Source organism: Collinsella sp. AF04-24 (assembly GCF_003465685.1).
Lineage (GTDB): Bacteria > Actinomycetota > Coriobacteriia > Coriobacteriales > Coriobacteriaceae > Collinsella > Collinsella aerofaciens_AP.
The window spans coordinates 1-57,671 of the sequence record NZ_QSBK01000006.1 but is presented as its reverse complement, the minus strand read 5'-3'; the positions used below and the strand labels follow the sequence as shown (position 1 = coordinate 57,671).

The window sequence follows — 57,671 nt, the reverse complement described above, 5'->3', positions numbered from 1 at the left end:
GCTATCAGCGTCGTTGCCGCGATCTTGATCCCGAGGAGGCCCGCCGCCGCATCGAGGCCGGCGAGTCCTACGTCCTGCGCATCAAGGTGCCCGAGGACCGCGGCGACGTCGTCGTCCACGACGCCGTCCACGGCGAGGTGACCTTCGACGCCAAGGAGCTCGACGACTTTGTCATCTTCCGCTCCGATGGCACGCCCACGTACAACTTCGCGACCGTCGTCGACGACGCCATGATGAAGATTACCCATGTCATCCGCGGCGACGACCACCTGTCCAACACCCCGCGTCAGGTCATGGTCTACGAGGCCCTCGGCGCGCCCGTGCCTACGTTCGCCCACATTTCCATGATCTTGGGTGCCGACGGCAAGAAGCTCTCCAAGCGCCACGGCGCCACCTCGGTGGAGGAGTACCGCGACGCTGGTTACCTGTCCGACGCCTTCGTCAACTATCTGGCGCTGCTCGGCTGGTCGCTCGACGGCGAGACCACAATCATTCCGCGCGATGTCCTGGCCAGCAAGTTCTCGCTCGACCGCATCTCCAAGAACCCGGCGACCTTCGACCCCAAGAAACTCGACTGGGTCAACGCCGAGTACATCAACGGCATGTCCGATGCCCAGTTTGCCGACGAGATCATGGTCCCCGAGCTGCACGAGGCGGGTCTCATCGAGGGCAACGTCGAGTACGGCGAGGATTGGATCGATGCGCTTGCCGCCATCGTCAAGCCGCGCACCAAGATGCCGGCCGACGCCGTGACCGTCGCCGCTCCCATCTTTGCTACGGCCGAGACGCTCGAGTATGACGAGAAATCCGTCAACAAGGGCCTGGCCAAGGAAGGCATGGGTGCCATCCTGGACGCCGCCAAGGCCGCGCTCGAGGGCGTGGACGAGTGGACGGCTGCCAACATCGACGCCGCGCTTGAGCCGCTGCCCGAGCAGATGGACCTTAAGAAGCGCGTGGTGTTCCAGGCCGTGCGCGTCGCCGTCTGCGGCAACATGGTGAGCCCCCCGCTGGGCGAGACCATGGCGCTCGTCGGCCGCGACGACTGCCTGGCGCGCATCGACCGCGCCCGCACGATGGCGCTGTAATCGCTGCGCAAACGTTTGTATCCGAGCCCCGTTCACCCGAGCGGGGCTCTTGTTTCTGTACCGATGAGTGGGTTGCTGGGACAAAATAATCAGTAGTGTTTGTCCCATGTTCGAGTGACGCAACGAGCTCGACACTCGTATCGGCCATGGGACAAACTCTACTGATTGTTTTGTCCCACCCCTTTCAGGTCCGTTCGTTAGAGGTGGTGTATGGCTCAACAACTGTCGCTGTTTGGTTTGCCGGAACCGGAGGAAGCTCCGGTGAAGCCCAAGCCTGCCGCTGCCTCGGCTCAGTCTAAGCCTTCGCCCGAGCCCCCTGCCGCCTACGCGAGCGTGGTCCTCGACATCCCCACCCGTGCGCTGTCGGAACCGTTTGCTTACGGCATCCCCGAGTCCCTTGCCAACGAGGTCCAGATCGGATCCACGGTCCTGGTCCACTTTGGTAACCGTGCCGCCGCGGGCTATGTCGTCGACATTGCGCCTGATCTGGGCGATCTGCCGGGCAACAACTCCCTCGACCCGGTGCGCATCAAGCCCATCGAGGCCATCCTCAGCAAACCGCTCTTTACCGCCGAAGCCGCCCGCATCGCACGTTGGATGAGCCGCGAGTATGTCGCGACGCTTTCCGAGTGTCTGCGCCTGTTCTTGCCTCCGGGTGGCAGCCCGCGTGTGGTCAAGGGCGACGACGGTGTGTGGACGGTTGAACGTCCAGCCGTCAAACCCATCCAAAACCGCTGGGTGATGCTTACGCCCGAAGGCTTTGACTACACGCCGCCCAAGACCGCGGTCCGCCAGCGCCAACTCATCGAGGCGCTCCAGTGTGGTCCTGTCACGACGCGCGACCTCAACCTTCTCTATAACAGTATGTCGGCGACCATCAAGGCGCTCGAAAAGCGCGGCGTCGTGGTGGTTGAGGAGCGCCGTGCATGGCGTGGCTGCAGCGAGCAGACCACGCTGTCCTCGGCAAGCGGCAAGGCGCCGGTCTCCCTTACCAACGGCCAGCAACAGGCACTCGCGCAGATTGAGCGCGCCCGTCTGGACGCTCATGGCGACGTGGTGCTGGTCGACGGCGTCACCGGCTCCGGCAAAACCGAGGTTTACCTCTCCGCCATCGAGCGCGTGCTCGCAGCAGGTCGCTCGGCCTGCGTGCTGGTGCCCGAGATCTCGCTGACGGCCCAGACCGTCGGCCGCTTTCGTTCGCGCTTTGGCGAGACGGTCGCCGTGTTCCATTCGCGGCTTTCGGCCGGCGAGCGCCTGGACCAGTGGGACATGGTTGCCAGCGGTGCGGCCCGCGTGGTCGTGGGCGCCCGCTCGGCGCTCTTTTGCCCGCTCAGCGACTTAGGCCTCATCATCATCGACGAGGAGCACGAGACCAGCTACAAGCAGGGTTCCAGCCCGCGCTACCATGCGCGCGAGGTGGCGGCCGAGATGGCGCGGCGCTATCGCTGCCCTCTCGTGCTGGGCTCCGCCACGCCTTCTGCCGAGGCCCTCGACCGCTGCCGCCGTGGCACGTATAACGGCACCACTTGGACGCGTGTCGAGATGCCCGAGCGCCCGGGACACGCCGTGCTGCCCGAGGTCCGCATTGCCGACCTGCGCCGCGAGTTTTCGCACGGTAGCCGCTCCATGTTCTCAAAACCCTTGATGGAGGGATTGGAACGTGTGGCCGAGCGCCGCGAGAAGGCCGTGTTGCTGCATAACCGCCGTGGCTTTGCGCCGTTCCTGATGTGTCGCGAGTGCGGCTGCGTTCCCACCTGCAACCACTGCTCCACAGCGCTTACGTATCACGAGCGCACGCACACGCTGCAATGTCACACCTGCGGTTCGTCTTGGCGCGTGCAGCCGTATCCCGCGCCCACGAGTCGTTGCCCCAAATGTGGCAGTCGCTACCTGGCAAAAATGGGGCTGGGCACGCAGCAGATCGAGGACGCACTGCACCAGATGCTGCCCGAGGACGTCGCCATCATCCGCATGGATGCCGATTCCACGCGCGGCAAGGATGCGCACAAAAAGCTGCTCGAGCAGTTCGATGCGGCCGATTGCGCCGTGTTGCTGGGCACCCAGATGATCGCCAAAGGCCTCGACTTTCCCGAGGTCACGCTCGTGGGTGTGGTCAATGCTGACTTCGCCCTCAAGCTGCCGGATTTCCGCGCAGGGGAGCGCGCCTACGATTTGCTGGAGCAGGTCGCCGGTCGCGCCGGTCGCGGCGATCGCCCTGGCGAGGTCATCATCCAGACGTATCTGCCCGAGGATCCGGTCATCCGCGCCGTCGCCGAGCACGATCGCTCGATCTTTACCGACTACGACCTGGGCCAGCGCCGCGACGCACTGTATCCGCCGTTCGTGCGCCTGGTTAACATTTTGGTGTGGTCGGCAAACCGCGACGATGCGCAGGATTATATCGGGCGCATCGCAAAGCTTCTTAAGCGCCGCTGGCATGCCGCCGCGCCCGATTTTTTGCGGGCGGGGAGTGCCGTGCCGCAGGTGCTAGGCCCGGCTTCGTGTGTAATCGAGAGAGCCAAGGACCGTTACCGCTTCCATCTGCTTGTGAAGTCGCCCGTGGGGTACCATGTCTCTGATGATATCGACGCCTGCCTTAAAGAGGTGGGCTCTGTGCGCGGCGTGAGCGTGAGCGTTGACGTCGATGCCTATGATTTGATGTAACAACCCGAAAGGATGGCCATGGAAGCCAACGGAATCGTACTGTCGCCCGACCCTCGCCTGCGTCAGGAGTGCGCCGTGATCGAGGAGATCACCCCGGCGATTGAGGCGCTTGCCGAGAAGATGAAGAAGATGATGTTCGACAACGGCGGCTGCGGCCTGGCTGCTCCGCAGATCGGCGAGCTCATTCAGCTCGTCACCATCGACTGCGCCTACAGCGACAAGAACGACTACGACCCGTACGTGCTCATCAACCCTGTTATTGTTGAGCAGAGTGACCATCTGGTGCCGTTTAGCGAGGGCTGCCTGTCTATCCCCGGGATTAGCTGCGAGATCGAGCGTCCCGACCATGTCGTCGTCGAGGCGTACGACTTGGATGCCAACCTGATTCGCTATGAGGCTTCGGGCGACCTGTTCTGCGTGTGCCTGCAGCACGAGATCGATCACCTGCATGGCAACACTATGTTCGAGCGACTGAAGCCGATGCAGAGGATCAAGGCAGTCAAGGAGTACCAGGACGCCCTGTCCCGCGGCGCTCGACCGGGCGAGACGGAGTAGGTCCCACCGTCCCCGGGGCGCCCGCCTATATCATCCCGTGCTCAAACATTCTCGCTGCGCTGCGAAACTGCGCGCGGGACGATATAGGCGGGCGCCCCGGGGACTACGTTGACGCTGCTTGTCTCGCCCAGGTGCCGTCGGGCCAGGGATGGGCGTCTTCGCTGATAGGTGCTTTGCTGAAAGAGCTGCTTTTATTGCGGCTCTTTCTTTGGTTTTGGGTATATTTGTTCTTGTTGAATTGTTATTGCGGATGGGCTGGGTACTTGGCTTTCCGCCGTTATTTGTAGCTGTCTCGGCTTTGGTTGAGGGGAGACGTTCTTTATGCGTATTGTGTTTATGGGTACGCCTGATTTTGCTGTGCCTTCGCTTACTTCGCTTGTTGCGGCCGGTAATGAGGTTGCGCTCGTAATTTCTCGTCCCGATGCTGTTCGTGGGCGTGGTAAGAAGCTTGAGCCGTCTCCTGTTAAGGCTAAGGCGCTTGAGCTGGGGTTACCGGTTGTTGAGGCTAATCGTATGACGCCTGAGGTTGTTGAGGTGCTCCAGGCTGCCCAGGCTGATATTTTCTGTGTGGCTGCTTATGGCTGTATTTTGCCTGATGAGGTGCTGCATATGGCGCCGCTTGGTATTGTGAATGTTCATGCGTCCTTGCTGCCTCGTTGGCGTGGGGCTGCTCCTATTCAGCGTGCGATTCTCGCTGGTGATGAGGTTGCTGGCGTTTCTATCATGCGCATTGGGCACGGCGTGGATACTGGTGCTTATTGTGCTCAGGCTTCCACGTTGGTTTCCGGTAAGCATGCTGAGGCGCTGACCATGGAGCTTGGTGAGCTTGGCGGCAAACTGCTTGCCGATACGCTTCCTTCTCTTGCCGACGGCACCGCTGTGTGGACAGAACAGGATGAGGCGCTCGTTACCCATGCTGCCAAGATTTCTAAGCAGGAGATGCGTCTGGATCCGCACATGGCGGCGCTTGATTGCGTGCGTCATGTGTTTGCCTCGTCCGATACCGCGCCTGCTCGTTGCGTGATTGCCGGCAAGACCGTGCGCGTGCTCGATGCTGCGCCGGCCGAAGTGTCGCTTGTCGAGGGCGCCGTTGACGTTAAGAGCAAGCGTGTTTACCTTGGCCTTTCCGATGGCTCGGTTGAGTTGCTCGAGGTTAAGCCTGATGGCAAGCGTGCTATGGCCGCTTCTGCTTGGGCTGCTGGCCTGCAGGGTGCCGATCTTTCGTGGGGTGTTTTGTCATGAGCAAGCTGTCTCCCGCGCGCAAGCTTGCGCTCGATGTGCTGATGGAGGCCGATCGCCGCGGCATGTATGCACGCGACGTGCTGTCCTCTCGCGCATCGGCCAAGGCTATTGACCAGCGCGATTCCGCTTTTGCCGCCCGCTTGGCGCTGGGTGTTGCCGCCACGCAGGGTATTTTGGACGAGCTGCTCGACCAGTTTCTCGATAAGCCTAAAAAGGTTGCGCCGCGTGTTCGTATGGCGCTTCGTATCTCGGCCTTCGAGATGCTCTACCTGCATACGCCGGGCCGCGTTGCCGTGAGCCAGGGTGTTGAGCTGGTGCGCAGTGGTGCTAAGTCTGCTGCGGGCCTGGCAAACGCGGTGCTGCACAAGGTTGCGGACAACGTTGAGAACTTTGCCACGGCATCCGACGTGGATGAGTCCGAGCGACGCTTGGTTCGTCTGTCGCGCCTTATGGGTCTTCCGCGCTGGCTATGCGCTCGCATTATGGCGTCGTTTGACACTCCAGAGGGTGCGCTCGGCTTCGCCGGCAATCTGGCGCCCGCGCCGCTCGCTTTGCACGAGAACGCCTTTGCAACCAAACCTGATCCGTACCTATCGCAGCTTGTGGCGCCTGTGTTCCCTGGCTGTCATGCTCCGGTCGATGCTCAGGTTACGGTTGCGTCGGGCGTATTTGAGCGTGCTGCTGCCGTGGCCTCGGACCTTAACGCCCAGCTTATCGCCACAGCTGCCACGCGCCCTGGTAGCTGCCTTGAGATTGGTGCCGGCCGTGGCACCAAGACCTATGTGATGATGTGCCAGGCCAAGCGTGCGGGCTATGAGCGTCAGCATACGGCGCTCGATCTGCATGATCGCAAGTGCGATCTGAATCTTGCTCGTCTGCATAAGGCCGGTATTCAGGGCGTTCGCACGGTTTCGGGTGATGCCTGCGAGCTTAATGAGGTGCTCACATCGTTTGATGCCATGCTTGGCGAGCCGGTTAAGTTCGACACGGTCTTTATCGATGCGCCGTGCTCTGGCACCGGAACCATGCGCCGTCATCCTGAGATACCGTGGCGCCTGACCGAAAAAGATGTGACGGTTGAGCTGCCCAAACTGCAGCTTACGATGCTCAAAGAGGCTGCTGCGCGCGTGGCTGCCGGCGGCGAGCTCATCTATGCGACGTGCTCGGTTTTCGACGAGGAGAACACGCAGGTCGTGGAAGCGTTCTTGAGCTCTCCCGAGGGTGCCGGCTTTAGCGTGGCACCGCTTTCCGAGGCGCAGATTCTGCAACTCCCCGAGTTCGCCCAGGCCAAGAAGCTCGTCTCCGTACGCCAAAACGACCGAGGCCTCTTCCAAAGCGTCCCCATAAACGCCGATTCCTACGACGGTCACTTTTGCGCCCGCCTGGTCCGCAAGTAGTTACTAAGTTGCGGTGAAATAGGGATTGAATAGCGGCTTCTGCCCGCCAAACAGTCCTTATTTCACCGCAACTCATAAGGAACCTGGGCAGCTAAAGAATCAGCCCCGCGATTGGTGTTGGTCGCGGGGCTGATTGGTTTCTAGTGGCTGTGCGGGCAGTTGGCGCAGCAGCCACTCGTGGCGCTGGTGCTTGAGCCACCGCTTCGCTGGTCGGTGTTGTAGAAGCCGCTGCCTTCAAACTTGATGCCGCTGGCCGAGAACGTCTTGGATGCCGGAGCGCCGCAGCTGGGGCACACGACCTCGGGGGTCTCGGACATGGGATGCTCAACCTCAAACACATTGCCGCAGCTCGAGCACTTGTAATCGTAGCGCGCCATAATACTTCCTTTTCAGCACAAAGCGGGCAGATCTCTCTGCCCGCAAAAATTCAAACAGCTGTAACTGTACCCTATATCGAGGGTTTTATCACGCTTCGCCCCAGAATCTATGGGTGCTGCGCAGGAGCTTCGCAGCTTTGCCCTCGGCTGCCGCAACGTCGGCCTCGTCAGCCTGCCAAGTCCAGTTGCCCGTGGCCACGCCCGGTACGTTCATACGCGCGTCGTCGCCCAGCCCCAACACGTCCTGCAATGGCATCATAACGAGTGGAGCATCGCTTGCCAGGGCATTGCCCATGAGTTCACTTGCCAATGCAATACCGCTTGGTTCGTCGCCGCCCGCAAAGGAGCGCGTGCACCAGCCGGCAAGCGTCGAGGTGTCGTGCGTCGAGGTGTACAGGATCTTGCCCGGTGTGGGATGAATTCCGCAGCGAACGTCGTAGTCGCTAAACTCCAGCACATCCATGCCGGGGAAGCCGCAGGTGGAAGCCATGGCGCGAACGCCAGGCGTCAGATAACCTAGGTCCTCGGCGATAAAGATGAGCGGACCTAGCTCGTCGTAGGCGGTCTGGAACAGGTCCTTGCCCGGGCCAGCCAGCCAGCGGCCGTCGGCACAGGCCTTGCCGGCAGGGATGCTAAAGTAGCTGTGGAAGCCCAGGAAGTGGTCCAGGCGCACACGGTCGTAGAGCGCGAACGCACGGCGCAGGCGATCCATCCACCAGCTATAGCCGTTTTCCTTCATGTGATCCCAGCGGAAGGTGGGGTTTCCCCACACCTGGCCCTCGGGCGCAAAGTTGTCGGGCGGCGCGCCCGAAATCTCAATCGCCTTGCCGGTGTCGGACAGCCAGAAGTTCTCGGGTTCGCTCCACGCGTCGGCCGAATCATCCGAGACATACATGGGGATATCGCCGATGACCTCGATGCCCTTCTTGTGTGCATAGTTCATGAGCTCGCACCAGGCAAGGTCAAAGCGGTACTGCATGTACGCCTGCAGCTCGGCCTCGTCGTGGAAGCGCTTGTCATCGATCAGGTGCTCGTTGTAGCGCGCGACATCCGCCGGCCAATCGTGGCGCGACTCGCCCTCAAAGTACTTCTTAACGGCCATGTAGACGCAGTACTTCTCTAGCCAATCGGCATTGCGGTGTTTAAACGCCGTGTACAGCGGGTCGGCATCCTCGCCGCCGCGGTTCTTCCAGATGACGAAGTCGGCGGCCAGCTCCTCGTGGCTTTCGGGCAGCAGGTCGATATTGCCTGCAAAGGCCGAAGGACCGGCGTAAGGGGAGCGGAAGAAGTCCGTGGGGTTGACGGGCAGGACCTGCCAGTAGCGCATGCCCATGGCGGCCAGGTGGTCGATAAAGCGACGCGTGGGCACACCGATCGTGCCAGGCTTGCCGTCATCGGTCGGCACCGAGGTGATGTGGCACACGACGCCCGCGCCATGATCGAGCGGCTCCTGCAGGCGCTTCTCGGCATGGTGATAGATGATCGAAGAGCCCAGCGGGTACAGGTCGAGCGTGACGGTACCGTTGTGGATTTCGCATTCGTGGCCGCTGATCACGTCGCTTGCACATTCGCCGAGCGCCGGGATCGTCACGCAGTGCGAATTGCGCAGGCTGCGGTTGATGATAACCGTCGCGGCCTCGCCGTCTTTGCCCGTGCGGGTGTAGGCCAAAACGTCGTCGTTGAGCGCGAAGGCCTTGATCTCGCCATCGACCATAAAGGGCAGCGCGCGTCGGACGGCAGACGCGTTCTTAACGATAGCCAGCGTATCGAAGTCATGGAGTTGGTCCTTGGTCGGCAGGGTACGACGGTTGCCCGGATCGGTGAGGCCCTCCAGGCCGTACTCATCGCCGTAATAGATCGAGGGCACTCCTGGGAAGGTCATCTGCATGAGCGTTGCCAACCAAAAACGGCTCTTGGCCAGGCCCATCGAGTTCTCGTCCAGGCGCCATTTGCTGCGCTCGCTCTCGGGCAGCTGCGACTCGTCGGGGCCACCGCCGAGCACCGAGATAATGCGCGGGCGGTCGTGGCTCGAAAGCAGATTGAGCGCGCAGGCCAGTGCCTCGCGCGGGTAGTTCTCGCGCAGGGTCTCGATGTCCTCAGCAGCTTGATAGGCATTCTTGTAGCCCATCAAAAAGCCGATGACCATGTCGCGGAAGGGGTAGTCCATGGCAGAGTCGAGCTCAGAGCCCTGCAGGTAGCGGCGCAGATGGCCGTAGCTGATCTTGTTGGAGGCGTCTTCCCAGACCTCGCCGAGCAGCAGCGCGTCAGGTTTCTCGGCGAGCACGGCCTTTTTGATCTCGGCCAGGAAGTCATCGGAAAGCTCGTCGGCCACGTCCAGGCGCCAACCATGGGCACCGGCGCGCAGCCATTTGCGGATCACGCCGTCCTTGCCCAGGAGCCGCTCGCGCACCAGTTCGGAGCTCTCGTTGATGGCGGGCATGTTGCCCACGCCCCACCAGCAGTCATACGAACCGTCTTCATGGAAGTAAAACGCATCGCGCCACGGCGAGTCCTCGCTTTGCCAAGCACCGACGCCGGGATAATTGCCGTAGCGGTTAAAGTAGATCGAATCGTCGCCCGTGTGGTTGAAGACGCCGTCCAGGATGATGGAGATGCCCAGCTTCTCGGCTGCCTTGCACAGCTCGGTAAAGTCCTGCTCGGTGCCCAGGATCGGGTCGATCTTGGTGTAGTCGGCCGTGTCGTAGCGGTGGTTACTCGCGGCCTCAAAGATGGGGTTGAGGTAGATGGCCGTAAAGCCTAGCTCGGCAATGCGGGGCAGGTCATTTTGGATACCCTTGAGCGAGCCGCCGTAAAAATCCCAGGTCTTGATGGAGCCGTCTTCGGCACGCTCGTACTCGGGCGGTTCGTTCCAGTCCTCGACCATGCGGCGCTGGATTCCGTTGCGCGGTTTTTCAACTTCGGCAAGCGTGCGTTCGCGCCAGTTTTCGTCGCGTGCATAGCGGTCGGGGAAGATCTGGTAGACCATACCGCGCTCGTACCAAGTGGGACGGTTCTCTCGGTGCTTGTAGACGGTAATCTGGAAGGACGGAACCTCGGCGTAGTTGTAGGTCACACCCTCGCCACCGGTGCGACCCTGCGGTGCACCCAGGCGTACCACAGGCTGGCCCTCGATGTTGCAGATAAAGCTGTACCAGATAAGACAGGGCTCAGTGCACTCAAGCTCTACGGTAAATATACCGTCGCCCTCGTGCGTCATGGGATACAGAGACTCACCGATTTCATCGACCCAGGTGCGCAGGGTGAGCGTTGCCTGGTTGGGGTCGGCATCCTCCAAAATCACCGAGAGTGCAACGGAAGTTCCAGTGGTCACAGCGCCAAACGGAGTGCGAAACTGCGGTAGACGGCTGTTGTGTATCAATCTCATAGTACGGTCCAGTTCAATAGAATCATGGCCTGCGGGCCATGGGTTTTACGCCTAAGATGTAAGTATATCTGTAGTACACAGGGTGTATAAACAACATCCGTTTACCATCGGCGAACGGTTGTCCTAGAAAATCGTTTTACCACTACCTACAGAGAAGGGGCACCAGGTTGGAGCGCCCCTTGCTTAGGGTTTGATGAGGTTTTGGATCGTCTGGATTAGCGGCGCTTGCGGGTGGCCGTTGCCTTGCGGACGGAAGTCTTCTTGGTCGGAGCCTTTTTCTCGGTCGGAGCGGCAGGGGAGACCGGGGTCTCCTTGGCAGGCTCGGGCTTAGCCTCCGCCTTCGGGGCAGCCTTGGTCTTAGCCTTGACCTCGGCGGCCTTCGGTGCCGGCTCGGGCTTGGTCTCCTCTTTGACGGCGGCGGGCATAGCCTCTGCCTTAGGAGCGGCAGCCTTTGCCGTGGTCTTCTTGGCCGTCGTCGTGCGCTTGCGCGTGGTGGTCTTGGCGGTCGGCTTGGCCTCGACGGCTGCTTCGGCCTTGGGCTCGGCAGGCGTCTCCTCGACCTTGACGGCGGGCTTTGCGGCAGCCTTCGGAGCGACCTTGGTCGCAGTAGCCTTGGCGGCCGTCGACTTCGTTGCCGTGGTCTTCTTGGCAGCTGTTGCCTTCTTGGCAGTCGTGGTCGTCTTCTTGGCAGCGGTCTTTGCCGGAGCCTTGGCGGCCGGTTTGGCCTCAGCGACCTCGGCCTTTACCTCGGGAGCAGCCTCGGCCTCGGCGGCCTTCTTGGCAGCGGCGGTCGTGCGCTTGCGCGTGGTCGTTGTCTTGGCAGCCGTTGTTTTAGTCGCGGCAGCTTTGGTCGTCGTAGCCTTCTTAGTGGTCGTCTTGCGGGTCGCGGTCTTCTTAGCTACGGGCTTTACAGCAGGCTTGACCTCGACCTCTGCCTTGTGAGCAACCTCAGCCTTCACCTCAGGCTCGGCCTTTGCTGGCTCAGCCTCAACCGGCTTCTCTTCGGCCTTGGGCTCCTCAGCGGCCACCGGCTCAGCAACAGCCTCAGGCTCGTCGACAACAGCCGCCGGCCTCTCAATCTCCGGATGCATAAAGAAGTACAGATCCAGATACTTGTCGGCCGAGCGCGTCCAGCTAAAGTCCTGGCTCATGGCCTGCGTGACCAGTTGGTTCCAGGCGTCATGGTTGTCCCAGAACAGGCGTGCCGCGCGGAACACGGCGTCGCCCATCTCGTCGCCGTTAAAGTTGGTAAACGAGAAGCCCGTACCCTCGCCGGTAAACTCGTTGTACGGAATCACAGTGTCCTTCAGACCACCGGTCTCGCGCACGATGGGCAGGGTGCCGTAGCGCATGGCGATGATCTGCGACAGGCCGCAGGGCTCAAACTTCGAAGGCATCAGGAACATATCGGCGGCGGCATACATACGCTGCGACAGCGCTGGATCGAACTCGATGCGCGCGGCCATGGTGCCGGGGTACTTGTCCTGGAAGTAGCGCAGGCCGTCCTCGTAGTCGCGGTCGCCGGTGCCCAGCACGGCCACCTGCACGCCGCCGGCCAGGATGCGGTCGAGCGCGTACATGACCAGGTCCATGCCCTTCTGGCGCGTCAGGCGCGTGACCATCACCATGAGCGGGCGGTCGTCGCGAACCTCGAGCCCCAGCTCCTCCTGCAGCTTGGCCTTGCACACGGCCTTGCCGGAACGGTCGTCAACCGTGTAGTTGGCGGCAATGCGCTTGTCGGTTGACGGGTCAAAGGCCGCCACGTCAATGCCGTTGAGGATGCCCTGCAGCGCGTAGGAACGCTCGCGCAGCACGCCGTCCAAGCCCTCGCCAAACTCGGGTGTCTGGATCTCGCCCGCATAGGTGGGGCTCACCGTTGTGATGGCATCAGCATAGTGCAGCGCACCCAGCATATAGTTGATGCTGCAAGCGTCGCAACGCAGCTGCGAGGCGGCCGCCGGAATATGCGCCACACCCAGGATGTCCTCCATCACGGTGTCGCTAAACTGGCCCTGGAACGCCACGTTGTGGATCGAGAACACGGTCTTGACGCGGTCGTACAGCGGCAGGCCCTGGTAGAACTCGCGCAAGAACACGGGCGCCAGCGCCGTCTGCCAGTCGTTGCAGTGCAGGATGTCGCACTCAAAGCCGGCCGGCAGGTGCTGCAGGCTCTCGGTGATGGCCTTGGAGAAGAACGCAAAGCGCTCGCCGTCGTCAAAAAAGCCGTACGGATAGTCGCGCGCAAAGTAGCGCTCGTTGTCGATGAACATATAAGTGACGCCGTCGTGCTCGAGCTTCTCGAGCCCGCAGTACTCGTTTCGCCAGCCTAGGCTCACGTAAAAATCGGCAAAGTGCTCCATCTGTGCCTTGTACTCGTCCTTGATGGTGGCGTACTTGGGCACCATCACGATAACCTCGGCGCCGGCGCGCACAAGCGCCGCAGGCAGCGAGCCCGCCACGTCACCCAGGCCACCGGTCTTTACAAACGGTGCGCACTCGGCCGAGGCAAACACGATCTGCATCTTTTTGCTGGAATCTGCCATATTGTCTCCCATGTTGCAATTCGAGAATAGCCGCCTGGCGCGAACCGGGCGGCTATTCTACATGTTACGAGCGATGTTTCGGTGCCAACGTTAACGTACGATGGTGGTGTCGGAAGTTAACGGAGCCTTGCCCAGCACCAGGATGTTCTCGGGCGTGCCGCGAAGCTCGGTGTTGGTGGGAACCACGTTGTTCTTGTCCAGAATGGCGTTCTCAACGCGGGCGCCGCTCTTGATGATGCAGCTCTGATTGATGATCGAGTTGGTCACCGAGGCGCCTTCCTCAACCACAACGCCGCGCGACAGGATCGAGTTGCGCACGGTGCCCTTGATGATGCAGCCCGCCGAGATGATCGAGTTGCACGCGTGGCTGCCGGTCGCATAGCGCGAAGGCGGCACGTCGTGAGCCTTGGTCAGGATCGGGCGCTCGGGATCGAAGAGCTGGTCGGCCACGGTCTGGTCGAGCAGGTCCATGCTGCGGCGATACAGCGACTTCTCGCTAAACACGCCCACGACCTCGCCCTTGTACTCGTAGCTGCACACGTCGATGTTGCCAAAGTCGCCCTGAAGTGCCTCGAGCAGGTCCAGATAGTCAGCGGCCTGATAGTGATCGATGATCTCGAGCAGCGTCTCGCGGTTGACGATGCAGCAGTCCATAGAGGCGTTGTCGCCGTACACGACGCCGGCGCTCACGCCCGTCAGGCGGCCGTTCTCGTTAATCTCGAGCTTGGTCTCATCATCGACGTTGCGCGTGGCCTTGCAGTACACCACGGTCATCTGGGCACCGGAGTTCTCGTGCGCCTCGATGATGGTGTTGAGGTCCATGTTAAAGATGATGTTGGTGCCCATCATCACGACATAGGGCTTCTCCGAGCGCTGGAACAGCGTCTTGTTGGAGATGATGTCGCGCAGCAGGAAGCGCATGCCGCCCTTGGTGGTGCCATACGCGTTGCCGGGCACCATGAACAGGCCGCCCTTCTTGCGGTCCAGGCCCCAGTCCTTGCCCGAGCCCACGTGGTCGATCAGCGAGCGGTAGTTGCCCGGCATGACGACGCCGACGGTCTTAATGCCGGCATTCATCATGTTGGACAGCGGGAAGTCGATCAGGCGGTAGCGGCCCAAAAACGGAACGGACGCGATGGGGCGGTCCTTGAGCAGGACGCTGCCGTAGGACGAAGAGTAGTTAGCGGTGATATAACCGATGGCCTTGCGATTGATCATCGGATCATTCCCCCTTCCCGATAACGACGTCATTTCCAACGACGGCCGTATCCTTGGTGGTATCGACAGAGCCGAGCTTCACGCCCTCTTCGACCGTGGAGTTCTCGCCCAAAATAGCGCGGCATATGTGCGCACCGCTCTTAACGTGCGCACCCGGCAGCAGCACGGAGTCCTCGACCACGGCGCGCTCCTCGATGATGACATCGGTCGAAAGGATCGAGTGGCGAGCGGTGCCGTAGATCTTGCAGCCATTGGAGACCAGGCAGTCGTCTAGGCGGCCGTCCGGGCCAATGTAGTGCGGCGGACGCGTGGTGATGTTGGACATGATGGGGAAGTGCTTGTCGAACAGATCGAACTCGGGGTTGTTGCCCAGCAGGTCCATCGAGGTCTCGTGGAAGCTGGCGATGGTGCCGACGTCCTTCCAAAAGCCGTGGAACTCGTAGCTGTACAGGCGCTTGCCCTCGCCGAGCAGCTTGGGGATGATGTCCTTGCCAAAGTCGTGGCTCGAGCGCTGGTCCAGAGCGTCCTCCTCGAGCGCCTCGATCAGCACGTCTGCCGAGAAGATGTAGATGCCCATGGACGCGAGGTTCGAATCGGGCTTATCGGGCTTCTCGGTGAACTTGGTGATGCGGCCGTCCTCGGGATCGGTGGTCAGGATGCCAAAGCGGCTGGCCTCCTCCCACGGCACGGGCATAACGCTCACCGTGAGGTCGGCGTTGTTCTCAATGTGCGTCTTGAGCATCTTGCGGTAGTCCATGCGATACAGGTGATCGCCCGAAAGAATCAGGACGTACTTGGGGTCGTTAGCCTTGATGTAGTCGAGGTTCTGCGTAATGGCGTCGGCCGTGCCCGCATACCAGGCGCCACCGGTCTGCGTCTCGTACGGTGGCAGGATCGACACGCCGCCATCGCGGCTGTCCAGATCCCAAGCCTCGCCGGATCCCACGTAGGCATGCAGCAGGTAGGGGCGGTACTGCGTCAGAACGCCCACCGTGTCGATGCCCGAGTTGGAGCAGTTAGAGAGCGAAAAGTCGATAATGCGGAACTTGCCACCAAAGCTAACCGCCGGCTTAGCGATCTTTTGGGTGAGTGCCCCCAATCGGCTGCCCTGTCCTCCTGCGAGGAGCATCGCGATGCATTCTTTCTTACTCATCGATTTCTCCTTCTGTCATCGATGTTCCTAAACCCATTAGCGACGGGCGCGGCGCTCGGTCGCGCCCGTCGAGTAATGCCGTGCCGGCATAAGGGAGCTCGCGCGCCTTTACGCGTGCCAGATCTCGTCGCGGTACTCGCGAATGGTGCGGTCGCTCGAGAACCAGCCGGAGGAGGCAGTGTTGAGCAGGGCCTTGCGGTTCCAGGTCTCCTGGTCGCCATAGCTGCCGGTGAGCTTCTCCCACGCATCCACGTAGCTGCGGAAGTCTGCCATGACCAGGTCGGGGTCGTTGTTGTTCATGAGCTCGTTGTAGATGCTCTCGAAGTTGCCCGAAAGACCCGCAAAGGTGTTGTCCTTGAGCTCGTCCATCACGCGGCCCAGGCGGTCGCGATCGCCGTTGAGGGTATCCCACGCAAAGTAGTTGTTGGATGCCCAGAGCTGCTCGACCTCGGGAGCGGTCAGGCCAAAGATGGCCTCGTTCTCGCGGCCGGCCAGGTCGGCGATCTCGATGTTGGCGCCGTCGAGGGTGCCCAGCGTAATGGCGCCGTTCATCATGAGCTTCATGTTGGACGTGCCCGAGGCCTCCTTGCCGGCCGTGGAGATCTGTTCCGAGATCTCGGCGGCAGGGTAGATGAGCTGGGCGTTGCTCACGCGGAAGTTGGGGATAAAGCAGACCTTCATGACCTCGTTGACGCGCGGGTCGTTGTTGATGACATCGGCCACGGAGTTAATGAGGCGGATGGTCTCCTTGGCGAAGGTGTAGCTCGAGGCAGCCTTGCCGCTAAAGATGAAGGTCGTCGGCGTCACGTGGAAGTTGGGATCGGCGATGCGACGGTTGTAGATGTCCATCACCTTCATGATGTTCATGAGCTGGCGCTTGTAGGCATGGAAACGCTTAACCTGAACATCGAAGACGGTGTTGGGGTCAATGACCAGACCGGTCTCGGCCTTGACGTAAGCGGCCAGGCGCTCCTTGTTGGCGCGCTTGGAGGCACCCACGGCCTTCAGGAACTCGGTGTCGTCCTTAAACTCCTTGAGCTTCTCCAGCTCAAAGGCGTCCTTCAGCCAGCCATCGCCAATGGCCTCGGTCACGAGCTTGGCGTAGGTAGGGTTGGCCTCGGCAAAGAAGCGACGGTGCGAGATGCCGTTGGTCTTGTTGTTGAATTTCTCGGGCGTCAGGGCATAGAAGTCCTTGAGCACGATGTTCTTGATGATGTCAGAGTGGATCTTGGCCACGCCGTTGACGCTGTGGCTGCAGATCACAGACAGGTTGGCCATGCGAATCTCGCCGTCCCACAGGATGGCGGTCTGGCGCAGACGCTCCTGCCAGCCCTCCTGCGTGGTGTCGAACGACTCATGCCAACGACGGCTGATCTCGTCGATGATCTGGTACACGCGGGGGAGGAGCTTGGAGAACGTGCCGATGGGCCACTTCTCCAGAGCCTCGGGCAGGATGGTGTGGTTGGTGTAGCTCACGACCTGCGTCACGATGTTCCAAGCGTCATCCCACTCGAGCTTCTTCTCGTCGATGAGGATGCGCATGAGCTCGGGGCCGCACATGGCGGGGTGCGTGTCGTTGGTGTGGATGGCCACAAACTGCGGCAGCAGCTCCCAGTTCTCACCGTGCTCCTTCTCAAAGGTGTCGAGCAGGCTGTAGATGCCGGCCGAAACGAACAGGTACTCCTGCTTCAGGCGCAGCAGACGACCGTGCTCGCCGGCGTCGTTGGGGTAGAGGATAGCGCTGATGGCCTCGGCCTCGGCGCGCTCGGCGTCGGCCAGGGCATAGTCGCCGCGGTTGAAGGCCTCCAGATCGAAGTGCTCCTCAACCGGCTCGGCGGCCCAGACGCGCAGCTTGTTGACGGTCTCGCCGGCATAGCCCACCACGGGGATGTCATAAGGGACGGCCAGGATGTCCTGCGTGTCCACTGTGCGGTAGAACGTGCGGCCGTTCTCCTCAAAGCCCTCGACGCGGCCACCAAACTTAATGGTCACGGCCTTGTCCTGACGACGGACCTCCCAGGGATAGCCGTGCGTGAGCCACTCGTCGGTGGCCTCGACCTGGCTGCCGTTGACGATCTCCTGCTTAAACAGGCCGTAGCGGTAGCGCATGCCGTTGCCGTAGCCGGCAATGCCCTCGGCTGCCATGGAATCCAGGAAGCATGCAGCCAGACGGCCCAGGCCACCGTTGCCCAGCGCCGGATCGGGCTCCTGGTTCTCGATGACGGACAGGTCAAAGCCCATATCGTCGAACGCCTCGGCGACCATGTCGCGCACGCCAAAGTTGAGCAGGTAGTTGTCAAGCAGGCGGCCGATCAAAAACTCGATCGAGAAGTAGTACACGCGCTTTTTGCCCTCGGCGGTGGCGCGGGCGTCACTCTTGGTGGCAACGGTGCGCGCCTTCTCGGCCACGAGCTTGGCCAGGGCGTTAAAGCGGTCCAGGTCGCTGGCGGCCTCGACGCTCTTGCCACTGATGCTCATGACGGCGTCGCGATAGAGCTCGGTAAACTCCTGCTTGTTGTCGAAGATCTTATTCATACGTTCCTTTCCCCCGGGGATGTTTCTCCCGGAACGGTTATGACTTGTATCCTACGCCTCGTCGGGGCGGGTAATTACAGCTGTAACGGTTTTGTTACGCATCCTTGGCAGACGGCTTAACAGAAGCAGACTTGGCCTTGGTAGCGGCCTTTTTGGCAGCCGGTTTCTTGGCTGCGGCCTTAGCAGCGGGCTTTGCGGCAGCCTTGGCCTTGGCCTTGGTCGTCGTAGCCTTGGCCTTAGTCGGAGCCTTCTTAGCAGCCGCAGGCTTGGGCTTCACCGAAGACATGCGCTTTTTGGGCGCAGCCTTGGGCTCCTCGACCACGGGCGGCTTATAGCTGCTGGGACCGCGGCGCTTAAGCACCACACCTGCCAGGCCGGGAACCTTGATCTCGATGGAGTCCATCTGCCCGTTCCAGGGATAGGGCTCGCTCGAGCAGGTGTAGGGCTCCTTGCCGGCATAGCCGCTGCCGCCAAACTCAGGACGGTCAGAATCGAAGATGACCTCCCAGTCACCCTCGCGCGGCACGCCCACGCGGAATCTCTCGTAGCTCGCCGGGTCAAAGTTGATCAGGATCACCAGGTCGTCATCGACGTCCTCGCCCTGACGCACAAAGCTCACGATGGACTGCTTGGAGTTGTCCGCGTCGATCCAGGTAAAGCCGTCATCGGTGTAGCCGCGCTCGTACAGGGCGGGCTCGGCGGTGTACAGGTGGTTGAGCGCCTTGATAAACGCCTGATGATGACGGTGGGTCTCGTACTCCTCGGTTAGGAACCACTGGATGGACTCGTAGTAGCGCCACTCAATAAACTGGCCGATCTCGTTGCCCATAAAGTTGAGCTTGGCGCCGGGGTGCGTCATCTGGTAGAAAGCCAGCGTGCGCAGGCCGGCAAACTGGCGCCACCAGTCGCCCGGCATGCGGCCGATGAGCGAGCACTTGCCGTGGACGACCTCGTCGTGGCTCAGCGGGCAAATAAAGTTCTCGGTAAAGGCGTACATGATGGAGAACGTGAGCAGCCCGTGGTTGCCGGGGCGCCACGGAAAATCGGTCTGCATGTAGTGCAGGGTGTCGTTCATCCAGCCCATGTCCCACTTGTAGTGGAAGCCCAGGCCGCCGTCCTGAGGCGGGTAGGTCACGAGCGGCCACGCGGTGGACTCCTCGGCCATCATCATCACGTCGGGGTGGTGGGTCTCCACGGCGCAGCTGACCTGACGGATAAACGCACTGGCGTCCAGGTCCTCCTCAGTTCCGTACTTGTTGAACTTCTTTTGCCCCGGATCGTCAATGCCAAAGTTGAGATACAGCATGCTGGACACGCCGTCCATGCGAATGCCGTCAACGTGGAAGTTCTCGAGCCAATACAGCACATTGGAGACCAGGAAGGAACGGACCTCGCCACGGGCGAAGTCGAACTTGTGCGTGCCCCAGTTGGGGTGAATCTCGTGCTCAAACAGCATGTGGCCGTTAAAAGTGGCAAGGCCGTGGGAGTCGGCGCAAAACCCGCCGGGCACCCAGTCCATGATCACGCCGATGCCTGCCTCGTGGCACGCATCGATAAAGTGCATGAGCTGCTGCGGGTTGCCGTAGCGCGACGTGGCGGCGTAGTAGCCGGTCGTCTGGTAGCCCCAGGAGCCATCGAAGGGATGCTCCATGAGCGGCATGACCTCGATATGCGTGTAACCCATGTCGCGCACGTAGTCCACGAGCTCCACCGACAGGTCGTCGTAGGTGTAGAACTCGCCGCGCTGCGCGGGGAAGGGGTCCATGGGACCGGGGTAGTTGCCGAACTCGTCCGGCTCGCCCTGCGGCGCGTCGCCGTGGCGCTTCCACGAGCCAATATGCACCTCGTAGATGTTGAGCGGCTGCGACATGTGGTTGTGACCGGCGCGGCGCTTGAGCCACGCGGCGTCGTTCCACTTATAGCCGTCGAGGGTCCACAGCACGCTGGCGGTACCCGGAGGGCACTCGGCCTTAAAGGCATACGGATCGGCCTTATAGAGCTTTTCTCCCTCGTTTGTCTCGATGAGATACTTATAGAGCTGGCCCTGCTCGGCGCCAGGAATAAAGCCTTCCCAAATAGCGCTCGTATGCACGGGCACCAGCGGGTTGGCTTCCTCATTCCAATCGTTAAATTCGCCAATGACATGGACGCTCTTTACGTCGGGCGCCCAAACGCAAAAGCGCCAGCCGCGCGTACGGTTCTGCGTGTCGGGGTGCGCGCCCATCTTTTCCCAGCTGCGCTCCCACATGCCAATGCCAAACAGATAGACATCGTCCTTAGAGAGTTCCGGCGCGTGCGGGGCGGCTTTACGGGTAGCGGGCTTTTTGGTTGCTGGCTTTAGCTTTGTATCGCTCACGTTTGATCCCATCATGACGCGGCAGCGTGTTGCCTTGGTGACTAGATGCGAAAGGTCCAAGGCTGCACGAATCGAAGGGACGGCGATAGTTCTATGATTCGTTCCACCTCGCGTGCTCGGTGGAACTTTCGGCAGAAACTACGATAACACCTGTACGTTACTTTTATGAAGGAAAGTGGTTTTAGGGCGGCGTTTAATCGGTAAGCGCCATGTTTAGACCACTGGCAGAATTGCCGTGGTAAAACTCTTGACAGTTTTACCAATTAGGGTTTCAAGATTGTTAGTCTGACGTTTGGTAAAACGTTTTTAGCAGGATGTTTACCATTTGACATCGAAAGGTTCGTTTATGTCCCAGACCGCCGCCCCCAACGTTGCTTTTATTTTCGATTGCGACGGCACACTGGTTAATAGCACCCCCGTTTGGGCCTATGCCCAGCCCGAGTTATTGCACCGCTACGGAATTGACGTGACGGTCGACGATTTTGCCCAGTTTGAGCATCTTTCGCTGGAGGACGAATGCCAGGCCTACCACGACACGTGGGGTATTAGCGCAAATGGCGAGGAGCTCTATCTCGAGCTGAGTGACATTCTGATCGATGGCTACTCCAAGGTGCCGCCGCGCGAGGGGCTTCTGGCATTTTTGGAGCAGGCGAAGGCGGTGGGCATTGCCATGTGCGTCGCCACGTCCACGCCGGCCGAGCTGGTTAAGTCTGCACTTGCGGGAGCCGGGCTCGATGCCTACATGGAGTTTGTGACCACCACCGGCGAGGCAGGACGCTCCAAGCAGTTCCCCGATGTGTATGAGCTCGCGCTGCGCCGCCTGGAGGAGCGCCATAGGCACAAGTTTGAGCGCGCATGGGTGTTTGAGGACGCCGTTTTTGGCCTTAAGAGCTCTGGCGCCGCGGGCTTTAAGCGTGTAGGTATCTATGACCCGCACGGCCGCATGAAGCGCGACGACGTGCGCGCCAACTGCGATATCTTTATCGATAGTTATGAGGACCTGGATCTGGCCCGCGTGCTTTCGTTTGAGGGATAGGCGAGAGCTGTGGCTTGTAAGGTATTAGTGGTCTGTGGCTCGTCCGTGGTGGCGAGCGCGGATCTGTTGCGTAGACTAGCAGGGGAGTGCGACCACGTTGTCGCCGTGGACCGCGGGCTCGATGCGCTGCTGAGCGCGGGGCTAGGCTGCGACGTTTATGTGGGGGATGCCGACACGGTGAGCGATGCGGGTCGTGCGTTGGTCGATGCCGCCGAAGCCTTTGAGGTAGAGCGCCACGACCCGTACAAGGACTATACCGATCTGGCGTTGGCGCTCGATTCCGTCCGACGTCGCTGGCCAGGTGCCGAAGTGGTAGCAACCTGCGCCACCGGCGGCCGTCCGGATATGGCGCTTTCCGTACTGGGGCTGCTCGCTGGCTATGAGGATGCCCCGGTCTGGATTGCTGAGGACAAGGTAGTCGCCCGCATCCTACACACAGGCGAATCCTGGACCATCGAAGGCGCTGAGGGCAAGACATTCTCCATCATCGCCATTGCCCCCAACACCGAGGTAAGTGAACACGGCCTAGAGTGGGAGCTAGACCACAGCCCCCTGGGATTACTAGCTGACACTGGAATATCCAATGTAGTCAGGAGAACGGCCAAGATCCAAGTCCACACCGGCACCGCCATCGCTTACCTATATCAATTGGCTCAATAGGCATTTAAAGTCTCACCCAAAAAAGTCCTTGCACGTCGAGCCAACTTCCCCTATAGTATCTCCTCGTCACGGGGGCGTAGCTCAGCTGGGAGAGCGCTTGACTGGCAGTCAAGAGGTCAGGGGTTCGATCCCCCTCGTCTCCACCATCGTGAATAAAAAGGCCTTCGGAATTCCGAAGGCCTTTTTTCATGCCAAAATACCTCGCGCCACAAACCCATACCCACATCAACAAAAAGTTGCACAATTTATTTCCCATGTCTGTACATAGTTTGTTATCCAAACGCAATTACCAGTGCAGCTCGCTGCTTCAGTTGGGCTTCAGGAACACTCCCAATTATTGCCAGCACCACAATAACCTGCGCCAACGTGAACAACATCCCATAACAACCCCCTTAAGCACGTCAAATGAACGAAATGTTGTCCAACGCAACCCAAATCAGTTTCACTAACAGCTTGTGCTAGGATACCTAACGTTACATGAGTTCAACTGTGCTCACGGCTTCAGTAAGCCACAAAGCGCAGGGTCGATCAGCATCCGGCCGTAACGGCGGTGTTAGAAAAACCACGAGCTCCAATATCGATTGCCATGCACGTTTTGCACTTGCTTTTGTGGCTATTTATAAGTTCGCATTAGAAGGTGCAATAAGTTGTTACGGCAAACCACAGCAGTCCTTCAGCTGTTTGCGTGCGGTCCAGTTTTGTACCCGCTTGACTGGTTCGCACGCAGCCAGCTGGAGACGCGGTCATTTTGCGATACACGTCCGCGTTTCTAGCAACTGCGCTTATACATACCGTTCACGGTGGGGCAGAGCCACGTGCTTGTCTGACTGGGCTCAGGGTTTGAATATGGAGCGCCTTCGCGCACAAGCGCCCTGGCGAAGCCATATCCAAATCACGTGAGCCATACGTAAGACAGCAAGGGGGTGGAGCTCGTGTGGTATGTAATTCAGGTCATTAACGGTCGCGAAGACGTAATGCGCGAGCGCATTGAGCGCATGGTGCCGGCTGTCGCCATGCAGGAGCTCTTTTATCCCCAATTTCAAACCGAGATTAAAGTTCACGGCGAATGGGTCAATACGACCAAGCCGCTCTTTCCCGGTTATCTTATCTGCGATACGGCAGATCCCCGCACCGTGCAACAGTATCTGCTGCGCATGGACGACTTTGCCCGGGTGCTTTCCCAGGACGGTCAGTTTGTGCCGCTGGCAAAAGAAGAGGTTCAGCTTATTGGCGGCTTTACGCATAGGGGAGACCGCGTAGTGCCCATGAGCGAGGCCTTAAAAGACGGCGACCAAGTCGTAGTGACGGCAGGTCCGCTGCTGGGCCACGAAGGCCTTATCAAAACCATTAATAGACGCAAGAGCACTGCTTATCTGGAGCTCAACCTGTGCGGCCGACGCGTAACTACGCGCGTTGGCCTTGCCGTGCTTTCGGCCGAGCAGCGCGTCATGCGCAACCTTAAAAAGGCAATCGCCTAGCTGCAGACGGTCGCTACACAGAACAGGGAGGATCCCCCGACCCGGGGTCGAAGTGTTGGAAGAGAACGTGTCGGATAAAACAGAATATGAAACGGATGCGCCAGCGGGTGCGGCGCTGATTGCTCAGGCCATGGACCGACGTGAGGGCACCGGCCGCTACAGGGCCATGCAATCCATCATGGACTGGGATCGCTCGCGCCTAGCCTACCGCACCGTTAAGCGCGCTTTCGACATCGTGTTCAGCGGTGTTGTGCTCGTGGTCATCGCGATTCCCAGCCTGGTGCTCGCGGCACTCATCCGCCTGGAGAGCGAGGGCAGCCCCTTCTACAGCCAGATCCGCGTGGGACAGACCCGCCCCGACGGTAGCCTGACCACCTTCCGCATGTGGAAGTTCCGTTCCATGTACAAGGACGCCGACGAGCGTCTCGCCGAGCTCAAGGGGCAGAACGAGATCGCCGGAGCCATGTTCAAGATGAAGGAGGACCCCCGCGTCACCAAGATCGGCAGGTTCATCCGCAAGCACTCCATCGACGAGTTCCCGCAGTTTCTGAACGTGTTCCTGGGCCAGATGTCCGTCGTGGGTCCTCGTCCGCCGCTGCCCAACGAGGTTGCAGAGTACACCGAGTACGACCTGCAGCGCCTGGCCGTAAAGCCGGGGATTACCGGATGGTGGCAGGTGACCGACCGCAATTCAACGGGTTTCAACGGAATGGTCCAGCGGGACCTGGAGTACATCGCCAAGTGCGGACCCGTCACTGATCTCAAGATTATCGTCCTCACGGTGATCGAGGTTATCACCGGCAAGGGGGCGTGCTAGATGGATCTCTCGAAAGCAAAGGTTTGCATTCCCAGCTCCAGTGGTGGACACCTAACGCATATGTGGCTACTCAAGCCTATATGGTCGCAAGCCGTCGAACGGTTTTGGGTAACGTTCGACAAGGAGGATGCGAACTCGCTGCTCAAGGACGAGCGCGTCATCCACTGCCATTACCCAACAAATCGAAATATCCCCAATTTATTGAAGAACACTGTTCTTGCCTGGAAGGTGTTGCGGAAGGAGCGTCCTGACCTGATTATCTCGTCTGGAGCTGCCGTGGCAGTTCCTTTCTTCGTGCTGGGCAAGCTGCTGGGTGCCAAATGCGTTTACGTAGAGGTTTTCGACCGCGTGGATAAGCCGACCATGACAGGTCGGATGCTCAACGGGATCGCTGACCTGTTCGTTGTCCAGTGGCCGGAGCAACTGGAAGTGTACAAGCACGCCGTGAACCTCGGCTCGATTTTCTAAGAAGTGGTCGAATGATTTTCGTTACCGTGGGCACCCACGAGCAGCAGTTCAATCGCTTGGTCAAGGCTGTCGACGAACTCAGGGCGGACGGGATACTTACGGAACCGGTTTTCATTCAGACAGGCTATTCAACATATGAGCCTATCCATTGTGATCACTCGCGTTTTGTGCCGTTCCATCAGATGAAGAATTATATGGAAGTTGCGGATGTGGTGATTACGCATGGTGGCCCTTCGAGCTTCATTGAGGCGATGGCGGCCGGGAAGGTCCCTGTTGTTGTTCCGCGTCGAGGGGACCTTGGCGAGCACGTGAATGATCATCAAGCGGATTTCGTTCGCATTGTGGCGGAGCGTCAGGGCGGTATCGTGCCTATTTATGACGTTAAAGAGCTGCCTCAAGCAATAGAGCGAGCCCGTGAACTTTCATGCGGAGCCTATTTTAAGAGCCATAACTTAGAGTTCTGTAAGGAGCTCTGTGGTTTGATTGAGGAGCTTTAACCCCATGATACCCAAGAAGATTCATTACATTTGGTTTGGCGGTAATCCGCTTCCCCCTCTAGCTGAACGCTGCATTGCTTCATGGGAAAAATATATGCCAGGCTACGAGATCGTTCGTTGGGACGAATCAAACTTTGATACTGATTGCTGTGATTATGTTAGCGAAGCTATAAGCGTAAAGAAATGGGCATTTGCAAGCGACTATGCGCGATTCAAGATTTTGTTTGAGCATGGAGGGGTCTACTTAGATACTGATGTCGAGCTTTTGAAGCCTCTAGATGAAATTATTCAAAGAGGCCCTTTTATGGGTTTTGAACAGGATTTCAGCTCTGGTGCTGCCGGCGCTGTCGCTCCGGGGCTTGGCCTTGCGGCCAATCCGGGGCTTGGCCTCTACAAGACTATCCTCGATTCCTATGAGTCTGATCACTTTATAAAGACTGGTGGTGTCTACGACCAGACCACTGTCGTTGTTCGTACAACTGATATTCTTAAAGGCCTTGGACTTGAAGATAAACCTGGCATCCAGGAAGTTGCTGGGATAACTATTTATCCAAGTGAATATTTTTGTCCAAAGGATTTCCTTACGCATGAGATTAACGTAACTGAAAATACGTATGCTATTCATCATTTCGACGGATCATGGGCTGGACCGGCAACGCATTTTAAGCATAAAGTTATGAGAGCGGTTGGCCCTAGAGGGGTTATTCTTTTCAAGGCGTTTAAGAACATAATTAAGGGCGATCGTTAATGAGCAACACATTATTAACGATATTTACACCGACCTATAATCGTATTAATGAGCTTGAGCGCCTGTATTCATCACTAATATCTCAGACCGACTTTCGATTCGAATGGCTCATTGTGGATGATGGATCGACTGACGATACTGAGAACATGGTTGTCTCTTGGTTAGACGCGTCGCCCTTTCCTATTCGATATATCAAACAGCCGAACTCTGGAAAACACGTTGCACATAATCTTGGTGCTGCAGAGGCATCTGGAGAGTATTTTATTTGCGTTGACTCGGACGACTGGCTTGAGCCCAACGCCGTGGAGACTATCTTGCACGACATAACAGCTTTGGATACGGAAGAAGGTCTTCTGTATCCAAAGCTGTTTGCGCACCAAACAGCTTTGGATACATGGTTTCCCGATGGTGCTGACAAGATTGAGCTTGCCGATATGCGCATGAAATACGGTCTCGTCATCGAGACGGCGATTGTCTTTAACACTGATGTTTTAAGGCGGCATTCATTTCCCGTTGTTCAGGGCGAGCGTTTCATTCCTGAAGGCTCGGCTTACTACGACTTCGTTGCTCCCGAGCTGTTTTGCGTGCACAACGAGCCCTTTTACAGATGTGAATACCTCGAGGAAGGTCTCACCAAAAACATCTGGAAGAATTGGCTGGGCAGCCCCGTGGGTACGCGCATGGCACTTGTCAAGCGACATGAATCTGCCAGGCGGTACTCGGGCGCTCGAGCGCTGAGGGAAAGAATTTCAGCCCTCGTCGGAATCGAGTCCCTGAACATGGCGGTCGCTGAGCCCACCTTATCCGGAATCGTTTCTAATAGGGTATTGGCCCTCCTTGTATTCCCCTTGTCTGTGCTGGTCGAAAGGAGACGTTTTGGAAGGAAAGTATCTTGATTAAGCGCAAGGCTGCCATAAAGCAATACACCGACATGAATGCGGGGAACGTTTCCTCCATGAGAGTCGTGGACCTTCTGTACTGCGCGTATCTTTTCTCGGTTGTGTTTATGAGCACGCTTGGCCTGAGCGCTGGTGACGATATTTATGTCGCCTGCGTCGGGCTCGGTGCCGCATTCGCGGTTATTAGGTTTCTTGCTATGGACTTTGATCCGCGCTTCTTCTTGATTGCGATGGGTCTTGCAGCCCTCGGCGTCATCGAGCTGGTTGTTAGCAAACGGTTCACCCTGCTTCTTACGGTCATGCTGTTGGTTGGCGCCAAGGACATTGATATCAAGAGGGTGCTACTTACATTTCTGACCGCGAAAATCGTAGGACTTCTTTTCGTAGTGCTGTTTGCCGCTACGGGTATTTATGAAGTTGAATTTTACCAGTATTATAAAATGGCGACAGACACATACATTCAGCGAGTCCTTGTAAACGGCTCCTCTACCAACGTCATGCACTTGTCTTTTCTCACGGTCGTCTTCTTGACGCTCTATATGAAAAGGGGAAATTGCGGAATTGTCGTCTACCTCGTGTTTGCCGTTTTGAACATCTTGTGTGAATACATCACGGGCAGTTACATCGGCCTGTTCCTCGGCATGGGTGGTCTGCTCCTGTTCTATGTACTTCAGCATTCAGGGAAGATAAGGGAACTGTTCGTCAGGTTCTCAACGGCCGTCCTCCCGCTTCTTATTGCATTTTCGTTTGGAACTGCGTTGCTCTATGGGAGAAACGGTTTTGTCGGCGTTCTCGATAGGATTTTTCAGGGTCGTATCTATTACAACAACTTCTTTCTCAGTAACTACACGGCAAGCCCATTCGGTCATGGCATGCTGACCTCAGAGGGTAATTTTGACAATAGCTACGTCTTCGTCTTCGTTGCCTACGGATTAATTGCCTTCATTTTGCTATTCGGATCAATGCAGTTAATTGTTAAACGGCTTAAAGAAACACGCGATTGGGCATCTCTTGCATTTGTGGTTATTTACATGATTGCAGGTCTGAGTGAAAGTTTTTACCCGGCTGCTGCTGTCAATCCATCCTTATTTCTGCTTGTTCCATTACTTAGCTTTAATGGGAATTTTGATATGCGAAGCAGGGCTGCGTCCTGAATAAACAATCTACTTTATAAAACCTTGAGACCTTGTTCGTGATGGGAATAGCTTACCATGTCACAAGAAATATCGTATTCATCTAGCGAAGGCAACTTTGCACCAGTTGCGATTACAACGTTGAGTAGAATCGAGTGCCTAAAAACAACGATTGATTCTCTCGGTAGATGCCATTGTGCCGAGTACACTGACGTCTATATTTCAGTCGATTATCCTCCGAATACAAAATATAAGTCTGGTTATGTGGAAGTCTGTAATTATCTGAACACAATTCATGACGACCATCCGTTTAAATCGCTAAATCTATATTTTCATAAGGCTAATTTAGGCCCGTTTGAAAACTATCTTTGGCTCGTACGTCTAATCCTCTCAAAATATAATTCGATTATCATTTTGGAAGATGATAACGAGCCTGCCCCTTGTTTCTTAGATTTTTGCAACAAGGGGCTTCAAATTTACGCTACCGATAACGATGTTGTTGTAATTAATCCTTCTGATTACGTTTGGTGTGGAGATGGATACACTCCATTACTTAGAAGCATAAACACTGATGATTGCAATACCGAGAAACGACAAATGCTATGGCATGGCATGGCATCCTGGAGTGAATGTATCCTACCGTATTACAATTTTGTTCTAGATCAATCAATCCTATCAATTGGCGATCATCCGTCAGCTTTATTAAAGCTATTCAAACGCTCCAAGACCCTCTGCTACCAATATCTCAAGGACACATATAACACTAGAGCCAAAGCGCCCTGGCACAATGGACGACTTTACTCTATTGATATGACATGGGATGTTGCCATGATTGTATTTGACAAGGTCGCCATTTGCCCTATCGAAAACTTGCAACGTGACTTAGGGGTCGTGGGTAACGGCCATAGCTTTACAAAAGCGTTCTCTAATTCAGCAGAGCTACAGAATCGAAAACTAAAAGAAGAACCAGAATTTGACTTTGTGAACCCCCAAGACGCTGCCCTAAACATGGATGAGCTTATTCTTCACGACAAATTTCAGTCAAAACCTTGGTGGAAATGGGCATTCTTAATCACTGGTTATCTAGCGAAGTATTTACAGAGAAAGCTGACTGGAAAATCTCAAAAGCTAATCAACCCGTGGAGCGAAAATGACAAGTAGACAGGAGCCATCACTTAAACAAGAGACACTTTCCTCTTTAATTTGGAAACTATTTGAAAGGGGAGGAAATGCAGTTGTTCAACTCGCCGTACAGATTGTTATGGCGCGTCTGCTTGCCCCTGAAGAGTTCGGTGCCCTAGCAATTATTCTTGTCTTCGTTAACATAGGCAATGCAATTGTTCAATCTGGCTTAAATACATCAATAGTTCAAGCTCAAACAGTTGAAGATTCCGATTTGTCGACAGTGTTCTGGTTGAGTTTTGGAACCTCGATTGTTCTGTGCTTGGTGGTCTATATTTCAGCACCAGCAATTGCGTCCTTTTACTCCTTGGATTATCTAATCTGGCCCTTACGTGTTATGGGTTTTTTGCTATTGGTCACAGCCTTCAATTCTGTTCAGGTGGCAATAGTACAGCGGGACCTTAAACTACGTAAGGTGTTTAATGCAACAATTGCAGCTGTCATCGTCTCTGGAATAGCTGGTATTGTTGCAGCCACTGCAGGGGCCGGTCTTTGGGCTTTAGTTCTTCAGCAACTAATTTATCAATTTAGCAACTGTCTTTTTTTGGGCTTCCAGGTTAAATGGTTTCCGAAGCCCATATTTAATAGGTCGAAAGCTCGCAAGCATTTTAGTTTTGGCTGGAAACTCCTCGTTTCTGGTTTATTGGATCAAGGCTATCAATCTCTTTCAGATTTAATTATAGGTAAGCAATTCAGCGCCTCAGACCTCGGCTTAGTTTCTCAGGGAAAAAAGTACCCCCAGGCTCTGGGGGGCATGTTGGATGGGGCAATTCAGCCTGTCATGCTATCAGCCATTTCGCGTGTTCAAGCTGATACCGATCAGGTGAAGCGATTAGTACGAAGGGCCCTAAAAACATCAACCTTTATTATTGTTCCAGCTATGACGCTATTTGCAGTAGCGGCTAAACCGATTGTTGTCTTATTACTAGGAGAGAAATGGCTGCCTTGTGTACCGTTTCTGCAGATGTATTGCTTTATATACGCCCTATTACCAATACACACCACTAACCTGCAGGCACTTAACGGCATGGGGCGTTCTGATCTGTTCCTGAAGCTTGAACTTATCAAAAAGGCCTATGGAATCTGCTTCATTTTGTTTGCTGCCTTTATATTAAAGGACGTCTACCTAATGGTAGCCATGTATATGATTACCGGCATCATCTCAACATTTGTTAACGCTTATCCCAACAAACGGGTTATCGGATACTCTTATTCTGACCAAATACGCGATATCGCTCCTGCATTTGTGATTTCAGCAATTGCAGGAGGACTTGCACTGTTTTGCGGTTCATTTGTCGCCTCGCCTGGACTTCAAATTCTTGTCGTAATTGCCGTAATGGCAATTACCTACTTTGGTATCGCAGGCATTTTTAAACTCGAAGCCTTTGAATACCTCATCAATACCTTTAGGGATTTCTTGGGTGCTAAACGTCGTTAAAGACGTTGTGTCAATACTGTAACCGTTTTAGTCATCGTTCTTTGAAAGTTGCATAGCGAAGGGAAGGTACCTGATATGGGTAACCGCATTCTTGTCACACGATCATCCATGCCTCCTATGGAGGAATACTTTGAAGAGGTCGCACCTCTTTGGGATAGCCATTGGCTTACCAATATGGGTGTTGAGCATAAGAAGCTCGAGGCAGACCTCAAGGAGCGTTTGGGGATCGACAACCTTGCTCTGTTCACGAATGGTCACAATGCTCTAGAGTGCATCCTCGAGGCCATGGCTCTTCCGACCGGTGGAGAGGTCATCACAACACCGTTCACCTTTGCCTCGACCACTCACGCTATCGTGCGAAAGGGACTTACTCCCGTTTTTGCCGATGTGAATCCCGTGAATCTAACGTTGGATCCCGAGAGCATTGAACGATTAATCACCCCGCGCACCTGCGCCATCGTGCCCGTCCATGTATACGGTAATCTTTGCGATGTTGACGTCATCCAGGAGATCGCTGACCGTCACGGGCTGAAGGTCATCTACGATGCAGCCCACGCCTTCGGCGTCGAGCGCGTGAACGAGGACGGAAGCAGCAATAGCGCGGCGGCATTCGGCGATGCGGCCATGTTCAGCTTCCATGCAACCAAGGTATTCAACACCATCGAAGGCGGTTGCGTCTGCTTCAAGGACGAAGATCTGTATCCGCTGCTCAATCAATGGAAGAACTTTGGAATCACGGGACCCGAGGACGTCGAGTACGTGGGTGGCAACGCCAAGATGAATGAGTTCTGCGCGGCTATGGGCGTCTGCAATCTTCGTCACCTGGACGCCGAGATTGGCAAGCGCAAGGCCGTTGCTGAGCGTTATTGGGACAACCTTGAAGGCACGGCCGGCGTGACCGTTTTCCGTCCCGCCAATAACATCCGCCACAACTATGCGTACCTTCCAGTGCTGTTCGATCCGAGTGTCTTCGGAGCATCGCGCGATGACGTTTTCGATGCCCTGGACAAGGTTGGCGTCGGCGCACGCAAATACTTCTATCCGTTGGTCAACGATTACGCTTGCTACAGAAGCGTGTACTCCAGCGACCGCACCCCTGTGGCCAAGAAGGCTGCGACTGAGGTTATCACGCTTCCCATGTATGCCGACCTAGCGTTAGAGGACGTCGACCGCATTTGCGAAACGGTGTTGAATTCAGGAAAGGAAAACTGATGAGTAAGACACTTCTCCTTCTTGGCGGAGCACGCTATGCGCTACCGGTTATTAAGGCGGCGCACGAGTTGGGCGCGAAGGTCGTTACTTGCGATTATTTACCGCATAACTATGCGCACGCTTTCTCGGATGATTACATCAATGCGAGCATTATCGATAACGAGGCTGTGCTTGCCGCTGCTAAACAATGCAAGGCGGACGGAATTATGTCGTTTGCAGCAGACCCGGGTGTGGTGTCCGCGTCATATGCTGCCGAGAAACTGGGGCTGCCGTTCCAGGGAAGCTATGAGGCGGTCAGCATTCTTCAAGATAAAGAGCGCTACCGCGCCTTCCTTCGCGACAATGACTTTAATTGTCCCGAGCTTCATATCTACCGCTCTGCCGACGAGGCCATGAAAGAAGCCGATTCGATTGCTTATCCCGTGATTGCCAAACCGGTTGATTCGGCTGGATCGAAGGGCTGCTCGCGCGTGGATGGCCCCGAGGATCTTAAGGCGGCGATTGAGCACGCTCTCGAGTTTTCGCGTGATGGGCGCTGTATCGTCGAGCAGTTTTTGGAGAAGGAGGGGGACTCCTCCGATGCCGACGGATTCGTTAGCGGCGGAAAGTTCTCGTGCGTGAGCTTTACCTCGCAGCTGTTCGATCCCTCCGTTCCAAATCCCTACACGCCCGCTGCGTATGCAATGCCAGCATCATTGCCGGCGTGGGCACAAATAGAGCTTGTCTCGGAATTGCAGCGATTGGCCGATCTGTTGGGCCTTCGTGACGGCGTATTCAACATTGAGACCCGCGTGGCAACCGATGGCAGGGCCTACATTATGGAGAGCTCTCCGCGCGGCGGCGGTAACCGACTGTGCGAGATGCTCAAATATGCCACCGACGGCAAGACCGATCTTGTCATGGCGGCGGTGAAGGCCGCTCTCGGCGAACCCGTTGGCAATCTTTCGATGCCCGCTTATGACGGTTTCTGGTATCAGCAGATGCTTCACTCTGATCGCGACGGGGTGTTCACAGGTATGGAGTATGCAGCTGATTTCGCCGTCTCTCATCTTGCCGAAGAGCAGCTGTGGATTGAGCCCGGCGCCAAAGTCGAGGCGTTCACGGCAGCAAATCATGCATTTGGATCGGTATTCCTAAGGTTCGACACACAAGCCGAGCTTGATGAATTTCGCGCCGAGCCGAGTGAGTTCATGAGGGCGAAGGTGGGCTAACCGTGAAAAAGAGGATTGTAGTAATCGGCGCAACCGGCAACACCGGTGCATACCTTACCGAAGATCTAGTAAATCACCTGCCTGCAGATGAATATGAGGTGTTTGCCGCCGGTCGTAGAGAGACGAATTTTTTCAATCGCTACAACATTGGTTATACAAGTGTAGATATGTCCGATGCTTCTACTCTAGAGCAGCTCCCCCAAGAGGGCGTCCAGGCGGTGATTCTTCTTGCCGGTTTACTGCCAGCATATATGAGCGGCTATAACCCTTCCGATTATATTGACGTAAACAGCCGTGGAGCCCTTAACGTACTCGAGTATTGCCGTAAGACGGGTGCTGATCGCATTCTTTATGCTCAGACCATATCCGATGTGCTGGGTTCCGTTACTCCGGAAAACCCCGTAATTCATCCTTACGATGATCGCAATATTATTATGACTGGCGATCACACCGTCTATGCTCTTTCCAAATGCTTCGCCGTTGATTTGATCAAGCATTATCAGGCTGAGTACGGATTAAAAGGCTTTGTGTTTAGGCTTCCCACTGTCTACGCTTATACCCCTGACAAGACATACAACGTCGATGGAGTGCGCCGAACACTTGGATATCGATTGCTAATGGATCGAGCCATGGCAGGAGAAACGCTTGAAATCTGGGGCGATCCCACTCGCGCCAAAGATGTTGTAAACGTCAAGGACTTCTGTCAGCTCTTACGTAAAGCTGTGACCGTAGAGAACGTTGACGGCGGCTTCTTTAATGTGGGTACCGGCATCGGAACTTCAAACGAGGACTGGATTCGCGGCATCGCGAAGGTATTCAATCCAGATGGCGTTGAATCAAAGATTGTCTATCGTCCGGAAATGCCAAGCGGTCCTTCTTATGTAATGGATATCGAAAACTGTCGTGAGTTATTAGGCTACGAGCCGAAATATGACTTCTTACACTTTCTCGAAGACTTCAAGGCTGAAATGGCTCTCAATAGGTTTAAAGATCTGAGATAGAACCAAAGCCATCACCTATGCTAAATCTGAACCGAACGCTGAATCCTATCACGGAATATTAGTAAGAACGGTATCAGACTACTGAGAGATTTACGACCAATATATTATTTGTCCAAGCAGCCATAAGTGACTTGAGCAGTAATGCGCACTTTATTCGACTGCCGCTGAAGGGAAAACGTTGAAAGGCATAATTCTTGCAGGTGGGTCTGGCACTCGACTGCATCCGATTACTAAAGCCGTTAGCAAACAGCTTCTGCCAATTTACGATAAACCACTTGTGTACTACCCTTTGAGCGTTCTGATGCTAGCTGGAATCCGAGAGGTGCTTGTCATCTCGACGCCACGTGACCTGCCGGCGTTCAAGGAGCTTCTCGAGGACGGATCCGAGTTAGGCATGCGCCTAGAGTACGCAGAGCAGGCCAAACCTCGCGGTCTAGCCGAAGCTTTTACCATCGGACGTGACTTTCTTGCCGGCGAGCCGTGTGCGCTGGTGCTGGGTGACAACATGTTCCACGGCCAAGACCTCACTCGCGTGCTTACACGCGCAAAGGAGAAGGTCGAATGCCATGGTGGGGCCGTTGTGTTTGGATACCCCGTGCAGGACGCTAGAGCCTTCGGTGTGGTGGAGTTCGACCAGAACCATCGTGTGGTTGGCATCGAGGAAAAACCCGAGGTTCCAAAGTCGAACTATGCAGTGCCGGGACTGTACTTCTATGATGGACAGGTTTCCGATATCGCAGCAAACGTTAAGCCAAGCGCGCGTGGAGAGCTGGAGATCACGAGCATCAACAATGCCTACCTAGATCAAGGCCAACTATCGGTTGAGCTGATGGGGCGAGGCATGGCGTGGCTAGATACGGGCACGCCCGAGGGTCTTTTGAAGGCCGCAGAATACGTAGAGGCCGTGCAGAGCCGCCAGGGGTATTACATTGCGTGCCTGGAAGAAATCGCTTATCGCCGCGGTTTCATCGACCATAATCAGTTACACGAACTGGGCGAAGCGCTGAAGAAGACTGCGTATGGTAAGTATCTTTTGAATGTCGCAAACGAGACAAAGAGGGGGTAAATATGTCTGAGATTTTTGAACCCAAGAACATCATCGTCACGGGCGGCTGCGGCTTCATCGGCAGCAACTTCGTCCATTACGTGGTCAACAACCACCCGGACGTCCACGTGACCGTCCTGGACAAGCTGACCTACGCGGGCAACCCCGAGAACATCGCGGGCCTGCCCGCCGACCGCGTGGAGCTCGTCGTGGGCGACATCTGCGACGCGGAGCTGCTGGATCGCATCGTCCCGGGCCACGACGCGATCGTGCACTACGCCGCAGAGAGCCACAACGACAACTCCATCGCCGACCCGGAGCCCTTCCTTCGCACCAACGTGGAGGGCACCTTCCGCCTGCTGGAGGCCGTGAGGAAGCACGGCATCCGCTACCACCACGTCTCCACCGACGAGGTCTACGGCGACCTGGCGCTCGACGACCCGGCGAAGTTCACCGAGGAGACGCCGTACCACCCGTCCTCGCCGTACAGCTCGACCAAGGCCAGCTCCGACATGCTCGTGCGCGCCTGGACGCGCACCTACGGCCTGCGCGCCACGATCTCCAACTGCTCCAACAACTACGGCCCCTACCAGCACGTGGAGAAGTTCATCCCGCGCCAGATCACGAACATCGTCGACGGCGTCCGCCCCAAGCTCTACGGCCGCGGCGAGAACGTCCGCGACTGGATCCACACCGAGGACCACTCCAGCGCCGTCTGGGACATCCTCACCAAGGGCCGCACGGGGGAGACCTACCTCATCGGAGCCAATGGCGAGAGGGACAACATCACGGTCCTGCGCATGATCCTGGAGGCGATGGGGCGCGACCCCGAGGACTTCGACTGGGTCGCCGACCGCCCCGGCCACGACCGCCGCTACGCCATCGACAGCACGAAGCTCCAGCGCGAGCTGGGCTGGAGGCCGGCCCACACCGACTTCGCCGAGGGGCTCAGGGCCACCATCGACTGGTACGTGGCCAACGAGTCCTGGTGGCGCCCGGCCAAGGAGGCCACCGAGGCCCGCTACCGCGCGCAGGGGCAGTAGAGGTAGCAGCCCTTGCGAAACAAAGCGGGGTCCCGGACTAGCGCTCCGGGCCCCGCTTTGTTTAGTGCGCAGTTGGCCGAATGTGTCCCTGAATGGCGGTTGGTTGGTGGAGCGTCGTGCGTCGTGTATTGTATTTCTTGCGCCTTTACTTGTGGCCTTCCTCGCCATAAATACTGTGGTGATGCTATTCACCCAGTTGTACGCCTACGCGGACGAGCCCGGCGGGGACGTATACCTGCACGGCGATCTGATCTGGTGCGGCGAAACGCCCGAATGCAAGCAGTCGATGGCCATGTGCCGCGCAAGGTGGGGCTGCAGGTGAGGCTCGTGCCCAAGAGCAACACGAGGCGGCTCTCCTACGAGTGCTGGCAGGGTGCGCAAAATCTGCATCGACCCGGTGCGCTGCCCGCTGGCGCATGAGAAGTCCAGGCTCAAGAAGTACGACCACGACCACGACTGCGACGGGACGTGGCTTGAGGGCATCCCCGACGGCAACGACCACTCGATCGAAGCAGTGAGGTTCGCAATTATGGACGACATCTTGCGTGGGTGAGGGCGCAGCGTGCTGCTTCTCCTCGCCACTGAAAGGCGCTAAAGGTTAATCTGCTGTCTTCTCCGTTGTCTTAGGATCAGCCTCCTCGCCCTGCTCGTCAGATACTCCCTTGAACTTCGCCATAACGTTTTTCTTTGTCTTGACAATCTTTGGACGCGCGGTCTCACGCCACCATTTTTCGACATGAGGCTTTGCCGCCTGAGCACCTTTCACCGCCAGAAAGCTAACGGCAATTACGGTAATCGCAGCAGCCGCCACCTTGCCACCGTTCGAATCGGAGGCATCATTGCCATCGCGCTGGCCGTCATCAAGACTGTCATCGCCATTTGCCGCAAGCGATGCCTCCCACTCTTCTCTCTGCCTTTTCTTTTCGGCGCGATTGGCTGCAACCGAATCGGAAAGCTCACGTCTGCGTTCCGGGGAAAGCGGGCCAATTTCATTGAGGATTTCCTCTTTCCATGACGTGGAAACATAGCCAGCATGATTAGGGCTTCCGGTTTCCCAGTGCCTCTGCGTGGCATAAGGACGCCCCTTCTCGGTGACCCTATAATCTCCAGATTCGCCTTCGAGGTAGCCTTCTTCCTTCAGCCAGACATTCACCTCCTCTGCGTTAAGCCCAACATCCCGCCCCAAGCATCTTGCTGACTTACGCATCGCAAGCCCCTTTCGCTTATCAACAGTATGGTAGTGTCGCGAATCATGATGTAGGGCTCGGTTCTCGAGGGTGGCCACAGGCTGCCCGAGGAACCGAGAATCATCTAGAATGCCGTCATTCTAGCCTATGTCACGCCGCCTTCCTGCCGACAACGGGGTTACCGGCCGCGACGAGTGCGATGATCCCGGCCGCGTGCTCGGCGGCAGGGCCCTCGTAGGCAGGCGCGTTCACCTTGGCGCCCTCGACGGCCCTGCCGATGGGGTCTTCGTTGAACTGGCGGCGTCCGGCCCAGCCCTCGTCCATCTCTGAGAACACCGCTCCCATCATCCTGATGAGCGACTTCCTGCTGGGGAAGACCTGCACCACGCAGCCGCGGCGCTTGGGCTCGCGGTTGGCGCGCTACTGCACGTTGTTGGTGCGAAGTCTCACGTGGTGCTCGTAGGGGAAGTCGAGGTAGGCCAGCGCGTCGGCCTCGGCCTCTTCGAGCGCCTCGGACGCCTTGGGGCAGAACCCCTCGATCTGCTCGGTGGTCAGCTGGGTGCTCGAGTCCGGGCTCGCCGACCGCAGGGCCACGCGCGCCATTAGCGAGGGATGTGGTGATCGCGAGATACACGGTAGCGACCTTGGGCGCATGTGCGCGCTTCTGCAGGTTCGAGCGGAAGGAGATGAAGTGATTGGCGAAGACGTGAAATGGGCGTTGGGCATTGCGGTCACGGCGCTCGTGCTCATGGCGTTCCTGCTGCACGTGCCGTTCGCCCTGGTGCTGGGGCCGTGGAGGACTAGGGGGCGCGTCCGAGACCGGAACCCCCGCTGGAGGGACCGTCCGTTTTTTGTCCGGGCGAGCTGAGATGCTTTTATCACGATAAGCGCAGATGGGAAGCACATCACTGGTATGATTTGGGAAAGGAGGAAACAGATGAAAGTCCAAATCGGGACAGAGTACTGTGCGATGGAAATCGCCGAGTACGCCGTCAGCAGGCGATATCGCCACGACACGCCAATCAGCAATCTTCAGCTCCAGAAGATTCTTTACTTCCTGCAAGTCATACACGCGAGCGAGACCGGCGAGCTGCTATTCGCCGACCAGTTTGAGGCATGGCCCTACGGCCCGGTCATCAGAGATGTCTACGTTAAGTTCTCTGACTGCGGCGGCTTCCCGATAAAACGCGAGTTCGACACCGAGATAAATGATTCCATCCGCCCGTTTCTGGATGCGGGGGTGGACATGCTCGCCGAGAAATCCCCATGGGAGCTCGTCAGGATCTCACACGCCGAGGGGTCTCCGTGGGACGTCATCTACAACCAGAAGCGCCTACACAAGGGAATCATCCCAAATGAATTGATCATGCAGTGCGCTAGCGAGGTCTCTGAGTGACCGAGCAAGACTACGCAAAGGCGGCCGAAAACTTCGAAAGGGCCCTCTCTCTGCTCACCAGCAAGATTGGGACTCTTTCGAAGCCACCCCTGAAAGTTCCCCCAATAAACGCAGGCAGCGACGACGCAGAGAAACGCAAGGCTCTCCGCGACATGCTCGAATCCCTCGCCAGCACGGATGATGCTGCGGTGCTCTCCCAGGATGACATCCGCCGAGCCTCGAACTTCTTCGTAAAGCTATATGGGGGGGAGCGAGCCCTATCGCCATAGATATGCCGACATCTGCGACCTGGTATTCAATGCACTCGGGCAGTCCCCTGGGGACTTGGACGAAGGGGTCCCCTATTCGGTCAACTGCCTCGCCGAGAACATTCGCATCATCCATGACAACCTGACGAAACATGGATTTTGTGACCAGGCGAAAAGTGTCCTCAAACTCGCCGACCACATCGACCTGGAAAAGACGAGGCTGAGCCACGACATCGAACAGCAGCAGGCCATGCGCACATTCAAAGCGGCAATCGCCGAAGTGAAAGCGGAAAGGGACGAGGCGGACCAGAAACGCGCAGAGCTGGAAAGGGAGTTCGACGAGCGCCTCGACAAGACGAGGATGGAGTACATCGCGATCCTCGGCGTGTTCGCGGCGGTCGTGCTCGCCTTCAACGGCGGCGTCGGGTTCTCGACCTCCGCGATGGGCGCGCTCGGCATCGACGGCGGCATACGCGCCATCGTGCTCCTCGCCGCGCTCGTGGGCTTCGTGCTCATCAACACGGTCTGCATCCTGCTGGTCTTCATCTGGAAGATGTCCTTCAACCATCGGAATGTCGAGCTGGGAAAATGGCCGAGGAACTGTCTGATCGCCGCAGACGTCGTCCTCGTGGCCATCATGGCTGCGATGATGGCGCTCTCCCACCCTGGACTCAGGGGGCTCATCGGGCTGTAGCCCGAACGCCATGCCGAGGGCCGTCCTCCGGGGCGGCCCTCGGCATGGCGACACGTCTAGGAACATAGCCGTGCGGTCATCCTCCGCCGCACGGGACACTGGGGAGCCGTCCTTCGGGTCGGCTTCCTGCTTTTCGCGGCGGGGCGAGATTGATTGGATGTGGCGCTTGGACGCCGACGAGCCGATGGCGAAGGTAGTGTCGCGATTGTTGGTGTAGGGTCTCCATAAGGCGGAATCTGTAGAGGAAGGAGACTGTGATATCGTGCGCTCCGATGATGATATGCCTGGAGAAGGGTTTTACGAGCGCTACCGCGTGCTCTTTTACCCATGGATTCACGAGAGGCCTACGGCCAGAATGCGGGATGTGCGACGGGAGAAGCGAGCCGTTCGCCAAGTGGAGCCCGACGACTTGAAGCCTCTCCTTGAGGCGGCGGCACTGGCGGATGGGTTAACCAAATGAACCCGGATGGCGTTATAATTAGCTTCAATGGTCAAATCGATTTCGGCACGGTTGTTGCTTTCCTATCTTTGGCGCTCACACTCCTCCAGTGGATTGTCTCGCTGGTACGGGGCCGCCGGGCAGCCGCGCGGAGCCAGGCGTCGGCCATCTGTGCCCGTGTGGTCAGGATGCCCGAGGGGGAGACGGCCACGGTTGGCAGGTGCAGGGTTGATTTCGGGCCGCAGTTCGGACTAGAAGTGATGAACAATAGCAACGACGTCGTTTACCAAGTTATCCTCACTGCTGTGCTCGTCCAGGGTGCCGGGCCTCAAGACGGGAGGGACGTCGAGGGGTGTGGCGGCAGAGTTTTTCTCTCGTCCGTTGCTCCGGGCAAAACCGTGAGGCGCATCGGGTATCTCGATTGTTCGATGCATAAGGCCCTCGGCTGCGAGGTGGCTTTCACCGATCGTTACGGACACAGTTGGGTGCGGAAGATTGACGGTCATTTGTGCAGGATTCGATTCAAAACGCCCGTCGATTATTACGGTCTGATGCTGCCTGTAGAGTGGATGGACTTCGATGAATGGTAATCGACACGCTCTGGTTTTGAACGAAAAGACCCAGAGACGATCGATAACGATTCTTCTTTGATGATGCAAGCGGCGCTACTATTGGCAGTGCCGCTTCTTTTATATCCCGCTCGCAGCTAGGCTCCGCCATACCGTCAATAATCTTTCGCAAATTCAGCCGCACCCATGCAAGCCATCGGCGCAACGGCGATGTTTCCTACGCCTCAACCTCCTTGAGCATCGATGCATCCAGGTAGCGCCTGCTGCCCCACTCGTTCTCGGCGATGTGCTTTAGCCTGGCGGCGACCAGCATGAGCACAGACTTGGCCCCGCCATGTTAACCACCGAACGTATCCTGACCGTCGTGTTCGCGTCCCTCTACAGGCTCAAAACCCTCGACATGAAACTGTTCCGTGGCAAGGGAGTGCGCGACTCTGAGCTTCCCAGGACCTACTTCCTGAGCGACGGGTTCGGCAAGCATCCGGAGAAGCCGATCAACCGGTGCGCATCCGACAGGGCACTGCTCTCGGCCGACATCGCCCTCAGGGGCGAGTCGAAGGCCCCGCGTGCGACTGCCTCGCGCATGATCCGCTCGTTCATCCGCTACAACGAGCGCAAGCTCCGCGACCCCGAATGATAACGCCAGTATCATGCTCGGGAATTCTCACGGGTACAGCATCGGCCAGCGCATTGTGGCGCTGTATAACGCAATGAAGGGCTGACTGTCAGTAGAAGATACCGATTGCGAGGAGATCACAAGGAAATACGACTGCAGCTACGCACTCGTCACCAAGCTGCAGGCACTGACTATGAATGTGCAGCCCTCAGACGACGAGGTTGACGACACTGATAATTATTGGATGGAGGGATTGATAGATGAAGATATTGATTAACGGCATCAACTCGTTTGAGTGGCTCCTCATCAAGGCAGTTTTCCGGTTCATGTAGGAGGAGGAGCTGACTGAATCTCAGCCTGCCTTCGTGAATCAAGCAGGCAGATGTCCGCTCGAATGCAAGTCAGGAGCAGGGTATTTCTCTGTCGCCAGTTCGAAGACAGCTCGCGCCAAATCACATGAAATATTGTGCCACTCTCTAACCATTCAAAACCCTTAGCACAGTATATAAAATATCTGCTGTAAATATGCTATCTTAAGCATGTTCCATTTTTCTGCAACAGAGAGGTAATGGTATATGGAGGCAATAGACTACATACCTAGGCTGGTGAGAGCCTGTTTAGAGAATGACAGAAGACTCGTAGAATCAGTCTCGCTCACGGTATCCCGCAAGCTGAGACGTGATCGTCCCGATCTCGCTTCGGAGGTCGCTGGGGCTCTTGCCGCATCTGACATGAGAAGCGAGGCTACCCGCGCAGCCGAGATAAACCCGCTACCTATCGACCGAGAGACCCGCTTCTCCCTGGTAGAGCTCATAGAGCCAACCGAGCTACCGGATCCCATTCTCGATGCCGCAACTACAAAAGAGCTTGCCGACTTTCTCAAGGAGAGAGGTCTGATTCAGCGGTTTTTCGAGGATGGGATCGAACCCTCGAACAGCATACTCTTCATTGGCGCTCCGGGCGTGGGTAAGACATACACGGCCAACTGGCTTGCATACAAGCTCGCTCTTCCACTCATAACGCTCGACCTCGCAACCTCGATATCCAGCTATCTCGGTCGATCCGGGCAAAACATCAAGAGCGTCTTCGACTATGTCCGCGCACAGCCTGCTGTGCTCTTCCTGGACGAGTTTGACGCAATTGCGAAGCGGCGTGATGACGAGGGTGACCTCGGCGAATTGAAGCGCCTGGTGAACGTTCTTCTCAAAGAAATCGAGACATGCCCTAAGGGCAGCATCGTGCTTGCAGCGACAAATCATCCGGAGTTGCTGGATAGGGCGATTTGGCGGCGCTTCGACAGAGTTGTAGAGGTGCCGCTTCCCGAGGAGAACGAACGCATGCGACTCTTCGAGAGGCACCTGCCCAGCAACCGCTTCACGCTCTCGCCAGAGGTGCTCTTCTTCATGGTCGAGAAGAGCGCGGGCATGAGCGCCGCAGATATTTGCAAGCTTTGCGAGCATATTAAGCGCCAATCAGTGATGAACCCGGGCGAGAGCATAGAGATCATTTCTCTGAGCGAGCTGTGCTCCAAATGCAAACCTCAAACGAAGCAGGAGAAGAGTGAGGCATGCATAAAACTCAAAGAAATTAACCCAGCTCTTACCGTGCGAGACATTGCGCGGATCGTCGGAGTCGGCGCCTCGACGGTCTCCCGTTACATGAAGGAGGCATAAGCCATGCCCGGCCCGCTGCCAATTCTTGCCCACGGCGAATCGTATGCTCAGCCAGTTCAGAAGAAAACCGGTGGAGGTCCCAGGCCACGGCCACACGAGTACGAAGAGGCCAGGAACCGCCTCCTTGCTAATATCGGCACTGTGTCCAGGCAGATACAGACCGACCCCGATTCCTATCTCGAGGAAAAGGTGGTCTGTATACGTATGGAGCCCAAGTTCGAAGCAAAGTCCTATGCACCCTCATCGGTGCTCACCTCTTCGGACGAGTTGCAAATCATCGGCGGCAGGAGATACAAGACAGGCAACGTGCAACCTCAGAAGAACAGTGATGACGAAGACGCGGGAGAGCAGCCCGAGTTCGCGAAGCTCTACTTCCTGCGCACGACCTCAAAGGGCATCGCCGATTTTGAGAACGCGCTTCGCACCGGGTCAAACGCATCGGATGCATGGCGCAACGAGGTAATGTCCATCCGCTCCTTCGACCTGCTTGACCCTGGCGAGAAGATACTAGGCTTCGATGCGGAATGGAAAGAGGGACTGGTCGAGGCCGTGCTTCATCCGCTCCAAGAAAGCGCCGAGGATGCCATAGACCTGTTCTGCAAGGCAGCAGGTCTCGGTCGTGACAAAATCGAGGTTCGGACATACAAAGACGGCGTTACATTCATCGCCGCACAGTTGAGCAGGGAAGCCACTATGGCAGCAGCGAGAATCAACCCGTTGCGCACGGTTCACCCGATGGGAAGAATCGTCTTTGAGCCGATACGGAGCGCGATGAGCGCGCCAGCACCGCAGGTTGCTGCAGCCCAGAATGTCCCACCCGTGACCGTCGGCGTCTTCGATGGCGGATGCAATCCCAATGTCCCGCTCCTCGCCGGTTATGTCAATGCGCATGATGCCGTTGCATCACTGCCCGAACAAAACTGCATCGATCATGGAACGGGTGTCTGCGGAGCCGTGCTGCATGGCGAGCTTTCCGGTAAGGGGGCTAGTGACGTCCTCCCTGCACCTGAGGTGAAGGTTGAGAGCTTTCGAGTGCTGCCGCCGAGCGATCCCGTCGACATTGACCTCTACGAATCGATTGATGCTATCGAGTACGTAGTCGGGCACTATCCTGACATCCACCTGTATAATCTCTCGTTTGGCCCCACTGGCCCCATTCTCGACGATGACATCAGCCGCTTTACTTATGCGCTTGATGTGCTGTCGTACAACTGCGATGCCGAGCCGCCCCTCTTTTGCATTGCGGCCGGCAATGACGGTGATTTGCCAAGCCCAGATAATCGTGTGCAGTCACCAGCTGATCTGGTCAACGGCATCGGAGTTGGCGCGTTTTGTATATTGCCTGATGGTACGAAGGCACGCGCTCCATATAGCTGTGTTGGTCCGGGAAGAGAGGGTGCCAAAATCAAGCCCGACCTCCTTGAGTTTGGAGGGGACATCAACAAGCCATTCGTGGTGGTTGCCTCAAGCGGCAATGCTTTAGGCGCAAGCGCAGGTACCAGCTTTGCATCCCCCTTACTCGTCCACAAGCTTGGCAGAATGATGTCGCGAAGTGAGGATATCACACAGCATCTCGCCCGGGCTCTGGCCCTCCACAATTCGGAGCACAGTGATAGCTTTGTTCGAGAGGAGTACGGTTTCGGCATTGCTCCAGATGATCCATCGACTTGTCTGAACTGTGACGACAACCGTGTCACCACGCTATATCAAGGCACGCTCAGACCCAAGCAGCTTGTCTCGCTGCCGATATTTGCCCCCGGCATCGAGTCGGCGAAGGGGCTTATCACAATCAGTTGGACCATCGTTGCAGTCTGCAAAACGAATCCCAACGATTCGGATGCCTACACCTCAAGCTGCATAGTAGATACCCTCATTCCCCACGCCAACAAATTCACGTACTCGCTCAAAGGTACAAGCTATAGGCATACGGTGAATCTCGCCACCGAGGAGGGGCGTATCAAGGCGGCTGAGCTTGAACTACAGGGCTACACCTCATCAACCTTGCCGGTGAGCAAGCCTGCAAAGAAGTACTGGGAAGAGTCAGAGTTACGAGCCAACGACATGAAGTGGGACAGTGTCATCAGCAGGACACAACGCATGAAATCAAGCTCATTGTATGACCCGAAGCTGACGCTCCAATCCATATTCCGTAACAATAACGATCCCGATGCGCTCACTCGTTACTATGCTGTCGTGACGGTCGATGCTCCAGGCTACAATGGCAGTCTTTACAACAGTACGCTCCAGGAGTATCGCAACTTGCAGCCAATCAAGCTTAGGATTGAGCCGCGTCTTGAGGCAAGGAGTTAATAGAAGGGACGGCCATCGTGCATAATTGTCTGATGGCCGTTCTGCTACATACAAAGCAATAGATAGTATTAGGCAGACAAAACGATGCCTCTCTTGTCGAGTAACCTGTCTACTGTGTTGAACAATTCTTGAAAGTTTCCAAGGGTCACATTAACGAACTGATACCTTAGGTCTTTGGAATGTAGACTCTCTCTCCGAAGAGCTCAGTAATCCCCAAGTTGAATTGTGACTTGTCATGGCGACCTTCTCTTTCGAGGAAGGTCGCCATGACCCCATTCCGGTCTTGTGATTATTCGCTGATTATTGCATCAGTTTTGGTATGCCGTTCCATGCCGCACTGGCACGAGCTCCACGGTAGGCTGATACACATTGACACTAAGAACCTCTACGCGCCCGCAAGAAGCGTTTTCTTTTCAGAACAATCCAGATGGCACGAAGCGTGCGGTAGTGTCGCGATCGTTGGTGTAGGTCTCGGTTCTCAAGGGTAGCCGGAGTCGACCCGAGGAACCGAGAATCGCCTAGAATGCCGTCATCCTAGCGTATGTCACGCCGCCTTCCCGCCGGGAATCGGGCTGTCGGCCACGACGAGAGCGATGAACCTGGCCACGTGCTCGGCGACGGCGCCCTCGACGGCCCTGCCGATGGAGTCGTCGTTGAACCAGCGGCGGCCGACCCACTCCTTATCCATCTCGGCGAACACGGCGCCCATCATCCTGATGGGCTACTTCCTGCTCGGGAACACCTGTATGACGCGGCTGCGGCGCTTGAGCTCGCGGTCGGTGCGCTCCTGCACATTCTTGGTGCGCAGGCTGACGTGGTGCTCGCAGGGGAAGTCCAGGTAGCCCAGGGCGTCGGCCTCGGCCTTCTCGAGCACCTCGGCGGCCTTGGGGCAGACCCCCCGATCTGATCGGTGACGAGCTGGGAGCTCGAGTCCGGGCTCGCCGACTGCAGAACCAGGCTCGCCGCAGCGGCACGCGTGGACGGCGTGTACAGGGAGCGCGCCCGCGCCATCAGCGGGGGGGGGGTGCTGCGACCGCGAGATACGCGGTAGCGACCTTGGCCGTATGTGGGCGCTTCTGCAGGTTCGAGCGGAAGGATGTGAAGTGATGGGCGAAGACGTGAAATGGGCGTTGGGCATTGCGGTCACGGCGCTCGTGCTCGTGGCGTTTCTGCCGCTCGTGCCGGTCGTCCTGGTGCCGGGGCCGTGGAAGACTAGGGGGCGCGTCCGAGACCGAAACCCCCCGTTGGAGGGGCCGTCCGGGCCGTCCGTTTTTTGTCCGGGCGAGCTGAGATGCTTTTATCGCGATACGCGCAGATGGGAAGCACATCACTGGTATGATGGGCAAAAGGAGGAGATTATGAACACGACCGCAAGCTACACCGCCATGGGAATCGCCAAATACGTAGTTGACAAATGCTATAAAGACAACAAGCCGGTCAGCAACCTACAGCTACAGAAGATGCTGTACTTCTTGCAACTAACTTTCATCAAGGGGTACGACTCGCCCCTGTTCGACGACACGTTCGAGGCATGGCAGTACGGCCCGGTCATCCGCGACGTATACGTCAAGTTCTCCGAGTTCGGCGGTTCGCCCATAAAGATGATTTTCCCTGACGCAGTCCGCTTCGAGAACGACGAGCAGGAAGATTTCATCAACACCATCATCGAAAAACTGCGAGGACTTTCTCCCTGGAACCTCGTACGGGTCTCCCATGCGAAGGGGTCCCCGTGGGATGAGGTCTACAATAGGCGCGGACAAGACAAGGGAATCATCCCAAACGGTCTCATCGTCGCGGCCGCAAAGGCGGACCAGAATGGCTGAGAATCAAGAAGTGCCCGCCGGCATGAAAAGAGCCCTTGAGATTCTGACGAGCGTTCTCCAAGCCGCAAACGGCGACTATCTTGAGAAATCGATGCTCATTGTTCCCGACGTCGAGGCGGACTCCGATGAGACACAGAAAAGGGATGCGCTGACCAAACTTCTGGAAACCTTAGCGTCCGACGACCCAGGCCTCTCCCTCTCGGATGAAAACATCGCCGACGTCAAGGCCTTCTTCGAAAAGCTGTACGGCGGGCAGGTGAAGTTCCGCCATAGATACTCGGACGTCTGCAACGTCGTGTTTGACTACAAGGATTGCGAGCTCGACCCGACGAACGTCCCATACCCCGTAAGCCGCTTGGCCGACAACATGGGCAAGGTCCTGACAAGCATGCTGGAAGACCGACCCCGCTCGGAGCAGGCCGATAGTGTACGTAAGCTGTGCGACCACATCGAGCTTGAGAAGACGCGCCTACTCCACTACACGGAGCAGATGAAGATGATGTGCTCCTTCGAGGAAAGGAGCACGCAACTCGACGAGCAAATCAAAGAGCAGCAGGAAAAGACGGAAAGCGAAATCAAACGTCTGGAAGATGACTCGCTGAAGCGAATTGAGGAGGAAAAGAGAGAGGCGCAGCGTGAAAACGTGTCCGTCCTCGGCGTGTTCACCGGCATCGTCGTCGCCTTCGTCGCGGGCCTGACCTTCTCCTCATCCATCCTGCAGAGCATCGACAGGGCGAGCATCTACAGGCTATGCGCGATGGCGACAGTGATAGGAGTATTCCTATTCGACACGATAGCGATCCTGCTCTCGTTCCTGGGAAAGGTGACCAGAGTTGAATGCCCTGACCTGGCCAAGATCGTGAAGATCGCAAACTTCATCGCCCTCGTCTTCCTCGCCGCCGCGGTCTTCGCGAGATTCTTCATCCCTATGCCAGCTTACAACTAGCAGGAAGCGGAAACACCTACGACTAATCAGGGCCGCCCTCCGGGGCGGCTCCCCGCTTTTCGCGGCGGGGCGCGATTGATTGGAGGTGACGCTTGGACGCCGACGAGCCGCTGGCGAACCCGCGTCACGAGACATACTGCCACGAGCGCGTTGCGAGCAGAACCCAGAGGCAGGCGAAGCTCGCCGCGTGGCCCGAACGCTCGCGCTGGAAGCCCGAGACGGTGGACAACAAGATCTGCAAGCTCGAGGCCGAGCAGGAGGACAAGGCTAGGATTGCGAGCTCCATCCAGGGCGTCATGAAGCGCGTGAAGGCCAAGGGCGTGCCCGTGGTGGTCTACGAGCCCACGCTGGACGCGCCGGAGTTCTTCGGCTCCGAGGTGACCCACGACCTGGAGGCCTTCAAGGCCGGCTGCGACGTGATCGTCGCCAACCGCTGGAGCGACGAGCTCACGGACGTGGCGGACAAGGTGTACACGAGGGATCTGTTTAAGAGGGAATAGGGGAGAGCTGACGGCTGCGGCGACTCTGTCCTTGTGCATAAATCCAATTATTGAAAAGAGGGTGTATCGGCGCAAACCGATACACCCTCTTTTGGTTAAACAAGTCCCATTAGCCTTTGATTACGCTTTTATAGATATACGTACGTTCTCCGGTCCTACTCTTCAATTACCACCTCAGGGAGCCGAATCTGGATTAGGTGTTAAAGCAAATATATATTGGAAGGTAAGACTGATATATTCTCGTCAACGTCTTTAATGAGCAACCTTTGCTCTAGAAGAAGTTTATGCATGAGATTCTTTCCATGGTCTTTATTGTCGAGTGTGCTTCCATACTCATACAGAAGATGCGATATGCGTGAGTACAGATCTTCTCGAATTGCCTGCTCATCAACTGTTTTATCTGACTTGTTTGGATATTTTTTGTATAGAAATACAAGCTTAGTAACTCCACCGTATAGATTGACGGTGTCAAAAATCGATTGGAAGTAGGAATAGTCAGCCCGAGAAAGCGAGTGTCCGAATATCTTGATGAAACGGGTATTGCTGTCGCAGAGTTTTGCAGTTTCGCTTTCGTATGGCACTAATGACATAAGCCTATATGTTTTTGTAAACGGCACCGCCGGATGGTCTTCAGCGACGTCTTTTCCGTCAATGCCAAATATTGTGTCCGTTTTGTCCAGTGAGCCATGAATATTCCGGGCAGCAACAATTCCCAGCTGCTGATCTTCCGATTTTAATGGGGTTGTATAGTTAAAGTTTAAGATAGATGTTTCATAGTTCTTTTGCTGGGCCTTATTAATGCAGGCATTGCGAATGGCTGCATAATACTCCACAGCCTTTTCCCTGTATTTATTGTTATTATCGACTTGTTTTTCTAGATAGCTCGCAAAGATGTGCTCGTAATCTTTTAGTGAGGTTAGAAGGAAATGGGTGAGCTCATCCTGGGAAACGTTTTCCTTACCCAGACTAGTTGAAACGTAATTGTATACGGCGTTATCTGGATGTTCAGAACGATTTGGTTTTGACGGATCAATTGTCCACACCAGTTGCTCATACATGTGGTCCAATCTTGAACCCAAGTCGTCATCATGGAACACATACGCTGAAATAAGGCTTTCTATATTGCACCACAATGGGTCGTTTTCACCGATTTCAGAAAGAATGACATCCCAGACATTTCTTTCGTCCTTAGGGATCGATTCAATTGAGCATGCTGCGTTCATCCTATTGCGATAAAAATCTGAGAACTTTGACTTCAGTCCGCAGGTCAAGTCGAATCCATTTCCAAGAATTATTAGTTGGTGCATTATTTAAATCCTTCAATCGTAGTGAACTCCGTGAATAGCTTCTCAACTATTTACCCGATTACTAAGGTGTTGCTACAACGGTATCCAACTTGCGAGGACACGACATGGGGCGTCATTGAGGAAAGGTTTTGGTAACTTGATATTGTCAATTTCCCTGTGCTGCTAATTTTGGAATCAGCGGTCGGCATATTTGCCTAACGTGAATCTTCCTTTCACCGACTGGCAAAACGATTTACACCTAATATTGGGCTTCGTTTACAGCCAATTCGTTCGCCACTCGCCTGATCTCGCTACACTAATAACTGCTGCTACCAGGTAGTTTTCTGGCGCAGTTTCCAATGGCTCTTGCGAAGATCGGAGCGGTTATGTTTGCCACCGCGTTCCACACTAGCCGACACTACATCCTGTTTACTGCCATGGCCTGCCTATGCGTTTTGCTGGGCGGGCCTTCTTATGCCGCGGGCGCGGACAGCCTGTTCATCGCGGGCGCCACGTACTACGAGCCGGGTGTGTCGGGCCCCGGTTGGGCCTGGACCGATGTCGACCATCTGCATCTTAACGGCTACACGGGCGAGGCCATCGGCGCCGACGGCGAACTGGTGGTGACGCTGACCGGGCAGAACACTGTTGTCGAGACGAGCGCGCCCGACGTGGACATCTCGCGGTGCGGCATGGAGGTGTGGGGCGATCTGACGCTCCGCGGCACCGGGTCGCTGGTGGCCACGGGCTCGCAGTGCGGAATCTACGTGTCGGGGACGCTCGCGGTGGACGGCTGCAAGGTTGACGCGCGGGCCGACGGCGCCGGCATCGCGGATGCGCGGGTGGCCGGCGTGATCGCGGACGGTCTTGCCGTTCGCGGCGGTGGGCGCGTTGTCGCCGCAGGCGCGGGCTCCGGGGCGGGCGTGCGCACCTATGGTGTGTGTCTGCTGGGCGGGGCTGCCGGCGGTGGCGCGGCCGGGCAGCTTACCGTCGATGCGTCCTGGCTGGATGCGTCGGGCGCCGACGGCGGCGTCGCCTGCCTGGGCGGGTCGCTTACATCCGCGCGCTTTGTGGCGCCTGCGGGCGGAGCCTTTGGCGCAGGCGGCGTGGTGGATGCTGACGGGTCCGTGGCAGCGCGTGTGACGATCGAGCCCGTGGATGCCACGGCGTCGGCGGGAGAGACCGGTGGACCCGATGTACCGGGCGATGTTCCTTCCGCCCCTGGCACCGACCCCGCTACCGGCGAGGCAGCTGCAGATCCGTCGACGAATCCCACGCTGAAGCCCGCGGCCGCGACTAAGACGGTGACCACGACAACAGTGACTAACAACACGGCCGCCAAGACCTCCAGGCCCAAGGCCGCCACCGCGACCTCCTCATCACTTCCCAAAACCAGCGACAACAACTGGATCGCCGTGTCCGGCTTGCTGTTCGTGCTGGGAACAGCGGTTCTTAAAGCTGCGCGCCGTTGCTGATGCTCCCGATTTCCGGATGTGCGGGAAAACCGGAGCCCGCCGAGCGCAAGTCAAATTCTGTTAATAAAACCGCAGGTCGCGAAAGCGCAAAACCGGGTTCTGGTCGGCAGAACTCGGCCCCCACCACTTCTGGACAAGGCCAGCTGTCAGAGTTCGTGTCTTATAGGAATAATTTAATTCACGCCGCGTTAAGTCTAGTCTGCTCCTTATACTCGAATATAAACACTAAGGAGGTAGTCATGTTTTGGAGCTATGTTCAGCTTGATGATGGCACCCAATTTGCCTACTCAGAGACAAGAGAAGACGGAACCGTTCGCGTGGCCGTCGAGCGCCCGGTTGACTTTGGCTTTGACCATGCGGAATGCTTCTTGCCTGCGGTCAAATGGTTCAACGTCGAAGGATTTACTGCTGATGACCTCAATTTCTTGACCGAATTTGTTAGATCAAACGCCCCGTTTATCTTCGAGCTCGCCGAACGCCAAAAAGCCGGACCGGCGGTGGCATAATGCCTCGACTTCTTATTTTTGGGCAGTACGTTCTGTTCTTTTGGATTGCGGAAAACGGAGAACCAATTCACATACACGTAGGTGTAAAGAGGGCGGCTGCTAATTCGACCAAGTTTTGGCTGACGAAAGACGGCGGATGCAAACTTGCCAACAACGAGAGCAAGATTCCGGCTAAGGATCTCAGGGATCTTTCAAAACTAATCACCATGAATCATCAATTCATATGTGACAAGTGGTGTGAAACCTTTGGTGATGATTCGCTGACGTTCTACTGTTAAACGCCCAATTGAGACATGGTTTCACTTGCTGACATATCATCTGCGGCCTCTCGCGTGCTTGCTCAATACGACGTCAGCGAAGCATATTTATTTGGCTCGTTTGCCCGAGGCGAGCAAACGCCCAATAGCGATATTGACTTGCGCCTAGTCTGCGGCAACACCATGACGTTCGGCACGCTTTACGAACTCTCCCATGAGCTCGAGAGGGAACTTGGGCGAAAGGTTGATATCGTCACCAACCCACCAGAGCACATGCGCCCGGCATTCCACAAAAGTATCGAGCAAGATGAGGTGCGTGTCTATGAAGCTCTATAAGCAGGACGAGGCGTTAGTGTGCTCCGGCATGATCAGCAAGTCTGAATTTTGTCGCATACTTCCGGACTCGGCGAGCCTTAGAAGCAAGTATTGAACTCAAACTCGGTTCCAGACACCCTCTTGCTATTTGAATACAGGTATCGCCCTAGCGATAGTATGTTATACTATCGCTAGGGCGATACCTGTTAGGAGACTCGCGTGGAACTATGGCATGGTTCTCATAAAATCATTGAGGCTCCCCAGCTTGGCCTGGGGAAAATCCATAACGACTATGGACAGGGATTCTATTGCACAGAGAGCCTCGACCTTGCAAGGGAATGGGCATGCTCTCGGGATGCCGATGGCTTTGCGAATCGCTATGAACTCGATATAGCCGATCTCAAAGTTCTCGACTTGCTATCGCCGCAATATTGCGTCCTGCATTGGATAGCGTTGCTCGTTGAGCATCGTTCTTTTCGCAAAGATACCGCCATTGCCGCGGGGGCGTGCGAATATCTCCATGATCACTTTCTACCTCAGACGAGCACTTGCGACGTAATAAGAGGGTGGCGTGCGGACGACTCGTACTTTAGCTATGCCAGAGCTTTTGTAAACAATACGATCACCGTCGATCAGCTTGGACGATCTATGAGGCTCGGTAACCTGGGGGAGCAGATTGTGCTCAAAAGCGAGCGTGCGTTTAAGAGCATTCGTTTTGCTGGATTTGAACGTGCGCAGCAAGCACTGTATGGTCCATTGGCCAAGGAACGAGATGAAGCGGCAAGGGCGCAGTATCGGGAGCTCCTTGCCGAAAACCCGTTTGAGGGAATACGTATCGTCGATATCATTCGAGAGGGGATGACGGGCGATGACCCACGCCTACAGTGAGATGTATCTCGAGGATGCAATGAGAACGCTGGGCGAGGCGGTCGATTTTGCTCTCTGTGACCAAGGGCTGACTCCAGCCGAGTTGACGGCGATCATGTCGAACGCTCTTGAGATGAAACAGTTTGAGCGCGGTATGCCTCGCGTCGTCTGCGGCATGGCGGGCGACGAGCTCGCGCGCGATATTATCGCCCATGCGGGACTGACCCCCGTCAGATGTAGGGAGACCTATCCGTTCGACCGTTCGCCTCAGTATTGGGCGGGGTGGGTTATGGCCTATACGCAATGGATGAGCAGCTTGGGCTTTAATAAGCTACTCGAAGTCGCTCCGCTCGATTGGATCATCGGCTCGTACCATCCGCTCCACGAGGCCTCCGAAGATAAATTCGCCCAGATTGTCATCGAAAAATGGAACAACGCCCAGGCAGACAAAAAGGGCCTCAAGGCGGCACGAAAGGCTGCCGGACTAACGCAAAAACAGCTCGCCGCCCAATCGGGGGTTAAGCTTCGCGCCATACAACTCTACGAGCAGAACCAGCTCGACCTACGCCGCGCCTCGGTTTCCTCGGCATTGGCGCTTGCAGACACCCTAAACTGCACCATCGAAGACCTCGTCTGGCAACCGATTGCTCTGGAGTACGACTCGCAGGCTATTTCGTCTGTAAAGATATAAAGGAGTCAGACATGCCTTGGAGCTATGTTCAACAAGATGACGGCGCTGATTGCGTTGCTCAAGAAGATCATTCAACTGCGCACGTGGCAAATTCAGCATCACCGATTTTGCTCGGCGGCACCACGTCAATCGACGAAGCTATTCGGCTGACCATTTCGAACATGCCCAACGCGCTCAGGCTCTTGGAGAACTCATGATGGCGGACACGAAGCGGGGAGCGCATCCGTTCGCGCCGCTCGTGCTCGATGATGCCGGTTCGCTCGAAGATATGGCCGCGGCCGTGATGCGCCTGCACAGCACGCTGATGACGGTCGGGCGCTGCTATACAACCGACGCCACAGGCGACCGGGCCGCGCTTGAGCTTGGACGCGTCGAGTCCGTGCTTGCGGGTGCATTCTGTACGATATTCGGTCAATCGCCGGCCGATCGCTTCGCAGACATCTTTGACCAGGTCACCTACGTGGCCGAGCACATGGTCAAGGACCACATCTTTGAAGACGGTAACAAACGAACCAGCCTTGTCTTTGCGTTGTCCGTCTTAAGGTTCGCAGGCACTCCGGTCGTGCTGTCTGACAGCCCCGAACCAAAAGACAACCAGTACTACGCCTGGATCCAGGACCTTGTTTCCGGAAACCGCACGCGAGCAGAACTCGGCGACGAGCTGCGCCGCAATTGCGTTGTTCGCGCCGGCGACCCGTCGCGCGTATAAAATCTAAGCATCCGCACGCCAACTATAAAATGGATTGGACGCCACATGGAACTCCCTAGCACCCTGTGCAGCAATGTCTACGACTTTGCGTTTTGCCCCGAGCCCTGCTACGACCGCCTTGTCGACCTCGCCGATCCCGAGGACTGGGGTCCCGGGAACCGCATCCTCAGAAACTACTTGTCGTTTTCGTTTAGCCGCGCGGTGTTCCTGACCGAGCGCGACGTGGACCAGACCGCGCCGTCCAACCTGCCGTTGGTGTTCGACGACGATCGCTGCCTATTCAACACCGGCCTGTACACGCGCCGCTACGAGACCATCTACGGCCTGTTTGAGCCCAATACCAAGCCCGACGCGCGCCAGCGCTGGTTTTTGAAGGACTTCTTTAAGGAAAGCGACCCCATGCTGGTCTCGTTTGAGTACCTGCCGTGCCGCGTGCGCTTTGCCGAGGACCCCTCCGAGCTGGTCTTTGACTACCGCCTGCCCATCCGTTCCAACATCGACCACATTCTGGGCGATGAGGAGAACCTCACGCGCATTCCCGCCAGCCTGATGGGGGAGGGCAACTCGTTGCTGCTGCGCCGCGCCTTTGAGGGCGCCGTCGTCGAGGCCGCCCGCCGCGCCGCCGCAAACTACACGCTCGCTGTGCCGCAGTTCTACGGCGGCCGGATCCAGCTGCTCTTGCCGCTGTGCCTGACCGGCGACAAGCCCGAGCTGGCGCTGACCATCCAGCGCGAGGACGGTTTCTACGCAGCGCGTACCTGTCTCACGCTCGACATGGCTTACAACAACGCGCGACTTATCTGCCGTCCCGAGTCCTCGTGGATTAAACGATAAAGGGTGGTTAAGCTGCGGTTTTGTTGGTTGACTGGGTTGAAACAGTGCGGTTTGCTCTCACGAATTTATAATCGGGGGCAAAAAGTTCTTGGTAAACCACGCGCGGCTATGTTAGTATCTCTTTTGCCGAAAGGCGACGGGCGATTGGCTCAGGGGTAGAGCATATCCTTCACACGGATGGGGTCACAAGTTCGAATCTTGTATCGCCCACCATCTAAAGAACAGGTCAGAGGTGTTAAGACTCTGGCCTTTTTCTTTTTGACACCAAGCTTGACACCAAAACTCGAATCGAAGTCGTATAAGGCGTCGTTTTTTATCGCGCCCTTTTTGCTGACGCCATTGCATGTTTTGCATAAAACACATCTGTATTTTCATTGAACTCCCCATGTGATTCGAACGCAAATGTGGAGACAGGGACCGCATGCCCAGAGCGCCTTCCAGCGGATTTCTATCACACGACGGTTTTTCACCAGAACTCGTCAAGCATTTGGTCAGCTTCTGGTACTTACCGGCATGAAGCCGCCATTGATAATCGGTCTACCTGCAAACATAACGGCACGCAGCCAAAGCTAGGGGAGGCCCATATGGACGAAATCGTCTGCGCAAACACCGCATTCCGCTACTGGCGCTGCCCACCGCAGGTCCGCGGCCTCTACCCAAGACTGCCAAGCCCAGAAGACGGCTGGCGAGCTCTAGCCCAAGCCCCTTTCGTAACCGATATCCTCAAGACCCCGATTATTACCACCACAGTGCGCGGTAGCGTTAACTACCATTCGGGATTACGGACAACAATCCACTGTGATGATGCTTCGGGAGTGGATAGCACGCTGGAAACCGCGATGAGCTTTAGGGTTACCAATCCACTTGCGACGCTATTTACCATGGCGCGCTTTGTGTCTCCAACCGATCTTGTCCTTGCCATGTGCGAATTTTGCGGATGGTTCTCAGTCTTTGAGCCCACGGTAGCAGTAGAAGCGGAACTAGACAAAGCCAATAAGGCTGCCGAGAATGCAACCACCGAATCCCTCTTTGACCTCGATGAAAGCCAAGACGAACCACAATGGAAACGCGTTTATGCGCGCATAAAAGTCAAAGAACAGGTAAATACGAAGGAGCCCAACGGACAAAAGAAAACGAAGGAGGTCACAAGGCTAAAGGGCACGTCGCTCTGGATGAGGAAGCCGCTCATCGAATTACACGAGCTTCATGAGTACGCCAGTAAGATGAAAAGGCGAAAGTGGGGTACAAAGTTTTACAACGCCGCGCAGCTGGTGACAGGTATAGCAGCTTCTCCGCTTGAAGTTGCAGGAATTTTATTGCTGTCGCTTCCTCGCTCTCGCGGCGGTGCCGGCTTTCGAAACGTTTATGTTAACGACCTTACGCCGCTTACCGCATCGGCGCAGATCATTGCAGGGCAAAAAGTCTGCTACGGGGATATCGTGATCATAAATCCAACCATAATGAAAGCAGGCATCGTGGAGATTCAGGGAGAGGTTATCCACGGATCAGGCGCCGTGCTCGACCACGATGCCAAACGCATGACAGCGCTGCAAAGTATGGGGTATGACGTCTTCCTGGTTACGCACGACATGCTTAACGATGCCGAGCAGCTTGATGCGATCGTGAGAAGTCTTTGCTCGCGCTTGGAATTACGCTATAGGTGCAAAACTAAGGCGCAAAAGACGACGGAAATGGAGCTACGAGCCAACGTACTGTGCAACTGGCTGGAAATCGGTCGTTAGACGGATGCCCTGCTCATTTCCGGGTGCCCTCGGTCGGCTGCCTGCGATGCCGCCGCCACGAAACCGGCCCATCTACTACGTTTAACCCCGACCCCTCGACCATACCCCGTATTTCGCGAAAACCGCAGGCCGTCTACCTGCGGTTTTATTTCTGCCCGAGACGCCATGGTCGGGGGATGCCGGCCAAACGTAGTAGATGGGCCGGTTTCG

Annotated in this window: 54 protein-coding genes, 2 tRNA genes and 1 pseudogene (1 of these 57 running past the window's edge); 44 read left to right on the top strand and 13 right to left on the bottom strand. The window is 56.6% G+C overall.

The annotated features are described in order from the left end of the window. From gltX to DWV32_RS03480, 5 genes are all read left to right on the top strand, one after another. Positions 1–1,085, top strand: the 3' portion of a protein-coding gene (gltX, locus tag DWV32_RS03500; protein ID WP_117757213.1) for a glutamate--tRNA ligase. 391 nt of this gene lie to the left of the window's left edge; the window shows 1,085 of its 1,476 coding nt (coding positions 392–1,476); the start codon falls outside the window, past its left edge; the stop codon is at positions 1,083–1,085. 210 nt (positions 1,086–1,295) lie between these two features. Beyond that, entirely contained in the window at positions 1,296–3,749 is a 2,454-nt protein-coding gene (priA, locus tag DWV32_RS03495) for a primosomal protein N' (RefSeq protein WP_117757212.1), read from the top strand. A gap of 18 nt (positions 3,750–3,767) precedes the next feature. After that, a complete protein-coding gene (def, locus tag DWV32_RS03490; RefSeq protein WP_117757211.1) occupies positions 3,768–4,304 on the top strand; it encodes a peptide deformylase in 537 nt (178 codons plus the stop codon). 321 nt (positions 4,305–4,625) lie between these two features. Further along, positions 4,626–5,546: a methionyl-tRNA formyltransferase gene (gene fmt, locus DWV32_RS03485; RefSeq protein WP_117757210.1), complete on the top strand. Its 921-nt coding sequence runs from the start codon at positions 4,626–4,628 to the stop codon at positions 5,544–5,546. Next, on the top strand, positions 5,543–6,943 hold the full coding sequence (locus tag DWV32_RS03480) for an RsmB/NOP family class I SAM-dependent RNA methyltransferase (RefSeq protein ID WP_117757209.1): 1,401 nt from the start codon (positions 5,543–5,545) through the stop codon (positions 6,941–6,943). The genes fmt and DWV32_RS03480 overlap by 4 nt, the downstream gene beginning before the upstream one ends. Positions 6,944–7,083: 140 nt before the next feature. Here DWV32_RS03480 and DWV32_RS03475 read toward each other — a convergent pair whose 3' ends face one another. The 7 genes from DWV32_RS03475 to glgB form a co-directional block, all read right to left on the bottom strand. Next, a complete protein-coding gene (locus DWV32_RS03475) occupies positions 7,084–7,320 on the bottom strand; it encodes an FmdB family zinc ribbon protein (protein ID WP_055250373.1) in 237 nt (78 codons plus the stop codon). 88 nt (positions 7,321–7,408) lie between these two features. Continuing rightward, positions 7,409–10,705, bottom strand: a complete 3,297-nt coding sequence (locus tag DWV32_RS03470; RefSeq protein ID WP_117757208.1) for a 4-alpha-glucanotransferase — start codon at positions 10,703–10,705, stop codon at positions 7,409–7,411. Positions 10,706–10,920: 215 nt separating this feature from the next. Further along, the gene (gene glgA, locus DWV32_RS03465) at positions 10,921–13,248 is read right to left on the bottom strand and encodes a glycogen synthase GlgA (RefSeq protein WP_187361815.1); all 2,328 of its coding nucleotides are present in this window, start codon (positions 13,246–13,248) and stop codon (positions 10,921–10,923) included. A 90-nt stretch (positions 13,249–13,338) separates the two neighbouring features. Then, entirely contained in the window at positions 13,339–14,466 is a 1,128-nt protein-coding gene (gene glgD / locus DWV32_RS03460) for a glucose-1-phosphate adenylyltransferase subunit GlgD (protein WP_117564079.1), read from the bottom strand. A 4-nt stretch (positions 14,467–14,470) separates the two neighbouring features. Then, complete coding sequence (locus DWV32_RS03455; RefSeq protein ID WP_006233920.1) at positions 14,471–15,619, bottom strand: glucose-1-phosphate adenylyltransferase; 1,149 nt, start codon at positions 15,617–15,619, stop codon at positions 14,471–14,473. Positions 15,620–15,727: 108 nt separating this feature from the next. After that, a complete protein-coding gene (locus DWV32_RS03450) occupies positions 15,728–18,154 on the bottom strand; it encodes a glycogen/starch/alpha-glucan phosphorylase (RefSeq protein ID WP_117757207.1) in 2,427 nt (808 codons plus the stop codon). A 94-nt stretch (positions 18,155–18,248) separates the two neighbouring features. Continuing rightward, complete coding sequence (gene glgB, locus DWV32_RS03445) at positions 18,249–20,525, bottom strand: 1,4-alpha-glucan branching protein GlgB (RefSeq protein WP_117757206.1); 2,277 nt, start codon at positions 20,523–20,525, stop codon at positions 18,249–18,251. Between the two features lie 331 nt (positions 20,526–20,856). On the opposite strand from glgB, the gene DWV32_RS03440 reads away from it, so the two are divergent. The 18 genes from DWV32_RS03440 (at position 20,857) to DWV32_RS03350 (ending at position 36,931) form a co-directional block, all read left to right on the top strand. Continuing rightward, positions 20,857–21,546, top strand: coding sequence for an HAD family phosphatase (locus DWV32_RS03440; protein WP_117647888.1), 690 nt, complete (start codon positions 20,857–20,859; stop codon positions 21,544–21,546). A 9-nt stretch (positions 21,547–21,555) separates the two neighbouring features. Continuing rightward, positions 21,556–22,206, top strand: a complete 651-nt coding sequence (locus DWV32_RS03435; protein WP_117757205.1) for a thiamine diphosphokinase — start codon at positions 21,556–21,558, stop codon at positions 22,204–22,206. Between the two features lie 70 nt (positions 22,207–22,276). After that, positions 22,277–22,352 (top strand) — tRNA-Ala (locus DWV32_RS03430). Between the two features lie 786 nt (positions 22,353–23,138). Beyond that, positions 23,139–23,684, top strand: a complete 546-nt coding sequence (loaP, locus tag DWV32_RS03425) for an antiterminator LoaP (RefSeq protein ID WP_233540387.1) — start codon at positions 23,139–23,141, stop codon at positions 23,682–23,684. 67 nt (positions 23,685–23,751) lie between these two features. After that, positions 23,752–24,501 carry a sugar transferase gene (locus DWV32_RS03420; RefSeq protein WP_233540386.1) on the top strand — a complete coding sequence of 250 codons (750 nt, stop codon included), beginning with the start codon at positions 23,752–23,754 and terminating at the stop codon, positions 24,499–24,501. Then, on the top strand, positions 24,502–24,969 hold the full coding sequence (gene pssD, locus DWV32_RS03415; protein ID WP_117757203.1) for a PssD/Cps14F family polysaccharide biosynthesis glycosyltransferase: 468 nt from the start codon (positions 24,502–24,504) through the stop codon (positions 24,967–24,969). A gap of 11 nt (positions 24,970–24,980) precedes the next feature. Continuing rightward, positions 24,981–25,466, top strand: a complete 486-nt coding sequence (locus DWV32_RS03410) for a glycosyltransferase (protein WP_117757202.1) — start codon at positions 24,981–24,983, stop codon at positions 25,464–25,466. Between the two features lie 4 nt (positions 25,467–25,470). Next, positions 25,471–26,214, top strand: a complete 744-nt coding sequence (locus DWV32_RS03405) for a glycosyltransferase family 32 protein (protein ID WP_117757201.1) — start codon at positions 25,471–25,473, stop codon at positions 26,212–26,214. Further along, positions 26,214–27,110 carry a glycosyltransferase family 2 protein gene (locus tag DWV32_RS03400; RefSeq protein ID WP_117757200.1) on the top strand — a complete coding sequence of 299 codons (897 nt, stop codon included), beginning with the start codon at positions 26,214–26,216 and terminating at the stop codon, positions 27,108–27,110. The genes DWV32_RS03405 and DWV32_RS03400 overlap by 1 nt, the downstream gene beginning before the upstream one ends. Beyond that, positions 27,107–28,267, top strand: a complete 1,161-nt coding sequence (locus tag DWV32_RS03395) for a hypothetical protein (protein ID WP_117757199.1) — start codon at positions 27,107–27,109, stop codon at positions 28,265–28,267. Before DWV32_RS03400 ends, DWV32_RS03395 begins: the two co-directional genes overlap by 4 nt. A 57-nt stretch (positions 28,268–28,324) precedes the next feature. Beyond that, positions 28,325–29,407, top strand: a complete 1,083-nt coding sequence (locus tag DWV32_RS10110; RefSeq protein WP_147346207.1) for a hypothetical protein — start codon at positions 28,325–28,327, stop codon at positions 29,405–29,407. Beyond that, positions 29,397–30,866, top strand: coding sequence for a lipopolysaccharide biosynthesis protein (locus DWV32_RS03385; RefSeq protein ID WP_117757197.1), 1,470 nt, complete (start codon positions 29,397–29,399; stop codon positions 30,864–30,866). Before DWV32_RS10110 ends, DWV32_RS03385 begins: the two co-directional genes overlap by 11 nt. A 75-nt stretch (positions 30,867–30,941) precedes the next feature. Next, a complete protein-coding gene (locus DWV32_RS03380; RefSeq protein ID WP_117757196.1) occupies positions 30,942–32,078 on the top strand; it encodes a DegT/DnrJ/EryC1/StrS aminotransferase family protein in 1,137 nt (378 codons plus the stop codon). Beyond that, a complete protein-coding gene (locus DWV32_RS03375) occupies positions 32,078–33,289 on the top strand; it encodes an acetyl-CoA carboxylase biotin carboxylase subunit family protein (RefSeq protein ID WP_117757195.1) in 1,212 nt (403 codons plus the stop codon). The genes DWV32_RS03380 and DWV32_RS03375 overlap by 1 nt, the downstream gene beginning before the upstream one ends. A gap of 2 nt (positions 33,290–33,291) precedes the next feature. Further along, positions 33,292–34,290, top strand: a complete 999-nt coding sequence (locus tag DWV32_RS03370; protein ID WP_117757194.1) for an NAD(P)-dependent oxidoreductase — start codon at positions 33,292–33,294, stop codon at positions 34,288–34,290. A gap of 178 nt (positions 34,291–34,468) precedes the next feature. After that, positions 34,469–35,356 carry a glucose-1-phosphate thymidylyltransferase RfbA gene (gene rfbA / locus DWV32_RS03365; protein ID WP_117757193.1) on the top strand — a complete coding sequence of 296 codons (888 nt, stop codon included), beginning with the start codon at positions 34,469–34,471 and terminating at the stop codon, positions 35,354–35,356. 2 nt (positions 35,357–35,358) lie between these two features. Continuing rightward, entirely contained in the window at positions 35,359–36,378 is a 1,020-nt protein-coding gene (gene rfbB / locus DWV32_RS03360) for a dTDP-glucose 4,6-dehydratase (protein ID WP_117757192.1), read from the top strand. Between the two features lie 373 nt (positions 36,379–36,751). Beyond that, positions 36,752–36,931, top strand: a complete 180-nt coding sequence (locus DWV32_RS03350; protein WP_117654730.1) for a hypothetical protein — start codon at positions 36,752–36,754, stop codon at positions 36,929–36,931. A 45-nt stretch (positions 36,932–36,976) separates the two neighbouring features. Here DWV32_RS03350 and DWV32_RS03345 read toward each other — a convergent pair whose 3' ends face one another. From DWV32_RS03345 to DWV32_RS10215, 3 genes and pseudogenes are all read right to left on the bottom strand, one after another. Beyond that, positions 36,977–37,585: a hypothetical protein gene (locus DWV32_RS03345; RefSeq protein ID WP_117757190.1), complete on the bottom strand. Its 609-nt coding sequence runs from the start codon at positions 37,583–37,585 to the stop codon at positions 36,977–36,979. A gap of 130 nt (positions 37,586–37,715) precedes the next feature. Beyond that, positions 37,716–37,970, bottom strand: a pseudogene (locus DWV32_RS03340) (hypothetical protein); the annotation flags it as partial. Positions 37,971–37,985: 15 nt separating this feature from the next. Continuing rightward, positions 37,986–38,159: a hypothetical protein gene (locus DWV32_RS10215; protein ID WP_158551475.1), complete on the bottom strand. Its 174-nt coding sequence runs from the start codon at positions 38,157–38,159 to the stop codon at positions 37,986–37,988. A gap of 343 nt (positions 38,160–38,502) precedes the next feature. On the opposite strand from DWV32_RS10215, the gene DWV32_RS03335 reads away from it, so the two are divergent. From DWV32_RS03335 to DWV32_RS03300, 7 genes are all read left to right on the top strand, one after another. Beyond that, on the top strand, positions 38,503–38,961 hold the full coding sequence (locus tag DWV32_RS03335; RefSeq protein ID WP_158551258.1) for a Panacea domain-containing protein: 459 nt from the start codon (positions 38,503–38,505) through the stop codon (positions 38,959–38,961). Then, complete coding sequence (locus DWV32_RS03330; protein ID WP_117654734.1) at positions 38,958–39,230, top strand: hypothetical protein; 273 nt, start codon at positions 38,958–38,960, stop codon at positions 39,228–39,230. Before DWV32_RS03335 ends, DWV32_RS03330 begins: the two co-directional genes overlap by 4 nt. A gap of 55 nt (positions 39,231–39,285) precedes the next feature. Then, the gene (locus DWV32_RS03325) at positions 39,286–39,903 is read left to right on the top strand and encodes a hypothetical protein (RefSeq protein ID WP_147326436.1); all 618 of its coding nucleotides are present in this window, start codon (positions 39,286–39,288) and stop codon (positions 39,901–39,903) included. Positions 39,904–40,359: 456 nt separating this feature from the next. Then, a complete protein-coding gene (locus DWV32_RS03315; protein ID WP_117757189.1) occupies positions 40,360–40,932 on the top strand; it encodes a hypothetical protein in 573 nt (190 codons plus the stop codon). A gap of 313 nt (positions 40,933–41,245) precedes the next feature. Next, positions 41,246–41,548 (top strand): hypothetical protein, encoded by a 303-nt coding sequence (locus DWV32_RS03310; protein WP_117757188.1) that lies wholly within the window; start codon positions 41,246–41,248, stop codon positions 41,546–41,548. Between the two features lie 554 nt (positions 41,549–42,102). Continuing rightward, a complete protein-coding gene (locus tag DWV32_RS03305) occupies positions 42,103–43,200 on the top strand; it encodes an ATP-binding protein (protein ID WP_117757187.1) in 1,098 nt (365 codons plus the stop codon). 3 nt (positions 43,201–43,203) lie between these two features. Next, positions 43,204–45,510 carry a S8 family peptidase gene (locus DWV32_RS03300; protein WP_117757186.1) on the top strand — a complete coding sequence of 769 codons (2,307 nt, stop codon included), beginning with the start codon at positions 43,204–43,206 and terminating at the stop codon, positions 45,508–45,510. A gap of 544 nt (positions 45,511–46,054) precedes the next feature. On the opposite strand, the gene DWV32_RS10210 is transcribed toward DWV32_RS03300, so the two are convergent. Continuing rightward, positions 46,055–46,210 (bottom strand): hypothetical protein, encoded by a 156-nt coding sequence (locus tag DWV32_RS10210; protein WP_158564991.1) that lies wholly within the window; start codon positions 46,208–46,210, stop codon positions 46,055–46,057. Positions 46,211–46,231: 21 nt separating this feature from the next. Next, a complete protein-coding gene (locus tag DWV32_RS10485) occupies positions 46,232–46,648 on the bottom strand; it encodes a transposase (RefSeq protein WP_117757247.1) in 417 nt (138 codons plus the stop codon). Between DWV32_RS10485 and DWV32_RS03290 the strand changes: the two genes are divergently transcribed. The 3 genes from DWV32_RS03290 (at position 46,617) to DWV32_RS10280 (ending at position 48,779) form a co-directional block, all read left to right on the top strand. After that, positions 46,617–47,333: a Panacea domain-containing protein gene (locus tag DWV32_RS03290; protein WP_158566040.1), complete on the top strand. Its 717-nt coding sequence runs from the start codon at positions 46,617–46,619 to the stop codon at positions 47,331–47,333. The genes DWV32_RS10485 and DWV32_RS03290 overlap by 32 nt on opposite strands. After that, entirely contained in the window at positions 47,326–48,279 is a 954-nt protein-coding gene (locus DWV32_RS03285; protein ID WP_117757184.1) for a hypothetical protein, read from the top strand. Before DWV32_RS03290 ends, DWV32_RS03285 begins: the two co-directional genes overlap by 8 nt. Before the next feature lie 92 nt (positions 48,280–48,371). After that, the gene (locus DWV32_RS10280) at positions 48,372–48,779 is read left to right on the top strand and encodes a hypothetical protein (protein WP_199576983.1); all 408 of its coding nucleotides are present in this window, start codon (positions 48,372–48,374) and stop codon (positions 48,777–48,779) included. Between the two features lie 200 nt (positions 48,780–48,979). Here DWV32_RS10280 and DWV32_RS03275 read toward each other — a convergent pair whose 3' ends face one another. Then, positions 48,980–50,086 (bottom strand): AbiH family protein, encoded by a 1,107-nt coding sequence (locus DWV32_RS03275; RefSeq protein ID WP_117757183.1) that lies wholly within the window; start codon positions 50,084–50,086, stop codon positions 48,980–48,982. Between the two features lie 365 nt (positions 50,087–50,451). On the opposite strand from DWV32_RS03275, the gene DWV32_RS03270 reads away from it, so the two are divergent. The 11 genes from DWV32_RS03270 (at position 50,452) to DWV32_RS03220 (ending at position 57,461) form a co-directional block, all read left to right on the top strand. Beyond that, on the top strand, positions 50,452–51,540 hold the full coding sequence (locus DWV32_RS03270; protein WP_117757182.1) for a hypothetical protein: 1,089 nt from the start codon (positions 50,452–50,454) through the stop codon (positions 51,538–51,540). A gap of 239 nt (positions 51,541–51,779) precedes the next feature. After that, positions 51,780–52,046 (top strand): hypothetical protein, encoded by a 267-nt coding sequence (locus DWV32_RS03265; protein ID WP_117636055.1) that lies wholly within the window; start codon positions 51,780–51,782, stop codon positions 52,044–52,046. Then, positions 52,046–52,324: a DUF4160 domain-containing protein gene (locus DWV32_RS10545; RefSeq protein ID WP_117757181.1), complete on the top strand. Its 279-nt coding sequence runs from the start codon at positions 52,046–52,048 to the stop codon at positions 52,322–52,324. Before DWV32_RS03265 ends, DWV32_RS10545 begins: the two co-directional genes overlap by 1 nt. Before the next feature lie 15 nt (positions 52,325–52,339). After that, a complete protein-coding gene (locus tag DWV32_RS03255) occupies positions 52,340–52,639 on the top strand; it encodes a nucleotidyltransferase family protein (RefSeq protein WP_117757180.1) in 300 nt (99 codons plus the stop codon). A gap of 198 nt (positions 52,640–52,837) precedes the next feature. Next, positions 52,838–53,506 carry a DUF3990 domain-containing protein gene (locus DWV32_RS03250; protein WP_117757179.1) on the top strand — a complete coding sequence of 223 codons (669 nt, stop codon included), beginning with the start codon at positions 52,838–52,840 and terminating at the stop codon, positions 53,504–53,506. Beyond that, the gene (locus DWV32_RS03245; protein ID WP_117757178.1) at positions 53,487–54,176 is read left to right on the top strand and encodes a helix-turn-helix domain-containing protein; all 690 of its coding nucleotides are present in this window, start codon (positions 53,487–53,489) and stop codon (positions 54,174–54,176) included. Before DWV32_RS03250 ends, DWV32_RS03245 begins: the two co-directional genes overlap by 20 nt. An 11-nt stretch (positions 54,177–54,187) precedes the next feature. Next, a complete protein-coding gene (locus DWV32_RS03240) occupies positions 54,188–54,373 on the top strand; it encodes a hypothetical protein (RefSeq protein WP_117757177.1) in 186 nt (61 codons plus the stop codon). Further along, positions 54,373–54,885, top strand: a complete 513-nt coding sequence (locus DWV32_RS03235) for a Fic family protein (protein ID WP_222847435.1) — start codon at positions 54,373–54,375, stop codon at positions 54,883–54,885. The genes DWV32_RS03240 and DWV32_RS03235 overlap by 1 nt, the downstream gene beginning before the upstream one ends. Before the next feature lie 45 nt (positions 54,886–54,930). Next, a complete protein-coding gene (locus DWV32_RS03230) occupies positions 54,931–55,719 on the top strand; it encodes a DUF3825 domain-containing protein (RefSeq protein ID WP_233540385.1) in 789 nt (262 codons plus the stop codon). A gap of 138 nt (positions 55,720–55,857) precedes the next feature. Continuing rightward, a tRNA-Val gene (locus DWV32_RS03225) sits at positions 55,858–55,932 on the top strand. Positions 55,933–56,303: 371 nt separating this feature from the next. Continuing rightward, a complete protein-coding gene (locus tag DWV32_RS03220) occupies positions 56,304–57,461 on the top strand; it encodes a hypothetical protein (RefSeq protein WP_117757175.1) in 1,158 nt (385 codons plus the stop codon). The last annotated feature ends 210 nt before the right edge of the window (positions 57,462–57,671 follow it).

What these genes read in the sequence shown, in the direction of transcription:
- DWV32_RS03375 (WP_117757195.1), top strand. Translation starts at nt 32,078, where the DNA reads ATGAGTAAGACACTTCTCCTTCTTGGCGGAGCACGCTATGCGCTACCG.
- DWV32_RS03440 (WP_117647888.1), top strand. Translation starts at nt 20,857, where the DNA reads ATGTCCCAGACCGCCGCCCCCAACGTTGCTTTTATTTTCGATTGCGAC.
- DWV32_RS03380 (WP_117757196.1), top strand. Translation starts at nt 30,942, where the DNA reads ATGGGTAACCGCATTCTTGTCACACGATCATCCATGCCTCCTATGGAG.
- DWV32_RS03220 (WP_117757175.1), top strand. Translation starts at nt 56,304, where the DNA reads ATGGACGAAATCGTCTGCGCAAACACCGCATTCCGCTACTGGCGCTGC.
- def (WP_117757211.1), top strand. Translation starts at nt 3,768, where the DNA reads ATGGAAGCCAACGGAATCGTACTGTCGCCCGACCCTCGCCTGCGTCAG.
- DWV32_RS10110 (WP_147346207.1), top strand. Translation starts at nt 28,325, where the DNA reads ATGTCACAAGAAATATCGTATTCATCTAGCGAAGGCAACTTTGCACCA.
- DWV32_RS03455 (WP_006233920.1), bottom strand. Translation starts at nt 15,619, where the DNA reads ATGAGTAAGAAAGAATGCATCGCGATGCTCCTCGCAGGAGGACAGGGC.
- pssD (WP_117757203.1), top strand. Translation starts at nt 24,502, where the DNA reads ATGGATCTCTCGAAAGCAAAGGTTTGCATTCCCAGCTCCAGTGGTGGA.
- DWV32_RS03275 (WP_117757183.1), bottom strand. Translation starts at nt 50,086, where the DNA reads ATGCACCAACTAATAATTCTTGGAAATGGATTCGACTTGACCTGCGGA.
- DWV32_RS03475 (WP_055250373.1), bottom strand. Translation starts at nt 7,320, where the DNA reads ATGGCGCGCTACGATTACAAGTGCTCGAGCTGCGGCAATGTGTTTGAG.
- DWV32_RS10545 (WP_117757181.1), top strand. Translation starts at nt 52,046, where the DNA reads ATGCCTCGACTTCTTATTTTTGGGCAGTACGTTCTGTTCTTTTGGATT.
- DWV32_RS03310 (WP_117757188.1), top strand. Translation starts at nt 41,246, where the DNA reads ATGTTAACCACCGAACGTATCCTGACCGTCGTGTTCGCGTCCCTCTAC.
- DWV32_RS03400 (WP_117757200.1), top strand. Translation starts at nt 26,214, where the DNA reads ATGAGCAACACATTATTAACGATATTTACACCGACCTATAATCGTATT.
- DWV32_RS03305 (WP_117757187.1), top strand. Translation starts at nt 42,103, where the DNA reads ATGGAGGCAATAGACTACATACCTAGGCTGGTGAGAGCCTGTTTAGAG.
- DWV32_RS03405 (WP_117757201.1), top strand. Translation starts at nt 25,471, where the DNA reads ATGATACCCAAGAAGATTCATTACATTTGGTTTGGCGGTAATCCGCTT.
- DWV32_RS03450 (WP_117757207.1), bottom strand. Translation starts at nt 18,154, where the DNA reads ATGAATAAGATCTTCGACAACAAGCAGGAGTTTACCGAGCTCTATCGC.
- DWV32_RS03230 (WP_233540385.1), top strand. Translation starts at nt 54,931, where the DNA reads ATGGAACTCCCTAGCACCCTGTGCAGCAATGTCTACGACTTTGCGTTT.
- DWV32_RS03285 (WP_117757184.1), top strand. Translation starts at nt 47,326, where the DNA reads ATGGCTGAGAATCAAGAAGTGCCCGCCGGCATGAAAAGAGCCCTTGAG.
- DWV32_RS03470 (WP_117757208.1), bottom strand. Translation starts at nt 10,705, where the DNA reads ATGAGATTGATACACAACAGCCGTCTACCGCAGTTTCGCACTCCGTTT.
- DWV32_RS03240 (WP_117757177.1), top strand. Translation starts at nt 54,188, where the DNA reads ATGCCTTGGAGCTATGTTCAACAAGATGACGGCGCTGATTGCGTTGCT.
- DWV32_RS03315 (WP_117757189.1), top strand. Translation starts at nt 40,360, where the DNA reads ATGAACCCGGATGGCGTTATAATTAGCTTCAATGGTCAAATCGATTTC.
- priA (WP_117757212.1), top strand. Translation starts at nt 1,296, where the DNA reads ATGGCTCAACAACTGTCGCTGTTTGGTTTGCCGGAACCGGAGGAAGCT.
- DWV32_RS10485 (WP_117757247.1), bottom strand. Translation starts at nt 46,648, where the DNA reads ATGCCCAACGCCCATTTCACGTCTTCGCCCATCACTTCACATCCTTCC.
- glgB (WP_117757206.1), bottom strand. Translation starts at nt 20,525, where the DNA reads ATGATGGGATCAAACGTGAGCGATACAAAGCTAAAGCCAGCAACCAAA.
- DWV32_RS03385 (WP_117757197.1), top strand. Translation starts at nt 29,397, where the DNA reads ATGACAAGTAGACAGGAGCCATCACTTAAACAAGAGACACTTTCCTCT.
- DWV32_RS03345 (WP_117757190.1), bottom strand. Translation starts at nt 37,585, where the DNA reads ATGCGTAAGTCAGCAAGATGCTTGGGGCGGGATGTTGGGCTTAACGCA.
- glgD (WP_117564079.1), bottom strand. Translation starts at nt 14,466, where the DNA reads ATGATCAATCGCAAGGCCATCGGTTATATCACCGCTAACTACTCTTCG.
- DWV32_RS03410 (WP_117757202.1), top strand. Translation starts at nt 24,981, where the DNA reads ATGATTTTCGTTACCGTGGGCACCCACGAGCAGCAGTTCAATCGCTTG.
- DWV32_RS03265 (WP_117636055.1), top strand. Translation starts at nt 51,780, where the DNA reads ATGTTTTGGAGCTATGTTCAGCTTGATGATGGCACCCAATTTGCCTAC.
- DWV32_RS03255 (WP_117757180.1), top strand. Translation starts at nt 52,340, where the DNA reads ATGGTTTCACTTGCTGACATATCATCTGCGGCCTCTCGCGTGCTTGCT.
- DWV32_RS03290 (WP_158566040.1), top strand. Translation starts at nt 46,617, where the DNA reads ATGGGCGAAGACGTGAAATGGGCGTTGGGCATTGCGGTCACGGCGCTC.
- DWV32_RS03480 (WP_117757209.1), top strand. Translation starts at nt 5,543, where the DNA reads ATGAGCAAGCTGTCTCCCGCGCGCAAGCTTGCGCTCGATGTGCTGATG.
- fmt (WP_117757210.1), top strand. Translation starts at nt 4,626, where the DNA reads ATGCGTATTGTGTTTATGGGTACGCCTGATTTTGCTGTGCCTTCGCTT.
- rfbB (WP_117757192.1), top strand. Translation starts at nt 35,359, where the DNA reads ATGTCTGAGATTTTTGAACCCAAGAACATCATCGTCACGGGCGGCTGC.
- DWV32_RS03300 (WP_117757186.1), top strand. Translation starts at nt 43,204, where the DNA reads ATGCCCGGCCCGCTGCCAATTCTTGCCCACGGCGAATCGTATGCTCAG.
- DWV32_RS03245 (WP_117757178.1), top strand. Translation starts at nt 53,487, where the DNA reads ATGACCCACGCCTACAGTGAGATGTATCTCGAGGATGCAATGAGAACG.
- DWV32_RS03235 (WP_222847435.1), top strand. Translation starts at nt 54,373, where the DNA reads ATGGCGGACACGAAGCGGGGAGCGCATCCGTTCGCGCCGCTCGTGCTC.
- DWV32_RS03335 (WP_158551258.1), top strand. Translation starts at nt 38,503, where the DNA reads ATGAAAGTCCAAATCGGGACAGAGTACTGTGCGATGGAAATCGCCGAG.
- DWV32_RS03270 (WP_117757182.1), top strand. Translation starts at nt 50,452, where the DNA reads ATGTTTGCCACCGCGTTCCACACTAGCCGACACTACATCCTGTTTACT.
- glgA (WP_187361815.1), bottom strand. Translation starts at nt 13,248, where the DNA reads ATGGCAGATTCCAGCAAAAAGATGCAGATCGTGTTTGCCTCGGCCGAG.